This is a genomic window from Lactococcus ileimucosae (genome assembly GCF_943193185.1).
Lineage (GTDB): Bacteria > Bacillota > Bacilli > Lactobacillales > Streptococcaceae > Lactococcus > Lactococcus ileimucosae.
In genome coordinates this window covers 1-45,485 of the sequence record NZ_CALPDE010000017.1, presented here as the reverse complement: position 1 = coordinate 45,485, position 45,485 = coordinate 1, and the positions used below count along the sequence as shown (strand labels likewise).

General features: G+C 40.1%; 44 protein-coding genes, 1 riboswitch and 1 other annotated feature. Of the genes, 43 read left to right on the top strand and 1 reads right to left on the bottom strand.

All coding sequences use genetic code 11. The features are described 5' to 3' along the window. The first annotated feature begins 97 nt into the window (after positions 1 to 97). The 41 genes from NFR51_RS08215 (at position 98) to rplL (ending at position 41,156) form a co-directional block, all read left to right on the top strand. The gene (locus NFR51_RS08215; protein WP_251713223.1) at positions 98 to 616 is read left to right on the top strand and encodes a DUF3048 C-terminal domain-containing protein; all 519 of its coding nucleotides are present in this window, start codon (positions 98 to 100) and stop codon (positions 614 to 616) included. 214 nt (positions 617 to 830) lie between these two features. Then, on the top strand, positions 831 to 1,460 hold the full coding sequence (locus NFR51_RS08210; protein WP_251713222.1) for a restriction endonuclease subunit S domain-containing protein: 630 nt from the start codon (positions 831 to 833) through the stop codon (positions 1,458 to 1,460). Then, on the top strand, positions 1,453 to 1,857 hold the full coding sequence (locus NFR51_RS08205) for a type II toxin-antitoxin system PemK/MazF family toxin (RefSeq protein WP_251713221.1): 405 nt from the start codon (positions 1,453 to 1,455) through the stop codon (positions 1,855 to 1,857). The genes NFR51_RS08210 and NFR51_RS08205 overlap by 8 nt, the downstream gene beginning before the upstream one ends. Before the next feature lie 132 nt (positions 1,858 to 1,989). Continuing rightward, a complete protein-coding gene (locus tag NFR51_RS08200) occupies positions 1,990 to 3,573 on the top strand; it encodes a type I restriction-modification system subunit M (protein ID WP_251713220.1) in 1,584 nt (527 codons plus the stop codon). Between the two features lie 177 nt (positions 3,574 to 3,750). Further along, a complete protein-coding gene (gene lspA, locus NFR51_RS08195; RefSeq protein ID WP_251713219.1) occupies positions 3,751 to 4,203 on the top strand; it encodes a signal peptidase II in 453 nt (150 codons plus the stop codon). After that, positions 4,204 to 5,109, top strand: a complete 906-nt coding sequence (locus NFR51_RS08190; protein ID WP_251713218.1) for an RluA family pseudouridine synthase — start codon at positions 4,204 to 4,206, stop codon at positions 5,107 to 5,109. A gap of 88 nt (positions 5,110 to 5,197) precedes the next feature. Then, the gene (murB, locus tag NFR51_RS08185; protein ID WP_251713217.1) at positions 5,198 to 6,106 is read left to right on the top strand and encodes a UDP-N-acetylmuramate dehydrogenase; all 909 of its coding nucleotides are present in this window, start codon (positions 5,198 to 5,200) and stop codon (positions 6,104 to 6,106) included. 10 nt (positions 6,107 to 6,116) lie between these two features. Next, a complete protein-coding gene (locus NFR51_RS08180) occupies positions 6,117 to 7,019 on the top strand; it encodes an HAD family hydrolase (protein ID WP_251713216.1) in 903 nt (300 codons plus the stop codon). Between the two features lie 829 nt (positions 7,020 to 7,848). Then, positions 7,849 to 9,120, top strand: coding sequence for an ABC transporter ATP-binding protein (locus tag NFR51_RS08175; RefSeq protein WP_251713215.1), 1,272 nt, complete (start codon positions 7,849 to 7,851; stop codon positions 9,118 to 9,120). Next, entirely contained in the window at positions 9,117 to 9,911 is a 795-nt protein-coding gene (locus NFR51_RS08170; protein ID WP_251713214.1) for an ABC transporter permease, read from the top strand. The genes NFR51_RS08175 and NFR51_RS08170 overlap by 4 nt, the downstream gene beginning before the upstream one ends. Next, entirely contained in the window at positions 9,911 to 10,711 is an 801-nt protein-coding gene (locus tag NFR51_RS08165; RefSeq protein ID WP_251713213.1) for an ABC transporter permease, read from the top strand. The genes NFR51_RS08170 and NFR51_RS08165 overlap by 1 nt, the downstream gene beginning before the upstream one ends. 15 nt (positions 10,712 to 10,726) lie before the next feature. Further along, on the top strand, positions 10,727 to 11,794 hold the full coding sequence (locus NFR51_RS08160; RefSeq protein WP_251713212.1) for an ABC transporter substrate-binding protein: 1,068 nt from the start codon (positions 10,727 to 10,729) through the stop codon (positions 11,792 to 11,794). Between the two features lie 823 nt (positions 11,795 to 12,617). Beyond that, positions 12,618 to 13,190, top strand: a complete 573-nt coding sequence (locus NFR51_RS08155; protein ID WP_251713211.1) for a transglycosylase — start codon at positions 12,618 to 12,620, stop codon at positions 13,188 to 13,190. Positions 13,191 to 14,100: 910 nt separating this feature from the next. Continuing rightward, a complete protein-coding gene (locus tag NFR51_RS08150) occupies positions 14,101 to 15,615 on the top strand; it encodes a hypothetical protein (RefSeq protein ID WP_439108862.1) in 1,515 nt (504 codons plus the stop codon). A gap of 328 nt (positions 15,616 to 15,943) precedes the next feature. After that, a complete protein-coding gene (locus tag NFR51_RS08145; RefSeq protein ID WP_251713209.1) occupies positions 15,944 to 18,700 on the top strand; it encodes a cation-translocating P-type ATPase in 2,757 nt (918 codons plus the stop codon). Positions 18,701 to 18,774: 74 nt separating this feature from the next. Further along, positions 18,775 to 18,981, top strand: coding sequence for a hypothetical protein (locus NFR51_RS08140; RefSeq protein ID WP_202231403.1), 207 nt, complete (start codon positions 18,775 to 18,777; stop codon positions 18,979 to 18,981). A 108-nt stretch (positions 18,982 to 19,089) separates the two neighbouring features. After that, the gene (gene mgtE, locus NFR51_RS08135) at positions 19,090 to 20,448 is read left to right on the top strand and encodes a magnesium transporter (RefSeq protein ID WP_251713208.1); all 1,359 of its coding nucleotides are present in this window, start codon (positions 19,090 to 19,092) and stop codon (positions 20,446 to 20,448) included. Positions 20,449 to 20,511: 63 nt separating this feature from the next. Then, positions 20,512 to 21,216 carry a 16S rRNA pseudouridine(516) synthase gene (locus NFR51_RS08130; protein ID WP_251713207.1) on the top strand — a complete coding sequence of 235 codons (705 nt, stop codon included), beginning with the start codon at positions 20,512 to 20,514 and terminating at the stop codon, positions 21,214 to 21,216. Between the two features lie 71 nt (positions 21,217 to 21,287). After that, the gene (locus NFR51_RS08125; protein WP_251713206.1) at positions 21,288 to 21,770 is read left to right on the top strand and encodes a glutathione peroxidase; all 483 of its coding nucleotides are present in this window, start codon (positions 21,288 to 21,290) and stop codon (positions 21,768 to 21,770) included. Between the two features lie 135 nt (positions 21,771 to 21,905). Further along, the gene (locus NFR51_RS08120; protein WP_251713205.1) at positions 21,906 to 23,807 is read left to right on the top strand and encodes an ABC-F family ATP-binding cassette domain-containing protein; all 1,902 of its coding nucleotides are present in this window, start codon (positions 21,906 to 21,908) and stop codon (positions 23,805 to 23,807) included. Between the two features lie 90 nt (positions 23,808 to 23,897). Further along, a complete protein-coding gene (locus tag NFR51_RS08115; protein ID WP_251713204.1) occupies positions 23,898 to 24,353 on the top strand; it encodes a GNAT family N-acetyltransferase in 456 nt (151 codons plus the stop codon). 254 nt (positions 24,354 to 24,607) lie between these two features. Beyond that, positions 24,608 to 25,237 carry an orotate phosphoribosyltransferase gene (pyrE, locus tag NFR51_RS08110; protein WP_251713203.1) on the top strand — a complete coding sequence of 210 codons (630 nt, stop codon included), beginning with the start codon at positions 24,608 to 24,610 and terminating at the stop codon, positions 25,235 to 25,237. 38 nt (positions 25,238 to 25,275) lie between these two features. Beyond that, the gene (locus NFR51_RS08105) at positions 25,276 to 26,541 is read left to right on the top strand and encodes a dihydroorotase (protein ID WP_251713202.1); all 1,266 of its coding nucleotides are present in this window, start codon (positions 25,276 to 25,278) and stop codon (positions 26,539 to 26,541) included. 83 nt (positions 26,542 to 26,624) lie between these two features. Continuing rightward, positions 26,625 to 27,050 carry a DUF3284 domain-containing protein gene (locus NFR51_RS08100; RefSeq protein WP_251713201.1) on the top strand — a complete coding sequence of 142 codons (426 nt, stop codon included), beginning with the start codon at positions 26,625 to 26,627 and terminating at the stop codon, positions 27,048 to 27,050. A gap of 4 nt (positions 27,051 to 27,054) precedes the next feature. Then, complete coding sequence (locus tag NFR51_RS08095) at positions 27,055 to 28,062, top strand: GNAT family N-acetyltransferase (RefSeq protein ID WP_251713200.1); 1,008 nt, start codon at positions 27,055 to 27,057, stop codon at positions 28,060 to 28,062. A gap of 291 nt (positions 28,063 to 28,353) precedes the next feature. Beyond that, the gene (locus NFR51_RS08090) at positions 28,354 to 28,677 is read left to right on the top strand and encodes a PTS sugar transporter subunit IIB (RefSeq protein WP_251713199.1); all 324 of its coding nucleotides are present in this window, start codon (positions 28,354 to 28,356) and stop codon (positions 28,675 to 28,677) included. Between the two features lie 38 nt (positions 28,678 to 28,715). Continuing rightward, positions 28,716 to 29,813 carry a DUF871 domain-containing protein gene (locus NFR51_RS08085; RefSeq protein WP_251713198.1) on the top strand — a complete coding sequence of 366 codons (1,098 nt, stop codon included), beginning with the start codon at positions 28,716 to 28,718 and terminating at the stop codon, positions 29,811 to 29,813. A 46-nt stretch (positions 29,814 to 29,859) separates the two neighbouring features. Continuing rightward, a complete protein-coding gene (locus NFR51_RS08080; RefSeq protein WP_251713197.1) occupies positions 29,860 to 31,341 on the top strand; it encodes a PTS sugar transporter subunit IIC in 1,482 nt (493 codons plus the stop codon). Positions 31,342 to 31,359: 18 nt separating this feature from the next. Continuing rightward, complete coding sequence (locus tag NFR51_RS08075) at positions 31,360 to 31,566, top strand: hypothetical protein (RefSeq protein ID WP_251713196.1); 207 nt, start codon at positions 31,360 to 31,362, stop codon at positions 31,564 to 31,566. A gap of 2 nt (positions 31,567 to 31,568) precedes the next feature. Then, positions 31,569 to 31,706 carry a hypothetical protein gene (locus tag NFR51_RS08070; RefSeq protein ID WP_251713195.1) on the top strand — a complete coding sequence of 46 codons (138 nt, stop codon included), beginning with the start codon at positions 31,569 to 31,571 and terminating at the stop codon, positions 31,704 to 31,706. 392 nt (positions 31,707 to 32,098) lie between these two features. Continuing rightward, on the top strand, positions 32,099 to 33,748 hold the full coding sequence (locus NFR51_RS08065; RefSeq protein ID WP_251713194.1) for an FAD-dependent oxidoreductase: 1,650 nt from the start codon (positions 32,099 to 32,101) through the stop codon (positions 33,746 to 33,748). 188 nt (positions 33,749 to 33,936) lie between these two features. Further along, entirely contained in the window at positions 33,937 to 34,272 is a 336-nt protein-coding gene (locus NFR51_RS08060; protein WP_251713193.1) for an arsenic metallochaperone ArsD family protein, read from the top strand. A gap of 4 nt (positions 34,273 to 34,276) precedes the next feature. Continuing rightward, on the top strand, positions 34,277 to 34,717 hold the full coding sequence (locus tag NFR51_RS08055; RefSeq protein WP_202230635.1) for a deoxycytidylate deaminase: 441 nt from the start codon (positions 34,277 to 34,279) through the stop codon (positions 34,715 to 34,717). Positions 34,718 to 34,834: 117 nt separating this feature from the next. After that, positions 34,835 to 35,587, top strand: a complete 753-nt coding sequence (locus tag NFR51_RS08050) for an acyl-[acyl-carrier-protein] thioesterase (protein ID WP_251713192.1) — start codon at positions 34,835 to 34,837, stop codon at positions 35,585 to 35,587. Positions 35,588 to 35,593: 6 nt separating this feature from the next. Next, a complete protein-coding gene (locus NFR51_RS08045; RefSeq protein WP_251713191.1) occupies positions 35,594 to 36,364 on the top strand; it encodes a TIGR01457 family HAD-type hydrolase in 771 nt (256 codons plus the stop codon). Position 36,365: 1 nt separating this feature from the next. After that, complete coding sequence (locus tag NFR51_RS08040; RefSeq protein ID WP_251713190.1) at positions 36,366 to 37,001, top strand: TIGR01906 family membrane protein; 636 nt, start codon at positions 36,366 to 36,368, stop codon at positions 36,999 to 37,001. A 171-nt stretch (positions 37,002 to 37,172) separates the two neighbouring features. Next, a complete protein-coding gene (guaC, locus tag NFR51_RS08035; RefSeq protein WP_251713189.1) occupies positions 37,173 to 38,162 on the top strand; it encodes a GMP reductase in 990 nt (329 codons plus the stop codon). Positions 38,163 to 38,296: 134 nt separating this feature from the next. After that, positions 38,297 to 38,965 (top strand): SDR family oxidoreductase, encoded by a 669-nt coding sequence (locus NFR51_RS08030; protein ID WP_251713188.1) that lies wholly within the window; start codon positions 38,297 to 38,299, stop codon positions 38,963 to 38,965. A gap of 150 nt (positions 38,966 to 39,115) precedes the next feature. Further along, a riboswitch (FMN riboswitch) is annotated at positions 39,116 to 39,232 on the top strand. 100 nt (positions 39,233 to 39,332) lie between these two features. Then, the gene (locus NFR51_RS08025) at positions 39,333 to 39,917 is read left to right on the top strand and encodes an ECF transporter S component (RefSeq protein ID WP_251713187.1); all 585 of its coding nucleotides are present in this window, start codon (positions 39,333 to 39,335) and stop codon (positions 39,915 to 39,917) included. Between the two features lie 119 nt (positions 39,918 to 40,036). Then, positions 40,037 to 40,163, top strand: a sequence feature (ribosomal protein L10 leader region). A 33-nt stretch (positions 40,164 to 40,196) separates the two neighbouring features. Further along, positions 40,197 to 40,712 carry a 50S ribosomal protein L10 gene (rplJ, locus tag NFR51_RS08020; protein ID WP_202230620.1) on the top strand — a complete coding sequence of 172 codons (516 nt, stop codon included), beginning with the start codon at positions 40,197 to 40,199 and terminating at the stop codon, positions 40,710 to 40,712. Positions 40,713 to 40,790: 78 nt separating this feature from the next. Continuing rightward, complete coding sequence (gene rplL, locus NFR51_RS08015; RefSeq protein ID WP_251713186.1) at positions 40,791 to 41,156, top strand: 50S ribosomal protein L7/L12; 366 nt, start codon at positions 40,791 to 40,793, stop codon at positions 41,154 to 41,156. A 45-nt stretch (positions 41,157 to 41,201) separates the two neighbouring features. Here rplL and NFR51_RS08010 read toward each other — a convergent pair whose 3' ends face one another. Beyond that, positions 41,202 to 41,366, bottom strand: coding sequence for a hypothetical protein (locus tag NFR51_RS08010; RefSeq protein ID WP_251713185.1), 165 nt, complete (start codon positions 41,364 to 41,366; stop codon positions 41,202 to 41,204). Positions 41,367 to 41,688: 322 nt separating this feature from the next. On the opposite strand from NFR51_RS08010, the gene gshAB reads away from it, so the two are divergent. After that, positions 41,689 to 43,953 (top strand): bifunctional glutamate--cysteine ligase GshA/glutathione synthetase GshB, encoded by a 2,265-nt coding sequence (gshAB, locus tag NFR51_RS08005; RefSeq protein WP_251713184.1) that lies wholly within the window; start codon positions 41,689 to 41,691, stop codon positions 43,951 to 43,953. Positions 43,954 to 44,168: 215 nt separating this feature from the next. Then, positions 44,169 to 45,335: an MFS transporter gene (locus NFR51_RS08000; protein ID WP_251713183.1), complete on the top strand. Its 1,167-nt coding sequence runs from the start codon at positions 44,169 to 44,171 to the stop codon at positions 45,333 to 45,335. Positions 45,336 to 45,485 lie beyond the last annotated feature (150 nt).

The following is a 45,485-nucleotide window of genomic DNA, read 5'->3' as shown; positions in this document are numbered from 1 at the left end:
AAGTCCTTTCTTTTTTGTGTCTTCTTAGACAGATTATAACACACTAATTTGTGTCTACTTTTATAGTATAGCTCCAGACCGAATCGCTCCGCATAACATGTACACGAATACGAGAGGACTAGATGAGTATATGGAGAAAGCGGGGAAGAAAAGATCTGATTTTGAAGTCTGGAAGCGCCTGCCACTTCGTACGGAGAAGACGGAAAATACGGATTCAAGTGAGTTGCCTATTGCGCATAATATTCAGTTCCCAGTTTCTACAGGAATCTTTGCAGTAGGGTATCAATATGATGCTACAAGCAACACCTATAAACGTTTCCAAGGCGGCGAAGCCCATCAGGACCGAGAAAAGGGACAATTGTCACCAGATGTCGTAATAGCTATCATGGTTAATCAGAGATTGTCAGCAGATGGAAATCATATGGATATTGAAATGACAGGGGCAGGTAAGGCTTATATTTTCCAAAACGGCAAGGTTCAAGAAGGAAAATGGTCCAAACCAGATGCGCAAACCAATATCAGCTTTACCGATGAGCAAGGACAAAACATTCCTCTCAAAGCTGGACAGACCTGGGTGACGGCAGTGGATAACATGCGTCAGGTGATTTGGGAATAAGCTTCAAAGAAATAGGGCAGCAGAGGTGCTGTTTTTTTGTTTGTATTATAGAAGCATGTTAATTCCTATCATAGTTTTATTACCCTTTCTTGAAGTCTCCTACAAAGGAGAAAAATATAAATAGATTGCTATTTATATTTTTTCTTGACAACTTTCTTGTTTTGGTATAAAATATATTCAAGTAGTAACCTATTTATGAAAAAGGAGTTGTGAAATGGACTATAAACTTTATGATTTAGCAAAATTAGAAAATGGTAAAGTATTTCCTAAAGATACACTGCTTACTGAGGAAGAAAAGAGAGAGCTTCAAGATAAGGGTGAAGTTAGGGGCAGAAAGCGCTGTTATCTTTATACACCTGCAGTTTTTGAGTATGACAGATATTTACAGAAAAACTCGGAAGGCGAAGAAAAATATTTAAGAGATTATAGTAAGTTTTTAAGTGTGAAAGTTGGCGATGTAGTAATTTCTCCAATAACACAATACGCTACTCTTGTTAGAGACCATAAAGTTCCTATGCTTCTTTCACCAAATCATATAAAAGTTTCATTGGACGAAAAGTTTATAGATAAGTCATATTTTGTTTTTTGGTTCAATGAACTGCCTGAATCTAGAAAACAAATTTCTGAAATGAAGCAAGGAACGACAGTAATAAAACTACCGACAAGCGGCTTAAAGGGGATGACTATTTCTTTACCTGAATTAAATCAACAGAGACAATTAGGGGCAAGTTATATCAATTCTCTAAAACTTATGGAGCAGTTAAAGAGAAAAAAAGATTTACAGATAAATTTTCTTAAGGGAATTAATCAACAATTAATAGAAAGAGAGAAAAAAAATGACTGAGTATATTAAAGATTTTGACAGCTGGAATGAAATTCAAAAGAACTTGAATTCAAGTAGTAAACCTAAATTTTTCAAAAAAAGAGAGATATGGTGGGCTGCAGTTGGCGTGAATGTAGGGAATGAGGTAGACGGTAAAAATGAAGTTTTTGAACGTCCAGTATTAGTTATAAAAAAAATTAATGCAACTTCAGCTTTTGTCATACCCTTAACTTCTACCATTCGTGAAAACGATGATCGTTACGTTACCTACACGATAAAAGGAAAAAAACGCTCAGCAATGATTAGCCAAGCACGTATGATGGATACACGACGATTTAGAAGAAGGATGAGAAGCAAAATGTCAAACAAAGACTTTAGAAATATTTTAAACTGCTTTAAAAAACAGTTTTCAGAGTAAAAAAATCGGCTCAGGAATACTCCCAAGCCTCAAGTGGCAATTTTGGCTTGCGCCTCAGCCTCAATATATCTATTATAACAAAAAAGAAAAGGATGTCAACTTTAATAAATTATTGAATGAGAGGGAAAAACTATGTCAACAACACTAAATAATTTTCTTTGGGCATCGGCGAATATTCTCCGTGGAAAAATGGACACTATTAAATGTAGAAACTATCTTTTAGGGTTTATCTTCTATAAATACCTGTCAGATTTAGAATTACATGAAGTTTATGCACGAGAAAAAGATACAGTGCCTGTCTTTTCTGGTCGCAAAAAACAACTTGAAATATTAGACAAATTGAATGAAGAAGATAGACGTAAATTGGAAGAAGCGATGTGTTTAAAACATGGTTACTTTATTAAACCAAGACATCTTTTTTATAGTATTTGTCAAAGAGCAAAGGATTATAACTTTAAGCTTTTCGAATTACAAGAAGCATTCAAGGATTTGGAAAAACAGGGGGAGCAGTTCAAGGGACTATTTGCTGATATTGATTTGGAAGCAGCAAAACGAAGTGCTGATGAACAACAGTTCCAAGAGATGATTGTCAATTTTATTCAAGCGCTTGATGAGATTGATTTTTTTGAATACAGCAGAGATGCTATAGAGGGTGCCTATGAGCACTTGATTGGGCAATTTGCTGCTGAAGCAGGAAGAAAAGTAAGTGAATTTTATACGCCTAAGTCGGTATCACGTGTTATTTCAGAGATTGTTTCAATTAGACAAGAAAACAAGGTCCCTTTTCATGTTTATGATCCAACTATGGGTTCAGGATCACTGATGCTTAGCATCCGCCATTTCATTCATGATAGAGAGAAAATTTACTATCATGGCCAAGAACCAAATAGTACTACATATAATCTAGCACGTATGAATTTTATTTTGCATGGTGTTGATAGGGGAAGGATGTATCTTAAGAATGTTGATACACTAGATAGCAATTGGTCATCAGAAGTTTCTGGTCAGTTTGATGCCGTTGTCATGAATCCGCCTTACTCAGCAAAATGGTCAGCTGATGAAAAATTTTTAGAGGATGCGCGTTTTACACCTTATAAAAAATTAGCACCTAAATCCAAAGCAGACTTTGCTTTTCTCCTCCATGGTTTTTATCATTTAAAAGAGACAGGAACTATGGGAATTATTTTGCCACACGGTGTATTATTTCGCGGAGGAGCAGAAAGAATCATTCGTAAAACCCTGCTTGAGAAAGGGGCAATTGATGCTATCATTGGACTACCAGCAAATATTTTATATGCTACCAGTATCCCGACAGTGATCATTATTTTAAAGAAAAATCGTGACACTTCCGATATACTTTTCATTGATGCTTCTAATGAGTTTGAAAAACAGAAGAATCAAAATAAGCTCCGTGCTCGTGATATTGAAAAGATTATTACAACCTATAAAAAACGCGAAAATGTAAAAAAATATGCTTATTTAGCAAATTTTAAGGAAATTAAATCTAACGATTTTAATCTTAACATCTCTCGATATGTACATACATTTGAAGAGGAAGAACCCATTGATATCGTAAAATTAAGTAAAGAAATTGCTGAGCTTAATCAAAAAATTAGTAATATGGAACAAGAACAGCAGACAATGTTAGAACAGCTGGCGAGTATCAGTGGTAGCAGTGAGATTATGGTAGCCACGAATCAGATTTTTGGAGAATAATATAACTTTAAATAATAAAAAGTAATTCGAATGAATCAATCACTGGCGTTCCCAAGTCAAAGACATTCAAAACGCGTGACTAACGTCATTACTCCAATAAAGGGCTCCCTACGTTTATCGTGGATAACACGAAGATTAACCTAGAGTCAGAACAATAATTCTGTTATAATAAACAATATGAAAAAAATAATCTCCCTCGGCCTAATACTCCTCGGAATACTTGCGGATCAACTGCTGAAAGCTTGGACTGTCTCTAATATTCCACTGGGTGAAGAAAAGGCATTTATTCCTGGTATTCTCAGTCTGACCTATCTTCGAAACGAAGGCGCCGCATGGTCTCTGTTGGAAGGCAAACAGTGGTTTTTTCTCATACTAACACCCATTGTCCTTGCTGCTGCTGTCTATTTTCTCTACAAAAAGATAAATCAAAACTGGTATTTTGTGGCATTGACGTTGATTATTTCTGGGGCACTCGGAAATTTTATTGACCGTGTACGCCACTCTTTTGTGGTAGACATGTTTCAGACCGACTTTATCAATTTTCCAATATTTAATATCGCGGATATATTGCTCTCTGTGGGCTTTGTAGTACTTTTCATCGCGATTATTTTAGACAAAGAGGTAGAATAAATGGCAGTAGTAATTATTGATGAAGCAAATGCTGGTTTACGCTTGGATAAGGCCTTGGCGAACCTTAGCAAAGTCTCACGTTCAGTAGTGATAGACTTAATTCGTGAAGGTAAGGTGAGCGTAGAGGGACAAGTGAAAAAAGCAAAATACAAGGTAAAAGAAGGAGAGGCGATCACTTACGAACTGCCAGAGATTGCTGTCCTTGATATCCAAGCTGAGGATATTCCCTTGGATATTGTCTATGAGGATGCAGATGTAGCAGTAATTAATAAACCTCAGGGAATGGTTGTTCATCCAAGTGCAGGACATGCCTCAGGAACTTTAGTCAATGCCATCATGTTTCATATCAAAGATCTTTCCTCCATCAATGGTATCATTCGTCCTGGAATTGTGCATCGTATAGATAAAGATACCTCTGGTCTGCTGATGATTGCCAAAAATGACGCCGCGCATGAATCTTTAGCCGCACAGCTCAAAGCAAAAACCAATAAACGTCGCTATATTGCGCTGGTACATGGTGAAGTACCAAATGAAAAAGGTACAATTGAGGCACCGATTGGTCGGAATCCTAAGGAGCGAAAAAAACAAGCGGTTGTCGCTGGAGGTAAAGCTGCAAAAACACGTTTTACTGTTTTGGAGCGTTTCTCAGGATATACCTTGCTTGCTCTTGAGCTTGAAACTGGTCGGACTCATCAGATTCGTGTGCATATGGCCTACATCGGTTTTCCTCTAGCTGGTGACCCACTTTATGGACCAAGTAAAACGCTTAGACCAAACCATGGTCAATTTCTCCATGCTGAAACTTTGGGTTTTGAGCATCCAACAACAGGGGAACTTATGGAGTTTCAAGTAGATATACCTGATATATTTGCCCAACAACTTGAAAAATTGAGAGGGTTGTCTTAAAGACAAGTCAGACTCTGTCTATAGTCTGAAAAAACTCTCGTTTTTTTATTTTTCCCGTCATATTTCTAAATTATGGTAAAATGATTCTATGCTAAAAAAATCTGATTTCGAAAAATTTCCTGATTTGCTTGTCAAATATGATGAGCCATTGTCAAATTACACTTACACCAAAGTTGGCGGTCCAGCAGATTTTCTTGCTTTTCCCGCTTCAAGTGAAGAACTAAGTGCGCTGCTCGACTTAGCACGTGCAGCAAATACGCCGATTACCGTTTTGGGTAATGCATCAAACTTAATCGTTCGTGATGGCGGTATTCGTGGCTTAGTGATCTTACTTGAAAAAATGAATCATATTGAAGTAAATGAGAACGTAATTACCGCTGAAGCTGGGGCAAAACTGATTGATACGACACATGTTGCTCTGGAGCATTCTCTGACTGGGTTTGAGTTCGCTTGTGGTATTCCGGGTTCTGTCGGTGGAGCTGTCTTTATGAACGCTGGTGCTTACAATGGTGAAATCGCCCACGTGCTGCTCAGCTGTACGGTCATTGATCAAGAAGGCGATCTCCGTGTGCTGCAAGCGGATGAAATGAAATTCGGCTACCGTCACTCTGTTATTCGTGAGGAAAACCTGATTGTTGTTTCGGCACAGTTTAAACTCCAAGATGGTGATGCAGCAGTCATCAAGGCGGAAATGGACCGTTTGACTGGCTTGCGTGAAAGTAAACAGCCTCTAGAATATCCGAGCTGCGGCTCGGTGTTTAAACGTCCTGCGGGACATTTTGCAGGACAGCTCATTCAAGAAGCAGGCATGCAAGGAGTCCGTATCGGCGGTGTGGAAGTATCCAAAAAACATGCAGGTTTTATGGTAAATGTAGATAACGGTACTGCTACAGATTATGAAAACTTAATTGCTTATGTTATTGAGCATGTCAAGGAAAACTCTGGATTGACACTAGAGGCAGAAGTCCGTATTATTGGTGACAAATTGGAAAGATAAAAACAGGAAAATGATTAATGCAATAGTTTTTGACGTTGACGATACGATTTATGACCAACAAGCACCGTTTAGACGGGCCATTTCCAGAGTTTTTCCAGACTTTGATATGGCAGATATGAATAAAGCTTATATTCGCTACCGTCACTATTCAGATCTTGGCTTTCCTAAGGTTATCGCGGGCGAATGGGAGATTGAGTATTTCCGTTTTTATCGTACAAATGAAACCCTTAAAGACTTGGGCTATCCAGAAATTTCACGCGCTACCGGTGATTATTTTCAAGAAATTTACGAATACGAATTAGAAAATATCACCATGCTTGATGAAATGCGTTTGACTTTAGACTTTTTGAAAAAACGTAATATTCCAGTTGGCGTGATTACTAATGGTCCAACGGAGCATCAACTTAAGAAAATTCGTAAACTTGGCTTGTATGATTACGTTGAGCCAAGTCACGTGATTGTTTCGCAAGCAACAGGCTTCCAAAAACCAGAAAAGGAAATCTTTAACTTGGCTGCGCAACAATTTGGCATGAATCCCGAAACGACCTTGTATGTAGGAGATTCTTACGACAATGATGTGATGGGTGGCCACAATGGCGGGTGGAAAACCATGTGGTTCAACCATCGGGGGCGCAGCATTTCCCAAAAGAAAAAAGTGCATGATGTTGAGATTGATTCTTTTGAACAACTCTTTGGAGCAGTAAAGGTCCTTTTTGACTTACCGGACAATAAATACATCATGGATTCGAATGATAAGACAAATCCCGTTTTGGAGTTGGGAGTCAAAGCGGGTCTGAATCTGGCCGCAGAACGTCTTTTAGCTACCAAGGCCTTTGATTTGAAAACTGTATCCACAATGCTTGAACTCAGTAAAAAGCAAGTAGAATTTCTCACTTTAAAGGGCTACAAGTAAGCTATAGAAGTCTAATCTTCCGCTGTTTTTGGAAGATTGGACAATTCTGAGAAGAAAAAATTATAAAAGTTTCACTCTTGCAAAGGACTAAAATTTACGTTATAATTATAAGAGTTCTGCTAAGCAGAAAATAGGACTCATTTTTGCCATAAACAAGCAAAAACTAAGGCCATACGGACAGCCAGAGTCACAGCCGATTGGCAATTTTATTGCCTTATTGATTAAGCAAATTGATTTTGCTTATGGAGTTGAGAGGCTCCACCCAAGAAACACGCTTGCGCGCATCAATAAGAGTACTAAAAGTTGACTACTCGGTCTCTCCGCAGTAAGACTGCTTTTTATATGTAATCAAAGATTGAATGTGAATCCAAGTGTGTGTACACTTGGATTTTTTGATTGGCTATTGCTATCAAGTGCCTAAAGGCCCTGATAGCAAACGGAAATCCCTGTAAGGATTTCCTAAGGCTTTCGTTAGTTGACAAATAAAAAAATATCGTTTTTACATTGTCAATGTCATAAGCTATCGTCCTTGTGTAAAGATACTCATGAGGATTGAAAAGCCCTGTTAGGCTCTTTCTTAAGCATCTTGTTGGGAAAAGGACAAAAAATATCGTTTTTTGCTTTTTATACCCTGCACTGTCCCAGTGCTTCTAAAGATGCTAGATAATAGTAGAAAGCCCTAAGCTACTTTCTCCTATGCACATCAATAAGCAGGAAATAAAAAATATTGTTTTTTCTGCCTCATTATTTAACTTAAGACCGGTTTTGAGATTCCGGTCATATCTTCAATGATAAGCAAAACTCTAAATCCACCCTTAAGGATAACAGTATGACAAAAAACATTATCGAATTCAAAAATGTAACTAAAACCTTTGAAGACAGTGGCACAACAGTCCTTAAAGATATTACTTTTGAAATTGAAGAAGGTAAATTTTACACTTTACTTGGTGCATCAGGCTCTGGAAAGTCAACAATTTTAAATATCATCGCGGGACTTTTGGATGCAACTTCAGGAGATATTTTCTTGGATGGTCAGCGCATCAATGATGTCCCTACTAATAAACGTGATGTCCATACGATTTTCCAGTCTTATGCTCTCTTTCCCAACATGACTGTCTTTGATAATGTCGCTTTTGCCTTGAAGATAAAGGGAGTAAACAAAGCTGAAATTGCCCAACGTGTCACGGAAAGTCTCAGGCTGGTGCAGTTAGAAGGCTTTGAAAAGCGTGCCATCAATAAACTTTCTGGTGGTCAGAAACAGCGTGTGGCCATTGCGCGTGCAATCATCGACCGTCCCAAAGTTCTCTTGCTGGATGAATCTTTGTCTGCTTTGGACATGAAGCTCCGTAAGGACATGCAATATGAACTCCGTGAATTACAGCAAAGTCTAGGAATTACCTTTATTTTTGTTACCCATGATCAGGAAGAAGCTCTAGCTATGTCCGATTGGATTTTCATCATGAATGAAGGTCAAATCGTTCAGTCAGGTACGCCAACCGATATTTATGACGAACCCATTAACCATTTTGTTGCGGAGTTTATCGGGGAGTCAAATATTATTAGCGGCCACATGATTGAGGACTATCTTGTTGAATTTAACGGTCAGAAATTTGAAGCTGTCGATGGTGGGATGCGCCCCAACGAGCCGATTGAGGTGGTGATTCGTCCCGAAGACATTGAGTTTACCTTACCTGATGAAGGCAAATTCAATGTCAAGGTCGACACACAACTTTTCCGTGGCGTGCATTATGAGATTGTGGCTTATGATGACTTTGGTAATGAATGGCTCATTCATTCGACACATAAGGCCTTGGTTGGTGAAACTGTCGGTTTAAACTTTGAACCGGAAGCTATACACATCATGCGTCTTGACGAAACCGAAGAAGAATTTGATGCCCGTATCGAAGAGTATGTTGAGGAAGAAGAGCAAACTATCGGTATCGTAAATGCGGTCGAAGAAGAAGCCGCAGAAGAAGAGGCAGCCATTAAGGATGCTGTTCAGGAAGCCTTGGAAAACACTATGGACTTGACCGAGTTAGCTCAGGCGGTAAACGATATCCTGCATAAGCAAGAAAACGGGGAAAGTGAGGAAGAAGAATGACCAAAAGACTTTTTTCTGTCCCCTATTTCTTGTGGGTAGGACTCTTTGTTATAGCCCCTCTTATCCTCCTGCTCTGGCAATCTTTCTTTAATATTCAGGGTCAGTTTAGTTTTTCTAACTATAGCCAGTATTTTACAAGCTCGACCTATCTGATGATGACTTGGAACTCGATACTCTATGCCTTAATCATTACTGTCGTTACACTCTTGATTAGCTTTCCTGTGGCTTATGTTTTAACTAAACTTAAGCACAAGCAGCTCCTCTTGATGTTGATTATCTTGCCGACTTGGGTCAATCTTCTGCTGAAAGCTTATGCCTTCATTGGTATCTTTGGTAAATATGGCTCTGTCAACAGTTTCCTACAATTTATCGGGCTTGGTCGTCCACAGATTTTGTTCACAGACTTTAGTTTTATTTTTGTAGCGACTTATATTTCTATTCCTTTCATGGTGATGCCCATTTTTAACGCCCTCGAGGATCTGGATGAAAATCTTGTCTTAGCAAGTTATGACTTGGGCGCAACACGCTGGCAAACCTTTATTCATGTGGTTTGGCCCTTATCACTTAATGGCGTTCGCTCAGGTGTCCAAGCCGTTTTCATCCCAAGTTTATCGCTCTTCATGCTGACACGTTTGATTGGCGGAAATAAAGTGATAACGCTAGGAACAGCAGTTGAAGAACACTTTCTCACGACACAAAACTGGGGTATGGGTTCAACCATTGCTATTATATTAGTCCTTGCCATGATGATTATCATGTTACTGACAAGGGAAAGAAAGGTGGGGAACTAATGCCTAGTAAAAATCGTATTGGAAAAATATATCTGGGCTTTGTGCTCTTTGTCCTTTATGCGCCGATTTTTTTCTTGATCTTCTATGCCTTCAATGAAGGCGGAGATATGAACCAATTTACAGGTTTTACTCTGGACAACTTTAAAGAACTTTTTCAGGACAGCCGCTTAATTTTGATTGTCGTTCAGACCTTCTTTTTGGCTTTTTTGAGTGCTTTAATTGCGACGATTATAGGGACTTTTGGCGCCATGTTTATTGAAAACCTTAAAGCTAAAGGTAAGACGACTTTCTTAGGGTTGAACAATGTTTTGATGGTGTCACCAGATGTTGTTATTGGTGCAAGTTTCTTGATTCTTTTTACACTAGTAGGTATGCAGCTTGGCTTTGTCTCCGTTTTATTGAGCCATATCGCCTTTTCTATTCCGATTGTTGTCTTGATGGTGCTGCCACTCTATCAAGAAATGGATAAGTCTTTGATAGATGCTGCTTACGATCTTGGTGCGACACAGACACAAGCACTGAAAGAAGTAATTCTCCCTTATTTGACACCAGGAATTATCGCAGGCTTCTTCATGGCTTTCACTTACTCGCTCGACGACTTTGCGGTCACCTTCTTTGTTACAGGGAATGACTTTACCACAATGTCTGTCGAAATCTACTCACGCGCCCGTGCAGGTATCTCGTTAGAAATCAATGCCCTATCCGCAATTGTATTTCTCTTCTCGATTTTACTGGTTATAGGGTATTATATAATCATGAGAGAATCAGACACTGCTGGAAAATCACCAAATATTACTTAAGAAAGGACAGCACTCTTGAAAAAATTAATCTATTTTCTTACAGGGATTCTAGCAATCACTGTCCTTCTTGGCGTTACAGCTTGGCGGATGTCCGCTGCTACAGGCGTTTCAACTACTGCCAACAGCTTAACTATTTTTAACTGGGGCGAGTATATTGATCCACAACTCCTCACAAAGTTTGAAAAAGAGTCCGGCTACAAGGTCAATTACGTGACATTTGATTCCAATGAAGCCATGTATTCTAAAGTTAAGCAAGGCGGTACAGCTTACGATATTGTGGTGCCCAGTGAGTATATGGTACAAAAAATGGCCAAAGAAAAGCTCTTGCTTCCTTTAGATCACACCAAGATTAAAAACCTTGATTATGATAATCCTAAGCTCTTGGATGCGGCATTTGACCCTAAAAACACTTATTCCGTGCCTTATTTCTGGGGGACTTTGGGGATTGTATATAATGATAAATACATCACTCACCCGCCCACAAAATGGGAGGACCTTTGGTCTAAAGACTACAAAAATTCAATCCTTCTCACAGACAGTAGTCGAGATGTGATGGGCATGAGCTTAATCGCCACAGGAAGCTCTGTGAATACGACGAACCAGTCAGAGATTGAGCGTGCTTATAACAAACTGCTGCAACTTACCCCCAATGTCAAAGCCATTCTCGGCGATGAAATCATGAGTTATATGATTAATAACGAAACACCTCTAGCCGTCGTTTACAGCGGTCAAGCCTCAGAGATGACCTCAAGCAACGAACATTTGCACTATGTAGTACCTACGCGTACAAATATCTGGTATGACAATCTGGCTATCCCCAAAACCAGCAAAAACCCTGAAGCTGCCTATGCTTTTATCAACTTCATGCAAGAACCAGAAAATGCAGCAGCCAATGCTGAGTACGTTGGTTATTCCACACCCAATGTAAAAGCTGAAGCGCTCCTTCCCGCAGAAGTACGTGAAGACAAAGCCTACTATCCTGATGAAGCACTGATCAAAGAAGATGAAGTCTATGTTAACCTTGGGCCTTATTGGACGGGTGTGTATAATGACCTTTATCTTCAGTTTAAGATGAATAAATAATAAAGCAGCTCAAAGTCTTATGATTGAGCTGTTTTGCTTAAACTGCGTTAGATTTGCATCATTTTCCCAAAAATCACAGATGAAACTTTTTATTCATCTTTGTAATACATTTTGTAAGCCCTTCATTTAGTGATATAATCAACATAAGAGGAAAGCAGTGTTGAAATAGTATTTCAGTAATTGCCTTTGTCTAAGTACTCCATATCTGTGCATTGGCTCTTTGCCCGCAGATGTGGAGTTTTTTATATAAGTATACATTGTAACATAAGTTATCTTAACTGAAACAAAAAACAAAGTAAAAAAACCTCGCTAGTTTTTTTGAAAAGTTTCTAACATATTTTAATTAAAAAGATTATTCAATACTTTCTTAAATCGACTAAAAGCGCATTAAACAGGTGTTTTTAGGATATATTTTTATGTTTTTGTAGTCTTACTCCTCTGAATTTTTTTATTTATGAATATCTTTTATTTTCTTTTCGGGAAAAAATTTTTTAAGTTAAGTTTAAGGAAAAGAGCATATAATAAGTCCCCTGTGAGTGAAATAAATTTAAACATAAAATTTAACATCATCTATTCAAATAATGTAGCTTAAATTGAGAGGATTTTTATTTTTGTAAATTCGCGGCAGACAGAAATTTGAATTTTCTTTAAGATACACGTCCATAACGTGCAATGACGTTAAACTGCTTACGGTAATCCTACACAAGCGTTCAAGACTTTATGATGTGTATGGGAAGTAACCATGATGATAGGGTATATACGGGGGTTCACGATTGAACAACACTCTATGGAATATTCTTAGTGGCGAAATCGAAAGGTCTAAATGAAATTCAGTAAAGTTGCTCTTTCAACTGGTATCATTGCTTCATTTATGTTTAATAGTACTGGCATGGTTCATGCGGATATGCCAAAACAATCTACACGTGATGTAGCATTAGAAGTTATTAACGGTAACTATGGTACAGGCCAAGAACGTGTCACTTTGCTTACACGCAAAGGCTTTGACTTTGAAGCTGTACAAACAGAAGTTAATAACATTTTGTTAGGAAAAGCGCCTGCAGTTGCCAAAAAAGTTGAAAAACAACCTGCTAAATCTAAAGTAGCACAGTCTGTATCTGAACTTGACTTAAGTCAAACATCTGGTCAGGTAGATATAGAAGCTCTTGCCAACCATATGGCTGCTAACACTGCAAATGCAGCAGGCTATTCTGCAAGTGAATGGGCCTATATCATCGAGCATGAGTCCAATGGCCGTGTAGATGTTGCAAATGCAAGTTCAGGCGCCTATGGCTGTTTCCAACTGTTAGGTCACGGTGAATATGCTGGCATGACACTTGCTGAGCAAATCGAAATGGCAAGTCAACTCCCTGCGGGAAGCTGGGTAGTTTACAACTAGGGGATTGAAAAAGATTTTTGATTCCTAGAGTGCTTAATTAAGATTGAACATTCAGGGCTATCACTATTTGTGAAGTCCTTTTTTTGTTGAACAGTATCGGAAAGCCCAGGAGTTCCATCCAAAAGTAGCCCGATACTATAAACTTTGGAGGTGAAAAATAATTTCTCATTTCAGATGCAGGAACAGAAAAATTCAAGATGAAACTTCAAAAGCAGCCCCAATCTCTATAAGATACAGTATTTAAAGGACTTTTTTATATCTTTCCCAATAAGCTGACCGATGATTGAAAATGTAAAAACTTAGAAGAGGAATAAATAAATTTCTGATAAAGTCATTAGCATAACAAAACATTATGATAACATTTCATAAATATTAAGCAACATGTTAAAATATGATGAGAGATACCATTGTATTTGGAGAAACACCCCCAATGACTTATAATCAGACAACACAACACAACACAACACAACACAACACAACACAACACAACACAACAACAGGCGGTAGATTTCCCTTCTTTTTCGTATGCACCAAAACGTTCCGGATAACTGGGACGTTTTTTGCCCTGCACTAAAGCTAAAAAATAATCGTTTTTGACCCCAAAGTCATAAAACTTCTCATATCCATAAAATTTGAAATACAAGGAAGAAATAAAATGCACGCAACAAACAGAAACAGGAAAAAACTAGGAATCCTTTTAGCCATATTGTCAGTCTTGCTGCTCATCTCAGGAACCTTCGCATGGTTCTCCTTCACACAGCGGGCCATCAATGACCGCAGTGTCAGTGTCAACTTTGAAGAAGTTGGGCGCCTGCACGACTACTTTGACCGCGCCTCAGGTAACAAGGATGTCTTCGCGGAGAACTTTGGCGATGCGCCTATCTTGGTGCGCGTTAAGCTCCTCGAATACATGGAAATCAATGGCGAGTCCTTAGTCCAAGCCGACCCACAAGAGGTGGCAGAAGGCAACGCGGTTCAACCCATCAAGGAAGACACCGGGACATGGACCCCTTGGACACCAGAAGCCTCGGGCAACACAGTTGGCCAACGTGTCGGACCGGGTGCCGTCTTCAACGCCCGTGCCCGCTGGACTGTCGGTTGGCAGCCCCGCGCAGCCACAGACGGCTCAGGTCAGCTGAATGCTCCTTACTTCATGCCGACTTTTAACCGTGCCCGCGACAACCACAAGACAGCTGCTGCAGGCGACGGGCGTGACTGGACTCAGTCGGGCGAAGAGGCCGATACCTCTGTCAGCGCCAACGGAACCAATGCCGGAGCAGAGGCCACAGGGGTCACCCATCCCGGAAACGGGACAGATGGCTACTGGACCAACGGCAGTACAGCCACTTCTATTTTAGGGACACCGCCTGATACAGAAGACGGGACACACACGGCTCGCCAGACCGTCCTCCAAGACCAGCCGGTTATGTTGCTCAGCCAATGGAATGCCTTGCCAGTGCAAGATCGTGTGGGGAACTTCTGGGTGGTGGATCCCCAAACAGGTTGGGCTTACTGGGCCAACCTGCTCTTTCCAGAGGAAGCGACCTCTTTCCTTCTTGACCAAGCCACTCTTGCCATAGGAGGACTCAGAGGGGACTTGTATTACGGGATTAAAGCTGTTGCCAATATGGTCGCCAACACAGATGGCGATGTGGCAGCCCTGTGGGAAGGCAGCAACGAGGAGCACAGCGCCCTTGCCAAGCAGCTGGTGGATGAAGTCCGCAGCGGTATGCCAATCCTAGGCGAAATGACACCGGGTCAAACATTCAATATGCGGGGTATTGAATACCGTTACCTTGAAAACAAGGGAGACGGGAATCACTTGATCGGCGCAGTTGCAGCTCAGTTCAATAGCCAATGGAATATCAATCCTGCAACGGATAACTATAATGACTCAACTTTGGATAATGCTATGAAGAACTGGCATAATAATCTGCCAAGTGTTGTTCGTCGTCAAGTTCAACCTGTGCAAAAAGAATTTACTGGAGTGGGGCCGGATGCACATATCAGTGAAAATTGGTTTTCTAATTCTTCAGAATGGGCCAGTGGATGGATTCCCGTTGTAGGAACACCTCATGCTTTTATTTTAGACTTTGAAAATCCAGCCTTTACGGCTGCTTTGAAAAATGACTTTGCGGCAGTTGACCCTAACGGCGAGAAGAAGGCCTTTGCCCTTTCTGTAGCAGAAGTCAATCATCTTTCGGGACCTGGAAAGGCCTTTCCGACTATGGCTTCACGTACGAATGTAGGGACAACACGAACGCCATTTGGGGAGTGGCATCCTTGGATCGTAATGCCATCAGGTGCTTCAACAGGAACATTTAATGTAATCAATCATTGGAATGCGACGAACTCAGCGATAGCAGGACAGTGGCCCGCCCTTATCCTCCGCGACCAAGACGGTGCATGGACATCAAACATATAGAAATAATAACCCAGTGATTTTTCAGAGGCGAATATCTGGAAAAGTCTTGCAGTGATATGCAAAACAAAATGCTTAAAAAAATTTTAAAAAATCCTAAGATTATGATATAATAAAAGGACGTGTTTGGGAGTTTTATCCATTCACTCAAAACTAAATAGACGATAAATATAGGTTGGGCGCAAGCTTCAAGAGATTTCCTCCGAGGGTAAGGAGGAGATTTTTTGAGAGCTTGCGCCCTTTTTGTTTACATTCTTTTTTCTCTAGGTTGCTACGCTCTAGGAAAAAGCGAAGTGTAACCCTAACTGTCGAAAACACAAGGAGGAATCTTTTGGAATTTTATAAAAAAGCAAAAGAAGAAGTTATTGCGGAGTTTCTGGTGGACCCAAAAACAGGTCTGACTGATGAACAAGTCCTGAAGCAAAGAGAGCTTTATGGCGAAAATAAACTTCCTGATGAAGAGGATGAATCATATTTAGCAACATTTCTTAACAGTTTTAAAGAACCGATCGTAATTGTATTACTCGGAGCGGTGGCTCTCTCCTTTGTAAGCTCCTACTATGCTTTCCACTTTCAAAATGACAGCAAGCATGGTCTAGAAGCAATGTATGAAGCCATTGCGATCTTAATCTTAATTCTTATCAATGCCTTTTTAGGCTTCTATCAAGAAATCAGTGCGCGCAAAAGTTTAAATGCACTTAAAGAGATGAACAACCGTTATGTGACCGTTTTACGAAATGGGCAGTTTGAAAAAATCTACTCAACGGAACTTGTCACAGGTGATATCGTCAAAGCCTCTATAGGAGATTTTGTCGAAGCAGATGTCCGTTGGATTGAAACCAATGAGCTCCAAGTTATCGAGTCGCATTTGACTGGCGAAGCAGATGCGATTAGCAAGCACACAGATGCTATTCTCGAGACGACAGAACTAGGTGATCGTCATAATATGGGCTTCTCCGGTTCAAGCGTTTCTGGTGGACAAGGTTTAGGGATCGTTGTGGCTGTTGGGGAACATACTGAACTTGGTAAAATTGCCAAGCTGATTCAAGCAGTTGAAAACAGGACGTCGCCACTGCAAAATACGGTTCATAAGTTAACCAAAACCTTGATGCAAGTTTCAGCCGGTATTGTTGTCTTTACCCTCGTAGTGGGTATCATCCAAGCTGGTGAATTAAGCATCACATCAATTACATCTGTTTTATCGACCTCTATCGCCTTAGCTGTAGCCTCTATACCGGATGCCTTACCTGCTGTGCTCTCGATTGTTCTTACGATAGGTGCTGCCAAAATGGCGAAGAATAAAGGGCTTATCAAGTCACTTAACAGTGTGGAAACACTAGGAAGTACTTCCTACATCTGTTCAGATAAAACAGGAACACTTACCAAAAATGAAATGACCGTTACACATTTCTATACAAACGGTCAATACTATGAAGTTTCTGGTCTGGGCTATACTCCAGAAGGGGAAATTCGTAGTCTATCCGAAGACGAGCAAGCTTCTTCGTATTCGGCCTTTATCGCTGGCGCCCTTTTGTGTAACGAGTCAGCTCTCAAAGAAGTTGAAGGAAAATTCGTGCCCTTTGGTAATCCAACTGAAATTGCCTTGACTGTTTTAGGGCAAAAAGCTGGCTGCACAAAAACTCAACTTTTAGAATCGCACGCGCTCATCAGGACACTGCCCTTCACCAGTGACCGTAAAACAATGAGTGTCATTGTCAAAAAAGGCGACAACTATCTTCTCTATATCAAGGGAGCGCCAGATGTTCTGGTTGAGAAAAGTCGTGCCCTTTTGATTGATGGTGAATTAAATACCGAAGAAAGTGAAAAACAAAAATTTATCACTACCGTAAATGACTATGCCAATGAAGCTTTGCGTACCTTGGCGGTAGGTTACCGTATCCTCAGCAAGGAAGAAGCAGAACAAGGCAAGCTGGAAGATTTAGAGAAAGATATTATCTTGACAGGTGTCGCAGGCATTATTGACCCTGCCCGTGAAGAAGTTAAGGACTCTGTCAAAACATTGCAAGAGGCCAGTGTCGAAGTCGTTATGATTACAGGGGACCATGAGAATACAGCACGTGCGATTGCTTATAATCTAGGTATTGTAAAAGCAAAAGATGCTAAGGTCATCAAAGGTATCGAAATTGAAGAAATGACAGATGAAGAACTTTACGCTGCCGTTAAAACGACAAATGTTTATGCGCGGGTTTCTCCTGAACACAAGCAAAGAATAGTGAAACAACTGCAAAAACACGGAGAAGTTGTGGCGATGACAGGTGACGGTGTTAATGATGCACCCGCCCTGAGAGCAGCTGATATTGGTATAGCCATGGGTATCGCGGGAACTGAGGTAACCAAGGACTCTGCCGACTTGATATTACTCGATGACAAGTTTAGGACGATCGAAAAAACAGTTGAAAACGGAAGAACGATTTACGCCAACATTAAGAACTTTATCCGTCATGAGTTGACCACCAATGTCGCAGAAGTGCTTTCCCTGATATTGGGCTTGCTTTTCTTCACTGTAAGTATCGGTAATGTTGACTATACAACACCGACTTTAACAGCCTTAATGGTCCTTTGGGTCAATATGGTCAGTGATGCCGTACCGTCCTTTGCTCTGGGATACGATGTCGCCGAGTCAGACATTATGAATGAAAAACCGCGTGATCCAAAAGAGTCTGTCCTTGCCAACTATACATGGTCGAGGGTTTTGATACGTGGGACAATCATGGGTCTGATGGTCTTTGTAGCCTTTGTTTGGGCAGCAAAACAAGGCATGTCAAGCAATGAAGCACAAACTGTTGCCTTCTTAACATTAGTTTATGGGCAATTGTGGCATGTTTTTGATGCAAGAAGTTCGCAAACCTTATTCCGAAGAAATCCATTTGGTAACCCTCGTTTAGTGCTTGCGGTGGTCTTTGCAGGAATTTCTTCCTTCTTAGTAACGATCCTTCCATTCTTCAACCTTGTGATGGGAACGGCGCCATTGAGTTTGCCTGTTTATCTCCTCGTTCTCTTTGTGCCAGCTTTACCAACCTTTATCTTATCGGGTATTAAGGAAGTCTTTAGCGTCAAGATTTGGTAAGAGGAACTTTTTGAGAGGGGATAAGAGATTATGCTAAAATAGCAGTATAATAATCTCGGAAAGGAACTTTACACATGGAAAAAATCAAAAGTTTTTTCACAGCAAAAAGAATTTTGGTTCTCTTGATTCTTTTACTTATCCTTATCTTTGCCGTTTTGAACTTTGCTCCTGTCAGGATAAATATGCTATTTTTCACTATTGATATCCCCATGTTCTACGGCATTATTGCTGTGGGCTTGATTGGGTTTGTTTGCGGCTATGTAATGCGGGGGCGAAAATAAGGAAGATGAACGGAAGACCGAAGGACCACTTCGGTCTTTTTATATCGTTTGGTGGTTTATAACAAAAGTATTAGAATTTAGAGAGAAAAGCAAAAAAGGAAAACCACCATGGGAGAACTTATAAGCTATTATATTAGAACGAAAGAGTTTGAAAAACTGCAAGCCATGCTCCAATACCTGCCAAAACATGAGTTGAAAGAGCTTTTGCTGCACCTAACCATTGATGAACAGGCCAGTCTCTTTGAAGCCCTAGCGGAAGATAAGGCACTCGAACTGTTTAAGGTGCTGCGTATCAGCCAGCAAAAAAATATTTTGTCCACGATTAAGCCGCCTCTGGTACAGAACATCCTGAACCAGCTTTCGCCTGATGACAGGGTGAGGCTTTTTGATCGTTTGCCTGAGAAGCAGGTCAAGCGTTTTTTGAGTATCTTAAGCGCTCCAAATCGCGAGGAAACCCTCAAACTTCAAGCCTATAGACCGGAAACTGCAGGGCGAATCATGACGACCGAGTACGTGACGTTGACGGGAGAGCTGACACAGGAGGAAGCCCTGTCTAAAGTTTCAGAAGAAGCACGGCGCAAGGAAAACATCTATATCCTCTTTGTTGTTGATGCGCAGGAAAAACTCCAAGGCTTTATCACTCTAGGGCAGCTTTTGACAGTAAAACCCACGGTACTTATCGAAGATGTGATGTCTCAACAGCCAGTAACTGTTAAAACATCGGACGACCAAGAGCAGGTCGCCCAGAAAGTAAAGGAACTTGACCTGATTGCCTTAGCAGTGACAGATGATGATGAGCGCTTGGTCGGCCTCCTTACCTTTGATGATGCCATGGAGATTTTGGAAGAAGAGGCGACAGAGGATATTCTAAACCAAGCTGGTTTGTCGGACCTAAAAGATGCCGAAGAGGACCGCAGTAAACTGCTCATCAATGGCAAAATGAACAAGATATTAGCAGTCCGTCTACCCTTTCTCCTTGCGACTTTGCTCCTAAGTCTCTTATCAGGCTTGGTCATTGAGGGTTTTGAGCAAACTCTGGAATCCATCGCCATGGTAGCAATCTTCATCCCTCTCATCATGGGAATGGGCGGTAATATCGGGACACAGTCTTCAACTGTTTTTACACGTGGCTTGGTTCTGGGGCATATCAACATGGAGGACTTTCTTACGCCCTTCTTCAAAGAATTACGCGTAGGCTTAGCCATTGGCGCTTTGATGGGAAGCTTGGCAGGTCTCATCGCTCTTTTATGGCTGGGGCTTCCGATGCTGGGCTTGGCTGTTGGTCTGGCGCTTTTTGCAACGATGACAGTATCTTCGATGCTAGGCTTTTTAGTTCCCTTTATCCTCATCAAGTTAAAAGTCGACCAAGCAGCGGGTTCAGCACCGATTATTACAACGCTTAAAGACTTACTTGCCTTGCTGATTTATTTTACATGTGTGTCTGTCTTTTTAGGTCATCTTATGTAAAAGAAAGAGTGAAAAGAGCTTGTCGGTCACTGGATGACTTATAATTTGTTAAAATATAAAGATATGAGATTAGACCACTACCTGTTTTTGAACGGTTGGACAGATAAAAAAGAAGTCAAACGACTGGCGCAGAGGAGAAAGATAAAGATTGATGGCCTTGTGGAGTACAATTTGAGTCGAAATGTTGACCCGCAGATGCACGAGATTTTTGTAGAGGAGCGACAGCTCACGCAGTTTCCCCATCAATATTTTATGTTAAATAAGCCGGCTGGAGTCTTGTCTGCTAATAAAGACGAAAAACTTCCGACCTACCGTACATTGCTAGATGAGGAGAATGATGCTTTGTATCCTGTCGGGCGCTTGGACTTTTTAACGACAGGTTTATTATTAATCACGGATAATGGCCCTTTAGGTATTGACATGCTCAAACCTCAGCAGCATGTCGCAAAAACTTACTGGGTCGAAACCTTGGAAGCACTCGAAAAGGATGATGTTGCTGCGTTTGCACAAGGCATCACGTTTATCGGAGGAGTATGTACTCAACCTGCTTTTCTGGAAATTTTAGATGGGCATCATGCAAAAGTGACGATTCAGGAAGGAAAGTATCATCAGGTCAAAAAGATGTTTCTGGCTTTGGGTAAAAAGGTGGAGCAGTTGCAACGTCTCAGCTTTGGTCCTCTTGTCTTGGATATGCAGTTGGAGCCAGGGGAGTATCGACCTTTAACTGTCGAAGAGATTCAGAGTCTCAAAGTTTTTATGCGAAAGTAGCATCCTTTGACAGCCGATAGAGCAAGTGCTATAATCAATAGCAATTCAAGCCATACAGAAAGGAAGTTCCTATGTCAATTTATGATTTTATCGTTAAAGGAAGTCAAGGAGAAGATGTTTCTCTCTCTGCTTATGAAGGAAAGGTGTTGCTCGTTGTCAATACAGCCACAAAGTGTGGCTTCACACCACAATATGACGGCCTCCAAAAGCTCTATGAGAATTACAAAGATGAGGGGTTAGAGATACTTGACTTTCCTTGCAACCAGTTCAAAGAACAAGCTCCAGGAACAGCGGAGGAAATCAATCAATTTTGTAGCCTCAATTACGGCACAACCTTCCCTCGCTTCCAAAAAATTGATGTCAATGGAGAAAACGAAAGTCCATTATACACTTGGTTAAAAGCAGAGAAAGGCAGTCCTCTAGGGAAAAAAATCAAGTGGAATTTCACCAAGTTTCTGATTAATCGCCAAGGGGAAGTTGTTGCGCGTTACGCACCAGCTACAACTCCTGAAAAAATTGCCAAAGATATTGTCCAAGAACTGAAGACAGTATAAACAAGGGGAGCCCAGCGCTCTCTTTTTTTCATTTTCTGACTAGAATTTATGGGGACTTAGTGTAACATTCTTAAGTTATATTGATTTCATGAGGCAGGTCCTTTACCTTCAACATTTTTATGTTAAAATAGAAGAATGATTTTACTACAAGGAAACGGGATAGCACGCACTTTTGGTGGTGATGTTTTATTTGAAAATATAAACTTTAATCTTCAAGATCACTCACGCATGGCTTTAGTCGGAAGAAATGGTGCGGGAAAGTCCACCTTATTGAAGATTATTGCAGGCGTTGAAGAACCGTCTGCTGGGTCGATTTCTAAAGTCAAGGACCTGCACCTGAATTATTTGGCTCAAGATACAGGCTTGTCATCGGATTTGACGATTTTTGAAGAAATGTTGACAGTCTTTGGAAAACTGCGTCAAACAGAGCAACAGTTACGTCAGATGGAGATGCAAATGTCTGATCTGACTGGGGGAGACTTGGACAGTCTGATGCACCGCTATGATGTTCTGTCTGAAGAATTCCGTCAAGCCAACGGTTTTACCTATGAAGCAGAGATAAAGTCGGTGCTTAATGGTTTTCGTTTCGACGAGAAGATGTGGAATCGCCCTATCTCCTCTTTATCTGGCGGACAAAAAACACGGTTAGCTCTGGCAAAAATGCTTTTAGAAAAGCCTGATTTGCTGATTTTGGACGAACCAACCAATCATTTGGATATTGAAACACTGGCTTGGCTAGAAACTTACCTGAAAAACTATTCAGGAAGTCTTTTGATTGTCAGTCACGACCGTTATTTCTTGGATAAGGTTGTCACTGAGACCTTAGAGATTTCACGCGGCAAGCTGACACGCTTTGCGGGGAATTACAGCAAATATATCGAACTCAAAGCAGAGATGCTCGCCACTGAGCAAAAAAACTATGACAAGCAACAAAAAGAAATCGAAAAACTAGAAGATTTCGTTGCTCGAAACATGGTGCGGGCTTCCACAACAAAACGTGCCCAATCTCGTCAGAAGAAGTTGGAAAAGATGGAGCGTATCGAAGCACCAACCGGAAGTGAAGCTGCCGCGCACATGACTTTTTCTCCAGCTAAAAAGTCGGGCAATATCGTCCTTACGGTGGAAGATGCAGCTGTAGGCTATGATAAAGTGCTGTCCGAGCCTATCAATATCGATACACGAAAACACGATGCCATTGCTATTGTAGGACCAAACGGTATCGGGAAAACAACGTTGATTAAGTCGATTGTGGGTCAGATTCCCCTTCTTAAGGGTCAGGTAAAGCTTGGTGCCAATGTCGACTTAGGCTATTATGACCAAGAACAAGGACGTCTAACGCCTTCTAATAGTGTTCTTGACGAGATTTGGAATGAACATCGTCTTTTACCAGAAGTAGAGATTCGCAATCTTTTAGGCGCTTTCCTTTTCAGCGGTGAAGATGTGAAAAAGACCGTTTCGATGTTATCCGGGGGAGAAAAAGCGCGCCTTCTCTTGGCAAAACTTGCCCTGCAACATGACAATTTTCTTGTATTGGATGAACCCACCAACCACTTGGATATTGATAGCCGCGAAGTGCTAGAAAATAGCTTGATAGACTTTGACGGCACCTTACTTTTTGTCAGTCATGACCGCTATTTTATTAACCGTGTTGCGACCAAAGTTCTCGAAATATCGCCACAAGGAAGTAAACTTTATCTGGGCGATTATGATTACTATTTGGAGAAAAAACTTCAAGAAGAGGCGCATCAAGAAGTTGTTTGGGAAGAAAAGCCAGAAAGTGCGGGTCAGATGGACTATGCACAGCAGAAAGAAGCGCAGAAAATCCGCCGAAGATTAGAACGTGAAGTCAATGCTGCAGAAGAAAAACTTGCCACTTTGGAAAAGAAAAGCGAAGAAATTTCACACGCCATGTTAGATGTAACAGATGATTTTGTTAAACTGGGTGAACTCCAAGCAGAGCTGGATCAACTGGCTGTACAAAAAGAAGAAGCCGAGATGAATTTACTGGAAGCAATGGAGAGTCTGGAAAGTTTATGATGCTGAAACAGAAAAAATAATCTATCAGAAAGAAATACTATGGAAAAAATTACTTATGACTATGCAAAAATTTCGGATTTAGATGGAATCATGCACATTGAAACGACGGATTTTTCGCCAAATGAAGCTTCCTCACGAGAGTCGATGCTGGAACAAATTGAGCGTATTAGCGACTCATTTTTGGTGGCACATAACGAAAGGGGTACAGTTGTGGGATATGTGGCTGGACCTGTGACAGCTGGCCGTTTTGTGGAGGATATAATGTTTGAGCATTCGGAGCGTAATCCGAATTTTTATGGCTATCAGAAAATCACAAGTTTGGCAGTTCATCCTGATTATCAGGGGCAAGGAATCGCCAAGGAGCTGATGTCCCGCTTTATCAAGCAGGCGCGACTGAAAAACCGGCGAGGTGTGAGCTTAACTTGTCATGATTATCTGGTGGGCTATTATGAAAGATATGGATTTGTCAACAAGGGCATTTCTGAATCTCAATGGGGCGGCGAGATTTGGTATGACATGACTTTAGAGTTTAGAAAATCACGTTGACAGTCTTGTTTTTTAAAAATAGAGTTTATGATTGCAAACTTCGACTAAATCTGTTAGACTATATAGCGATGAACCTTTAAATTAGCACGAGAGGCTAGCAAGGAAACCGTATAATTGTCTACTTAATAGAATATTTAGGCGAAGTCTAAGTATTATTGACATATTTTTTTACGCACTTGCAGTTCTCTGCAAGTGTTTTTTCTATAAATACCGTGCTGTTTAGATTAACTTAAAGGAACTAGAAAGAGGAAGACATGTCACTATCAAAAACTATCGCTGCTGATTTACTCGAAATAAAAGCTGTAAGCTTATCACCAAGTGCGCCCTTTACTTGGGCAAGTGGGATTCAGTCGCCTATCTACACAGACAACCGTGTAACCTTGGCTTATCCAGAAGTACGTACACGCATTGAGCGTGCTTTCTCTGACTTGGTTAAAGCCGAATTTCCAGAAGTTGAAGTGATTGCAGGTACAGCAACAGCTGGTATTCCCCATGGTGCGATTATTGCGGATTATCTGGATCTTCCTTTTGCCTACATCCGCAGCAAACCAAAAGATCACGGGGCAGGAAACCAGATTGAAGGTCGCGTTTCTAAAGGGCAGAAAATGGTTGTTGTTGAGGACCTTATTTCAACAGGAGGTTCAGTATTAGAGGCAGTTGCTGCGGCACAACGTGAAGGCATAGAGGTGTTAGGTGTTATCGCTATCTTTACCTATCAGTTGGAAAAAGCAACCTTAAAATTTGAACAAGCCCAAGTACCGCTACATACTTTGACAAATTATTCTGAACTGATTCAAATTGCACAGGAAACGGGTTATGTAACAGAGGATGAACTTGAAATGCTTAAAAAATTCAAGGACAATCAGGAAATATGGAATAAATAACATAATAAATATTATGTAAAATGCAAGAAAGGGAACAGATGATACTCATAAAAAATGGCCGTGTAATCGATCCTAAGACGGGTTTTGATCAAGTTGCGGATGTGTTAATTCAAGACAAGAAGATTATTCGTATTGCCAAAGATTTGGAAGAAAAAGAAGCAGAAAGCATTGATGCCAGTGGCTTAATTGTTGCGCCGGGCCTCATCGATATTCATGTGCATTTCCGTGAACCTGGTCAAACGCAAAAAGAGACCATACATACTGGCGCTCTGTCTGCAGCACGTGGGGGTTTTACGACAGTTGTAATGATGGCAAATACGAAACCGGTTTTGTCTAATCCTGAAGTGCTTTCTGAGACATTGGAGCTTGCAGCTCAGGAGAAGATTCATATTAAGTCCGTTGCTTCTATTACCAAAGATTTTGATGGGCAACATCTCACAGATTTTGATGCTTTGTTGGCGGCTGGAGCAGTTGGTTTTTCGGATGACGGTATTCCTCTGAGTGACTCAGGGGTTTTACATGAAGCTCTGAAGAAAGCCAAAGAAACAGACAGTCTGCTCTCTATTCACGAGGAAGACCCTAAGTTGGTAGATACACTAGGCATTAACGAAGGCAAAGTGGCACACCAATGTGGTCTAACAGGAGCGACAACGGTGGCCGAGTACAGTATGATTGCACGTGATGCCATGTTGGCTTTGGATACCCAAGCGCGTTTACATATTCAACACTTATCCGCTGGAGAAAGTGTAGATGTTGTACGTTTTGCGCAAAAAATGGGCGCAAAAGTTAGTGCTGAAGTTACGCCCCAGCATTTTTCACTGACAGAGCAAGCAGTGCTAGAGATAGGAACAAATGCTAAGCTTAATCCTCCATTACGTCAGGCAAAAGACATTGCAAAAATTTTGGAAGGCTTGAAAGACAACACGATCAGTGTTATTGCGACTGATCACGCCCCACATACTCATGAAGAAAAAAATGTTGCTTTGGCTGAAGCACCTAGCGGCATGATTGGTTTAGAAACTTCTTTGCAACTTGGTCTTACGCATTTGGTGGCGCCTGGTCATCTTAAACTGGTTCAGTTGCTGGAAAAAATGACTGTTAATCCAGCTGAATTGTATGGTTTTGATGCGGGATATTTAGCGGAAGGTGGTCCAGCTGATGTGGTCATTTTCGATGCCAATAATACTTATAAAGTGGATAAAAACTTTGATTCAAAATCAAGTAATTCACCATTTATCGGTCAAGAACTTTTAGGTCAAGTAAAATACACCCTTTGCTCGGGAGAAATTGTTTACCGTTCATAAAAATCTTGCAAGAGCTTACATAAATTGTTAAAATGATTTTAATGTTTAATAAATTTTATTCTAAGCAATAGGAGAAATCTCATATGAAAATCACTAAAACAATTAATGCTCCTGTCGAGTTTGTCTACAATCAGATTTTGGATTCGTCACTTTATGATATCGAAAAACACACTGGTCGCAGACCGGATATCAAGTCTCTTAATGGCTTTGAGTACTCAAAAACATTTGGCAAAAACCAACATGGAACCATCACAATTGATGAAGTAGTGAAAGCCAATAAGTACGCCTTTACCACTAAAACTATTCGCAACACATTCAATACACGTTGGAGCTTTCAACCTGTCAACAATAAGCAGACGGAGATAACGATCGAAGAAAGTCGTACTTCAAGCGGAATGATTCAAAAATTGAATGATATGTTTGTCGGAACGCTTCTGGGTTACTGGAAAAAACGTCAAATGATTGCTATTTTAGAGCACATTGAACAAGCTTATAGTGGTGGGAAGTGAGTATATGGAAAAGAAGCAACATGAACTTTTAGACCTCGCGACTTATGCTTTTAACAAGCCAAGAAGTAAGGCGCGCGAAGAAGCGTTTGAGAAGCTTTTGAGTTTTTCAAAACCTTACAGTTACTGGGAAAATGATAAGTTATCCTCTATGATTATTGACACTTCTTTTCGGGTCTACTGGAAGGAGGCTAAACTGAAGATGTCGGGGATTGGCTATGTTGCCTCTTATCCCGAATTTAGAGGAAATGGCAGTATTCGTAAGCTCATGACCGATATTTTGGAGGACAATTATGAAGCTGGCACTGCCTTAAGCTATCTGGCACCTTTCTCCTATCAGTTTTATGGTCAATTTGGTTATCATTACGCTTTTGACCAGAAAGCCTATACGGTACCTGCCCAAGAATTTCCCAAAGGCAAAAAAACAGTGGGGCAAGTGCAGCGCCGTGCTATAAGTGAAGAGCTTTTTGAAGATATGGCCGAGGTACATGAGCACGTCTATAACCAAGGGTCGCTGGTCCGCCCGAAACATGTTTGGGAATACTACTTTGAGTATAAATCACAGCCTTACTTTGCAACTTATGAAGAAAATGGCAGAGTTCTAGGCTACTTAATTTATGAATTTGCAGGTACGGCTTTTATAATCCGTGAATGTATTACGTTGACCCAAGAAGCTAAAGCCGCACTTTATCGCTTTGTATCGAGTCATGCAGCAAGTTTTGAAGTCATCAAGTGGACGGCACCGTCAAATGTATTCCTCGAATATGATTTGGCTGAGCCATCAAGGACACAGTTGCAACTGCAACCCTATATGCAAGCACGCATCGTTAATCTTCAAGCCTTTTTGAAGGTGAATGGTCAACCCACATTTTCTGCACGTATTGTCGATGATATTTTGCCACAAAATAACATCTGTGTTGGTCCTGAAACAGACGAGCCAGAAGAAATGACAATCGGTGCATTCACTGCACGGGTCTTGCGTGAGAATAAAGCCATTCTGCGCGAATATTTTTAAAGCTAGCAATAAAAACGTCAAGTCTTAACATTTTTCATAAGATTTGGCGTTTTTATTTACTTAAACTAAAGGATAAAACTTTTTTTGTTTCTAAATTTGTAACATGTTTCGCAAATCGGGACGAAATTTAAAGTTTTTATTAGTTTTTAAAAAACGAAAGCGCTATAAATAAGGATTTCATTAAAAAATATTTGTTTTTTCGCTTAATATTGTCAGAACAAATTATATTTGAAATCGATTTCTGAAATCGCTATACTATTGGTATAGATAAAAAAGAAGGAGATTATTGAAATGGCAGATAAAGTTATTGCCTTGGCCTGTGCAGCAGGCATGTCAACCTCATTACTCGTGACAAAGATGCAACAAGCCGCACAAGAAGCAGGAAAAGATTATGAAATCTATGCTAAATCTGTAGCCGAAATTGACAACATGTTGTCTGGCTCAGAAAAACCAGATGTTTTGCTTCTTGGGCCGCAAGTGGCTTACATGAAAAATGAAGTCATTAAGAAAGCAGCAGCAGTTGGCGTTCCTTGTGATGTGATTAAAATGCAAGATTACGGCATGATGAACGGAAAAAATGTTGTAGCGGCAGCAGATGCCTTGATGAATGGATAATGAGAAAATCTAGAGTTCTAGAGTAAGAAAGGAGTATTATGGGAAAACTAGGTATCTCTATCTATCCAGAACGTTCCAACTTTGAAGCTGACAAAGCCTATTTAGACTTGGCTCATCACTATGGTTACACACGCGTCTTTACTTCACTTTTAGAAATTAAGGGAGATAAAGAAGCTGTTCTTGAGGGCTTTACGAAAGTGATTGATTATGCAAATAGCCTTGGTATGGAAGTCATGGTAGATATTAATCCTGCCCTGTTTGAGCAACTTGACATCTCTTATGATGATTTAAGTTTCTTTGATGAGATGGGTGCGGATGGTATTCGTTTGGACCTCGGATTTACAGGGGCTGAGGAAGCGCGTATGACCCGCAACCCTTATAATCTTAAGATTGAGATTAACATGAGTCAGGGAACAAGTTATGTGGACAGTATCATGGACTACTCCCCCAACATCGAAAACTTATTAGGCAGTCATAACTTTTACCCTCACCGTTATACAGGTCTAGCGTTTGACCACTATGTAAAATGTACAGAAAAGTTCAAAAAGTATAACTTAAACACAATGGCTTTTGTGAATTCGCATGAGGCGACATTTGGACCTTGGCCTACTCAGGATGGTCTATGTACATTAGAAGAGCATCGTAACCTTAGTCTAAAGACTCAGGTGAAACATTATAAGCTCTTAGGTGACATTGATGACATAACCATTGCCAATGCTTATGCGAGTGAAGCAGAGCTGAGAGATATGGCAGAAGCCTTTCATGCACGGATGCCTGAACTTAAAGTTGTTCCACGCCCTACAATGACGGAAAATGAACGCAAGTGTGTTTTTGAAGCGACGCATAGTTATCGTGGCGACCGTTCAGAATATATGCTACGTTCGACCATGACTCGCGTTATCTACAAAGATTTGGATTTCCCGCCACATGATACAGACACAATAAAACCAGGCGATGTGATTATTGACAATGATGGATATGGTCAATATAAGGGAGAAACACAAATTGCCCTAAAGGAAATGAAAAATGATGGCCGGGTCAATGTTGTTGGACATATCTCAGAAGACGAAATGTTCTTACTTGACTTCATCAAGCCCTGGAGTTCGTTTAAATTTATTGAAAGTGATGAGCTATAATTTATAACCTTATACGCAAATAAATTAAAATTTTAGGAGGAATTCTATGAACGGAATTACGATGTGGATGGAGAAATATCTCGTCCCAGTAGCAGCTAAAATCGGGTCGCAAAAGCATCTGGTTGCCTTGCGTGACTCATTCATTGGTATCCTGCCAGCAACACTGACAGGTGCCCTTGCAGCGATGGTATCAGCCATCGTCACAACTTTCCCGCAGTCCATTCAACAAATGGTTTTGGGCCCAACCAAGTTTGCCCAACTCGCACCAGAAGAGGTGTGGACACTTGCTAATACACCAATCATTGGCGACTTAAACAACATTTCAACACTCGTCAACCAAGGGACTTTGACAGTTATTGGTCTTATCTTTGCTTTCTCTTGGGGTTACAATTTGGCGCGTGCTTACGGTGTCAATGACCTAGCTGGTGGTGTTGTTGCAGTTGCCACTCTCTTTGCTGGTTTGCCAAACCAAATGCCAAAATTCTTGGATGCTTTAGGTGCGAGCGATGCTGGAGTAGCCGCAACAGATAAAATCAATGGTGTACTGACTGGACAAGGTCTTGCAGCATGGAAACCCCTCTTTGCTGCCGCACATATGGATGCCGGTGCTTACTTTACCATTATCATTATGGGTGCCCTTGCAGTAATTATTTATGCTAAACTTATGTTAGCAGATATTACCATCAAGATGCCTGAGTCAGTCCCACCGGCTGTAGCAAAAGCTTTCCTTGCGATTATTCCAACGATTACTGCTATCTATGCGGTGAGCTTGGTCTACTATGTTATTGATAAACTTACAAATGACTCTGTAATTAATTTAATCACGCACTACATTGCAGAACCCTTCCAAATCCTCTCACAAAACATTTTCTCAGTTCTTATTGTCACACTCTTCGTCTCCATCTTCTGGTTCTTCGGACTTCACGGACCAAACGTCTTGGCGCCTGCTCTTGACGGTATCTGGCTCCCTCTTGGTCTTAATAACCAAGCCCTTTACTTCCAAGTTCACTCAGACGGTATTCGTGACTTAGTAGCGCGTGGTGCGATTGATAAAGCACATGCCATTAACGGTGACTATGTCAGTCTTTGGGTTCGTGGCTCCTGGGATGCCTTTGTCTGGTTTGGTGGATCTGGTGGTACAATCACCTTAATCCTTGCGATTTTGATCTTCTCTAAACGTAAAGATTATAAGACAGTAGGACGTCTTGGTTTAGCACCAGGTATCTTCAACATCAATGAACCCGTGCTCTTCGGTATGCCAATCGTGCTGAACGCCATCTTCTTTATTCCATTCTTAATTGCACCATTGGTGGCGGTTGTTATCGCCTATGTCGCAACAATGCTCCATTTGGTGGATCCGGTAGTCAGTGCTGTACCGTGGGTAACACCACCAATTATGAATGCCTTCCTTGCTACAGGCTTTGACTGGCGTGCGATTATCCTAGCGATTGTCAACCTAGCTGTTACATTCGCCATTTGGACACCATTTGTCATTGCAGCAAACAAGATGGAAGAACCCGAATTATAAAAAACAGAAAGGAACCTAATGATTATTGTTAATGTAGCTATGATGCAAGAAAAAGTAATTCAACTTCTAGAAGAAAATGGATTTACATATCAGGGAAAACAAGGATTGAAACTTTATTTCCAAGAGCCGAGTAATGACATAACTACGGCTGCTCAAACTGCAAAACGCTTCATTAAACAATCTTCATTTGGTTCAGCATTATTCTTTAACGTTGAGGAGGTTTAAATATGGCTTGGATATATGCATTGCTTAGTTTGTCACTCTTACTTCTAGCTTATCAAAACTGGAGTTTTGGAGGTACACTCTTAATTCTATCTGTAGTCATGCTTATACTTGCACGACAAAAGAAGAAAAAAGAAGAATAAAGAGGTTCGCCTGAGCGGGCCTCTTTATTCTTACTTTTGAACGTGACTTTATAGGACAGCGCTGTAGGAAATATTTTATAAGGCATATATCTGTCAGGACGTAGCTCAGAAGTTATTTCTTGACTGTATACCCCTAAGGGTATATAATGGGTGTATTAAGAAATTTGAGGAAATTCATGGATATCTTGAAGCCACATTCCAACATTAAGTAATATTCCGCTGAGCCATTGAGCTGAAAGAGATATGGGAATAGAAGCGAAAAGTCACAGGATCTGCTTATTGTTAGATGTTCAGTACGACCTTGCAAGACTTTATAAGTACAAGGAACAACAATTATAAATACAGGCAGTGGTGCAAGTTTGGGATGATGAATTAAAAAGTAGGAGAAGAAAATGTCTAAAAAATATCTTATTGTTGGTGGTGTTGCTGGAGGGATGAGTGCAGCAACTCGTCTCCGTCGTTTACAGGAGGATGCAGAAATTATTGTTTTTGACAAAGGGCCTTATGTGTCTTTTGCGAACTGTGGTCTGCCTTATTATCTTTCCGGTGAAATCGAGTCTAGAGATAAGCTTATCTTACAAACACCAGAAAGCTTGAAGCAACGTTTTAATCTAGAAGTTCGTCCTGATTCAGAAGTTGTTTCTATTGATAAGGATTTGAAGGAAATAACGGTTGTTTCTGATGGAAAGATGTATAAGGAAAGCTATGATTTCCTTATCTTATCTCCTGGAGCCAGTCCTTTCATCCCAGATATAAAGGGCTTAGCAGAAGCTAAGAATGTATTTAGTTTACGTAATATCCCTGACTTGGATAAGATAACAGGCTATATGGAACTTAAACATCGTAAGCAAGCTGTGATTGTTGGTGCAGGCTTTATCGGTTTGGAAATGGCTGAAAACTTGAGAAAACTTGGCTTGGATGTGACAGTTATTGAGAAGGCAGATCACGTTTTGCCCACACTTGATAAAGAAATGGCTCTCTATATCGAAGAAGAGTTGGAACGAAATGGCTTAAACGTTATGACAGGACTTTCTGTTGTTGAGTTTCAAGATGAAGGCAGGACAGTGATTCTTGAGAATGGCGATGTTTTAACTGCTGACGTAGTTATTCTTTCAGTAGGAATTCGCGTAGAGTCCAAGTTGGCAGCTGATGCTGGTATCGCACTGGGGATGAGAGGGGCTATTCTGGTGGACGAGCACTATCAAACTTCAGTACCGGATATCTATGCTGTAGGCGATGCTATCCTTGTTAAAAATCAAATCACCAATCAAGAGGCGCTTATCTCTCTAGCAAGTCCGGCTAATCGTCAAGGACGTCAAGTGGCCGATATTTTATCCGGACTTCCTGTGACAAATAAAGGAAGTATCGGAACAGCTATCGTTAGAGCCTTTAACTTAACAGCAGCTTCAACAGGAATTTCGGAAAGACAAGCTCAGGAGCTGAATTTGAAGTACAAAGCAGTACACATAACAGCAAATGATCACGCGGGTTACTATCCGGGCGCAAGCTCTATTCTACTTAAGCTTATTTTTAATCCAGAAGATGGACAAATTTATGGTGCATCAGCCTTGGGGGAGAAAGGGGTTGATAAACGTATTGATGTTCTAGCTACAGCAATCAAAGGAGGTTTGACTGTTTTTGATCTTCCAGAGCTGGAGCTGACTTATGCACCGCCGTTTGGCTCGGCAAAAGATCCTGTTAATATGATTGGTTATGCAGCTATGAATATTGCTATGGGACTGTCTGACAATATCCAATGGCATCAGTTGAAGGCGGAACTTGCTAAAGGTAAAGTATTATTAGATGTTCGTCAAGAAAGCGAAGTTGCACAAGGCGGTTTTGAAGAAGCAATAAATATTCCTTTAGATGATTTACGTGAGCGTCTTGATAAACTTGATAAAAATAAAGAATATATCGTGAGCTGCCAATCAGGGCTTCGTTCTTATACTGCTGAACGTATTTTGAAACAGGAGGGCTATAAGGTAGAAAACCTTGATGGTGCTTATGGTCTTTATAGTAAAGTTATGGGAAATCTTGATTGAAAGCGATGGAAAGAAGGTGAAACAGAGCTTCGGCTCATGTTAGCTAAAATGAAAAATCTGAATGGCGTATACAAAATCACGCGATTCAGGTTTTTTTATTTTTGCGAGCTTTTCTATAAAAACTTTTCCTGAATTTGCAGGTTTCATATGGTATAATGTTAAAAAAATATTGTTAGATTGAGGGAAAAATGCGACTCGAAATATATGAGGAAAAATCAGAAGGTGCTGGGTCTGCCATTGCTCAGGTCTTTGCAGCTTTCAGCGAAGAAACAGAAAATGAACAGCTACAAACAGCACGTTATAATCTGGAAGAACATCCGGACCTGTTTGCCCGTCATCCATTAGTCAGTCAAGCCATGCAGAATATGAAACAAGCTCTGCCATTAACGATTGTTGATGGTGAAATTATGCTGATAGGGGAGTATCCTGATATGGAAGATTTGACGGAAATCACGGGAATGAACTTCCAAGATATAAGAAATAAGGATTGCCAATGCAGCAATTGTAAATGTGGAAAGGGATAATATGATGATTGAAAATTTTCAACGGCCAACGAAGGAAGAATACTTTAAGGAAATTGTTGAGGTTGTCGCCAAGCGTTCGACTTGTACGCATGCGCAAGTGGGAGCACTCTTAGTGACAGCTGATGGTCAGATACTCTCAACAGGCTATAACGGTTCTGTGGCACTTATGCCACACTGTACTGATGTTGGATGCTTAGAAGACAAAGACGGCCACTGTATTGCTACAGTACACGCTGAACAGAACGCAATTGCCCAAGCAGCAAAGCACGGTGTTTCTCCTGAAGGAGCCATTCTTTATACCACCCTCTTTCCCTGCATTGCCTGCCTCAAACTGGTATTGGCAGCAGGAGTAAAGCATATTAAGTACATCAATGAATACCATGCCAAAAACCCTTATGAAGAAGAGCTTATTGAAACTTTGGGCATTCAAGTTGAAAAAATATAAAAAATTTTAAAAAGCCTGTGTTTTCTATACTGATGGAAGTTGAACTCACTTTTAATTTTGTCAGTAAACTTCTTTTTTACTCCAGCTTTTTATGTCTATTTTTGCTAGAATAGAAGAATGGGAATAAAATACAGTCAAACACATAAAGTCGCCTTTTATGAGAGCGACACTCGAGGGAAAATGAGAATATCTGACATTCTTGCTGTGGCCCTTCAAACTTCGGGAGAACAGTCGTATACATTGAACCGCAGTGACACATGGGTTTATGACAACTTTAATCTGTTTTGGGCTGTCGTTGAGTATGAGATTCATCTTTATAAGCTTCCAGAATTTAATGAAGTTATTACGATTGAAACAGAAGCTACCTCCTATAACAAATTTTTCTGTTATCGGGACTTTATTTTCAAAGATGATAGTGGTGAAATTTTAGTCAAAATAAGTTCCACATGGGTTTTGATGAACAAGGATACCCGAAAAATAGAACGTGTGGTTGATGAAATTGTTGCACCCTATGAGGCGCCAAAAGTCAGTAAGATTATCCGTCCACATAAGTATCTTGCTGTATCAGAAGAGGCAAGTTGTAACTTAGCGTTTCCCGTCCGTTTTTCTGACCTTGACATGAATGGTCATGTCAACAATGCCAGATATTTTGACTGGGCTGTTGATCAGTTGGATTATGATTTCCGCATGACATATGAGCCCAAGAAAATATATATACGGTATAATCATGAGCTACTTTACGGAAATCATGAATTTATCCAACCTGTCTTTGAATTTCAAGGAAATACAAGCTGCCATATCATTAGGAAAGATGGTGTAGATAATGCTAATATTGAAATTGTATGGTCGAAAATAAGTGAGGAGGACTAAGTACAGATGAAAAAAGATTATAAGGGTTATCTTATTGATTTAGACGGTACGATTTATATGGGAAATCATCGGATTCCGGCAGGAGAGGATTTTATTCATCGCTTGCAAGCAGCCAATATTCCTTATTTGTTTTTGACGAACAATACAACAAAAACGCCGCGCGTGGTCCAAAAACGTTTAGCAACACAATTTAATATTGAAACACCTTTGGATACAATCTATACAGCAAGTGCAGCAACTGTAGATTACATGGATGATTTGGGCTTGGAAAAAACGGTCTATGTTATCGGTGAGGATGGATTAAAAGAAGCGATCTATGAAGCAGGCTATAAAAAAGAGCGTGAAAATCCAGCCTATGTTGTTGTTGCTTTAGATACCGATCTCACGTATGAAATGCTTGCTTTGGCGACGCTCGCTATCCATAAGGGAGCTAAGTTTATTGGTACAAATCCTGATTTAAATCTCCCAAGTGAACGTGGTCTTTTGCCTGGAGCAGGTTCGTTGGTCAAGATGATTGAAGCTGCAACACGTGTGCAAGCAACTTATATTGGAAAACCTGAAGCAATCATTACGGAAAAGGCGGTTAAAAAATTAGGAATACCTAAAGAAGAATTACTGATGGTTGGGGATAACTATTTGACAGATATCCGTACAGGGATTGACAACGGTATTGATACTTTATTGGTCACGACTGGCTTCACTAAAGCAGAAGAAGTGCCCGACCTTCCAATTTCTCCAACATATGTTGTTTCGAGTTTGGAACATTGGGAAGTGTAGCATGCGAGAACGTCTAATTTTTACGAGTGTTATTTTATGGGGAACAGCTACTGCAGTCAGTTTAACCTTACTGTTAGCTGTTCCTCTCTTCTATATAGATATTCATCTGGAAAATTTGCCGCAAGCATCAGGTCTTCCAGCAGAAACACTGAGACATAATTTCAACATACTTATGGCTTATCTTGTCAATCCTTTTGCAACTGGCTTGCATATGCCAGACTTTCCTTCATCTCCCGATGCTTTGCAGCACTTTAGAGATGTGAAAAAACTTTTCATGCTTGCTTTAGGGCTTATGCTTGCACTAAGTCCGGCGATTTTTCTCTTTTTAAAGGAACATCTGGCTATCGTCTATCATAATGGCCTACGTTTTGTGATGGGTACACCTCTGTTTATAGGATTGGTCGCTGCGTTGATAGGTTTTGACAACTTTTTTATCTATTTTCATGAAATCTTTTTCCGAGATGACACATGGCTTTTTAATCCTGATACAGATCCTATCATTAACGTTTTAACAGAAAATTACTTTATGTACACCTTTATCTTGTTTCTTATTCTCTTTGAGCTGCTCTTTTTTCTTCTTTATTGGTCAGGAAATAAGCGCGTACAAAGAAAAAATATCGGAAAAACCGAACAATGAGCCGTAAAACTGATGTGAAATCAGTTTTTTTCTATTTTTTTAAGTCAATATGCGGTAGAATAAATAAGGAAGGTTTGGTTGCAGAGATATTTATCGCCAAACTAGAGAAGTTTTCGTAGAGGAAAACTCGGTCGGTATTCTGTAATAACAAATGAATAAAGAGGCATTTTTATGAACACAATGGTTCCAGTTTTTGATTACGAAGATATCCAACTTATTCCAAATAAGTGTATAATTAACAGTCGTAGCGAAGCAGATACGTCAGTTAAGTTAGGAGCTCATACCTTTAAACTCCCTGTTGTTCCTGCAAATATGCAAACGATTATCGATGAAAATATTGCTGAAATGTTAGCCAAGCAAGGTTATTTCTATATTATGCATCGCTTTGAAGAAAGTACACGTAAAGACTTTATCGAAAAGATGCATGCTCAAAATCTTATTGCATCGATTTCTGTTGGTGTTAAAGACAATGAACGTCAGTTTGTCCGTGATTTGGCGGAAACAGCAACTATTCCAGATTACATTACTATCGATATTGCCCATGGGCATGCCAACTCTGTGATTGAGATGATACAGCTCATAAAACGTCTCATGCCGCAAGTCTTTGTTATTGCTGGTAATGTGGGAACCCCTGAAGCCGTTCGCGAATTGGAAAATGCTGGTGCGGATGCGACTAAAGTTGGCATCGGTCCAGGCAAAGTTTGTATCACAAAGGTAAAAACAGGTTTCGGAACAGGCGGTTGGCAACTTGCAGCTCTTCGTTGGTGTGCAAAGGCTGCAAGTAAGCCAATCATTGCTGATGGTGGCATTCGTACACATGGTGATATTGCAAAATCTGTCCGTTTTGGTGCAAGCATGGTTATGATAGGCTCTCTCTTTGCCGCACATGAAGAGTCTCCAGGTAAAACCATTGAACAAGAGGGCAAGCTTTACAAAGAATATTTTGGCTCGGCGAGTGAATATCAAAAGGGTGAGCATAAAAATGTTGAAGGGAAAAAAATCCTCTTGCCGCACAAGGGCTCTCTGAAAGATACACTTAAAGAAATGCAAGAAGATCTTCAGAGTTCGATTTCCTACGCAGGTGGACGTGATCTCAATGCTCTACGCAAAGTGGATTATGTCATCGTGAAAAACTCAATTTGGAATGGTGATGCGTTATAAAATGGAAAAAGCTGTCAACTTACTGACAGTTTTTTATGTCGTTCAAAGTCAATTATTTTTGAAAGCCCGCAAAGGATGATGTAGAATGTTAGTGAAGATAAAAAATTGATTCATTTTAGAAAGTAAGGAGTATTATGAAAGTACTTGTAGTTGGTGCAAATGGAAAAGTTGCTAAACATTTGGCAGAAAACTTAAAAGATTATCCTGAAATTCAAGAAAAAGCTGTTATTCGTAAAGAAGAGCAGCGAGAATTTTTTAAGCAACTTGGGATTGAAACAGTCATCTTGGATATCATCCATAATTCGATTGAAGAATTCGCGGCAGCGATGTCTGATGTTGATGCGGTAGTTTTTAGCGCCGGCGCTGGTGGCTCTGGTCTAGATAAGACAATCATGATTGACTTAGATGGAGCAGTTAAGGTCATGACTGCCGCAGAAAAAGCCAATGTTAAACGTTTCATTATGGTAAGTACTTTCCGTGCAGGACGTAAAGAAATAAGTCGCCAAATTAAGGAAAATTCTTCACTGAAAATTTACACTATTGCGAAAAATTATGCTGATGAATGGCTAAAAACACGAACAAACTTGGACTGGACGATTGTTCACCCCGGGATACTGACAGATCAATCCAGTACAGGTAAAATTAATCTAGGAAGGTATGTGGAAATAGGAAATATTCCCCGTGAAGATGTGGCTAAAGTGATTCTTGAAACCTTAAGAAATGACTTTAGCATCAGAAAAGAATTTGAATTTGTCATGGGAAATACCCCAATCTCTAAAGCTGTCCAAAGTCTTAATGACTGATACGCAAAAGGAAAGTTTTAAATGTCGCCCTTATCAGGTGGACAGCACAAAGTGTTTAGTGTTGGATAAAAGCTTCAACGGTTTTTCGGACTTTAAATCTTGACTCAAAAACTTATTTTAACCTAAAAAAGTTTTTTTGTGATATAATAAACTTATCTTCAGGGCACCGTGAAATTCGGGACCGGCGGTTAAAGTCCGCGAAGCTGAAAAGCTTGATGTGGTGTAATTCCACAACCGACAGTAAAGTCTGGATGGGAGAAGAATAAGAGATAGGACCGGTTCTTTTAGGGCTGTGTCAATTTTCGCCGATATTCAAATGCTCCCTTCAAAATGAAGAAATATTATTTTCTATTTTGGAGGTTTTTTCGTGTCAAATTCAAAAACACGTCGACTCACACTTATCGCAATGCTTAGTGCAATTTCATTTGTACTGTCCTACCCCATGTTCCAATTTGCTTTGGTTCCGAGTGCCAGTTTTTTAAAAATTGATTTTACAATCTTGCCTATTTTGATCGGGTTGTTTATGCTTGGCTTGAGCAGTGCTTTTGCCATTCTTATCATTCGCTCATTTTTATGGCTCTTGTTAAACAGTGACGGCGTAAATACCTATATTGGCCTTCCGATGAATATCGTAGCTGTTACAGTATTTGTACTGGTACTTTGGTTTTTCCTCCGTCACAAATTTAGCTTACGTAATTACATTATGGCAACCCTCTCGGGGACTTTGTCTTTAACCGCAGTGATGGTAATACTTAACTATGTTTATGCAATTCCCCTTTATTCAATGTTTGCTAATTTTGATATCGCAACGATGTTTCCAGGGGGTATTTCAGCTTATATTGGTGCTGTTATTGTCTTTAACATCTTAGAGGGGCTGATTTTTGCAGGGAGTTTCGCTTTACTGTACTGGGCGTTACGCGGTTCAAAAGCAATCAAATTTATTAACGCTTAAAAATAAAAAAATAGCCCATAATGCGGGTGAACAAAAGGATAAAATGATCATGGCTTGGTGAATGATCATTTTTTTATTTTCTTCTTGCATTTCTTTCTAACATCTGATATACTAATAGAAGTTCTGAAAAGGACTGACCGAAGACAGTTGGGGACGTTAGTCATAAGCATCCAACCGAGGACAAACATTTTAAACAATGATTGAACTCTCTATGTCTTTTGGTCGTGGGGATTTTTATTTGCAAAAATTCTTACGAACAAAATAAAATGGAGGTAAAAAATGAGCGATTACAAAGTAAACGAAGCAACTATTGCTAAGAAAGCTGAGTTGGTTAACGTCTTTGCGGAAAAATTTGAAGCTGCGACATCTATCGTTGTTGCAAGCTCACGTGGTTTAACTGTAGAACAAGACACTCAACTTCGTAAAGAGTTGCGTGAAGCTGGTGTGGAATTCAAAGTTGTTAAAAACTCAATCTTGCGTCGTGCAGCTGAAAAAGCTGGACTCGAAGCATTGAACGACAGCTTCGTAGGTCCATCAGTAGTAGCTATCTCAAACGAAGATGCTATTGCACCTGCTAAAATTTTGAGCGAATTTGCTAAAACAGCAGATAAACTTGAAATCAAAGCTGGTGTTATCGAAGGAAAAGTTTCAAGCAAAGAAGAAATTGCAGCTATTGCATCTCTTCCAAACCGCGACGGTCTTCTTTCTATGCTTCTTTCAGTGCTTCAAGCACCTGTCCGCAACGTGGCTCTCGCAGTCAAAGCTGTTGCAGAAAAAGAAGAATCAGCTGCTTAATTCCATTAGGAATAACAGTAAGCAACTTTTATATCGGCGGATTTACGCAACAAACTAAAATTTACTAGGAGAATCAAAATGGCATTGAACATTGAAAACATCGTTGCTGAACTTGAAACAGCAACAATCCTCGAACTCTCTGAGCTCGTTAAAGCAATCGAAGAAAAATTTGACGTAACTGCAGCTGCTCCTGTAGCAGTAGCAGCAGCTGGCGGCGAAGCTGCAGCAGCTAAAGATTCATTTGACGTTGAATTGACAGCAGCAGGCGACAAAAAAGTAGCTACAATCAAAGCTGTTCGTGAAATCACTGGTCTTGGCTTGAAAGAAGCTAAAGAACTCGTTGATGGTGCACCAACAATGATTAAAGAAGGCGTTGCAGCTGCAGAAGCTGAAGAAATCAAAGCTAAATTGGAAGAAGCTGGTGCTTCAATCACACTTAAATAAGAATTATATACTTGTTTGAATGCGGAAATCCGATTTACCTGACTTTTATTGCATTGAGCGATTATAAAAATTAGGTCTTGAGTTAGCATTTGTTGCCACGATAATTTCTCTTGGCTCAGGCTTGACGTTTTCTTTTTTGCTGCAGGCGGTCAAAACCCCAAAAGAAGTGAGAGAAAATAAGGCGAGACTTAAAACTAATTTTTTATTCATTTTTTATATTAATGGATTTCTACAAATCCTTCCTTTCTGTCTATTTTTATTTTAACAAAATTTAGAAATCCATTAGCTTTTTATGTTTAGAAATTTTGGGTATAGTCAAGTAAGAAATGAGGGCAAAAAGAATAGTAATATGCTAAAACACACATTTAAACCACAAGGAATACAAATTTATCTAGAAACGGACTCTCTTGACAATGAACAATAAATAAAATGCATTTTTATTTCGGCCAGTGACGGGGAGTAACATGATATAATAACAGTGAGTGCTTTAATAAATTTATTAAAAATAAAATATAGAAACTAGGAAATAAAAATGACTATTTCTTATCAAAAAATATTATCAAGTTCAAAAGTAAGACCTTATCTCTTTCAAGCACATTTCGGTTTAGAAAGAGAAGGACATCGTGTGCGTCCAACAGGAGAGCTGAGTACCCTGTCTCATCCTAAGTGTTTAGGAGCACGCAGCTTTCATCCCTATATTCAAACTGATTTTTCAGAAACACAGATTGAAGCAATTACTCCAGTTTTTGACCATCCAAAGCAAGCCTTACAGTTTATGGAAGCCCTTCATGATGTCATTATCCGCTCTCTTGAAGAAGAGGAGCTACTCTGGGTGCAATCTATGCCTCCCGCACTTCCAGAAAATGAAGGTGACATCAGATTGGCTGAGCTTGAAAAAGAAAAGGATGTGGCTTACCGTCAGGGTTTAGCCCTAAAATATGGTAAACGTAAGCAGATGGTATCTGGTATTCATTATAATTTTGAATTTGCGGATGTCTTGCTTCAAGCGATGTGGGAGCAGCAGGAAAATGTAGACTTTCAAGACTTCAAGACAGAAGTATATATGAAACTCGCTCGACAATATTTGCGCTACATGTGGATCATTACTTACTGTCTAGGTGCCTCTCCACGCGCAGAGTTTGGATTTTTCACCGGTGAGGCAGAAGTGCCTCAACAGCCTGTCCGGTCTATCAGAAATTCAAAGTTTGGTTATCGCAATGCTCAGGAAGTTTTCGTCAGCTATCAGAGCTTGGAGAAGTACTATGATGACTTGTCGGCTTATGTTGAGGAAGGCGCATTGTCAGAGATGAAGGAGTTTTATTCTGCTGTACGTTTACGGGGTGGAGCACGTGCAGAAGAGCTTATGGAAAGTGGCATTCAATATGTAGAGTTTCGCAACTTTGACCTCAATCCATTTGCCCGTGTAGCAATGGATGAGGATACAAGTCGTTTCATCCATCTTTTTGCGCTTTATCTTATTTATATGGATGAGGAAGATTGTACAGACACAAGTCAGAGACTGGGCTATGAAATCAATGATTGTGTTGCCTTGGAACATCCCTTGAAAAAGACGAACTATTACGAAGAAGGCCAACAGTTTTTCTCACAAATGCGTCATTTTGCGCAGACATTGAATCTTTCACAAGAAGATCAGGGTATTATTGACAAATTTGCTCAGATGTTGGAAAAGCCAGAAATGACAATAGCAGGGCAAATGGAGTTGGCTTATCAAGAGAACGCAAATTTTGCCTTAGAATTAGCAAAGGATTATCGCAAGAAGACCTATCAATATCCTTTTCAGCTGGCAGGATTCACTGACTTAGAGCTTTCTACTCAAAACTTGTTGTTCGATGCGATTCAGAAAGGATTAAAAGTAGAAGTTTTAGATGCTCAAGATCAGATGGTTTCTCTCACATACAAGTCGCATACAGAAATTGTCGAAAAAGGAAATATGACTTCCAAGGACTCTATGGTAGCCTATGCCGTCATGGAAAATAAGGTGGTGACGAAAAAGTTACTGGATCGTGCACAACTGAAAACGCCTAAAGGACAAGAGTTTAGAGAACCTTCAACGGCCTTGGCGGCTTATCCGCTATTTAAAGATAAGCCCATTGTCATTAAGCCAAAATCAACAAATTATGGCTTAGGTATTTCTATATTTAAGCAACCAGCAACGGAAGCGCAGTTTAGAAAAGCGTTAGACATTGCCTTTCATGAAGATAAGGAAGTTATTGTTGAAACCTTTGTTACGGGAACGGAATATCGGTTCTTTGTGCTTAACGGCAAAACAAGAGCTGTTCTCCGACGAGATGCAGCACATGTTATCGGTGATGGCCTATCGACTATTGCACAACTGGTAGAATCAAAAAATGAAAATCCTCTACGAGGAGTTGATCACCGTTATCCTCTGGAAAAAATACAAATCACTGAAACAGAAAAGTTAATGCTTGAAGTACAAGGCTATACAGAGCAGAGCATACCTGAAAAAGGAGTGAGGGTAAATCTTCGAGAAAATTCAAATATCTCTACAGGTGGTGATTCTATTGATATGACTGATGAAATGCCCGAGGCTTATAAAGCGATTGCTGAACAAGTGGCTCGAGTATTGCAAGTGAATATTACAGGAGTTGACATTTTAATTGAGGATCTCACGGATGAGTCTGCATCGGACTATAGTATCATTGAGGCGAATTTCAACCCGGCAATGTTGTTTCACCTATACCCGCTTAAAGGGAAGGGGAGACGTGTTACTATGGATGTTTTAAGCTATTTATTCCCAGAGGTATTTGCTTCATAAGTAAAAGTCTGACATTCAGAAAACAATATGTTTACTCATTGTAGACTATTGTAAGAACATTTCAACCTAAAAGATAGAATGATAAATGCGATACTTTTTTATTTTATTGTATAATATGATAGAATAGATGGGTATTAGTAAATAGAATAAGATAAAAAGACGGTTTCAATTTTTTTGAATCTGTCTTTTTATCGGATGATTGGGGGTGTAACTTTATGAAAAACAAAAAATGGATGATTAATTTAGCGATTTCCAACCTACTGCTGGTCTTCTTAGGAGTGGGCCTTGTTATTCCTGTTCTACCACCATTAAAAGAGCAAATGCATTTTTCAGGAACAACCATGGGAATGATGATTTCGATTTTTGCAATTGCTCAATTGATTGCATCGCCTGCTGCAGGATATTTATCAGACAAGGTTGGACGAAAAAAGTTGATTGCCTTGGGGATGATTATCTTTTCTTTTTCGGAGCTTTTATTTGGCTTAGCACAGGTCAAAGCCGTATTTTATATCTCACGCGCATTAGGCGGTATTGCAGCTGCCTTGCTCATGCCTTCAGTAACAGCCTATGTTGCAGACTTAACAACACTCGCTGAGCGTGCCAAGGCTATGGGGAAAGTTTCAGCAGCAATTAGCGGTGGATTTATTATTGGTCCTGGTGTAGGTGGCTTTATAGCAAAATTTGGGATACGGGTGCCTTTTTATGTGGCTGCCTTGTTAGCATTTGTTGGCTTTATCTTAAGTATGACTGTGCTTAAAGAGTCGGAGAAAACGATGGATATTAATCCTGAAGCAACTCAATCCTCGTTTCTAGATATTCTTAAAAATCCAATGTTTACGTCGCTTTTTGTTGTTATTTTGATTTCCTCATTTGGATTACAGGCTTTCGAGTCGATTTACAGCATCATGGCAACGATTAATTTCGGTTTTACAATGAGCGAAATTGCTTTGATAATCACTGTCAGCGGTATTCTTGCCCTTTTCTTTCAACTTTTCCTCTTTGATTGGATTGTCGAAAAAATTGGTGAACTGCACCTGATTCATTTGACTTTCTTCGCAAGTGCTCTCTTTATTGCTGTTATCGCTTTTACAGGAAATAGAATAACTGTAGCCTTATCAACCTTTGTTATTTTCCTCGCTTTTGATTTGTTCAGACCCGCAGTCACAACCTATCTCTCAAAGCATGCAGGAGATCAGCAAGGAGCGATTAATGGTTTGAATTCAACCTTTACAAGCTTCGGTAATATTTTAGGGCCATTGGCGGCAGGGATGATGTTCGACATTAATCACTTTTTCCCTTATTATATTTCAGCGATTATTTTATTTGGAACCGGAATACTCTCAATGCTTATGACTCGTAAAAGAAAGCAAGCAAACTTTTAAAAAAGCATTGCATCAGAAACTACCGAAAGATGAGAAAAATCATAAAAGAAAATAAAAAGGAAGCACTCTGAACAGCTCCTGTTAAAATGGACAAGAAATAAAAAAATATTTCGTCCATTTTAACAAGGAGCTTTTCTCATGCGTAAAAAT

Excerpts from the sequence above, each read along its gene's own strand:
- NFR51_RS08215 (WP_251713223.1), top strand. The coding sequence starts at position 98 with ATGTACACGAATACGAGAGGACTAGATGAGTATATGGAGAAAGCGGGG.
- NFR51_RS08210 (WP_251713222.1), top strand. The coding sequence starts at position 831 with ATGGACTATAAACTTTATGATTTAGCAAAATTAGAAAATGGTAAAGTA.
- NFR51_RS08205 (WP_251713221.1), top strand. The coding sequence starts at position 1,453 with ATGACTGAGTATATTAAAGATTTTGACAGCTGGAATGAAATTCAAAAG.
- NFR51_RS08200 (WP_251713220.1), top strand. The coding sequence starts at position 1,990 with ATGTCAACAACACTAAATAATTTTCTTTGGGCATCGGCGAATATTCTC.
- lspA (WP_251713219.1), top strand. The coding sequence starts at position 3,751 with ATGAAAAAAATAATCTCCCTCGGCCTAATACTCCTCGGAATACTTGCG.
- NFR51_RS08190 (WP_251713218.1), top strand. The coding sequence starts at position 4,204 with ATGGCAGTAGTAATTATTGATGAAGCAAATGCTGGTTTACGCTTGGAT.
- murB (WP_251713217.1), top strand. The coding sequence starts at position 5,198 with ATGCTAAAAAAATCTGATTTCGAAAAATTTCCTGATTTGCTTGTCAAA.
- NFR51_RS08180 (WP_251713216.1), top strand. The coding sequence starts at position 6,117 with ATGATTAATGCAATAGTTTTTGACGTTGACGATACGATTTATGACCAA.
- NFR51_RS08175 (WP_251713215.1), top strand. The coding sequence starts at position 7,849 with ATGACAAAAAACATTATCGAATTCAAAAATGTAACTAAAACCTTTGAA.
- NFR51_RS08170 (WP_251713214.1), top strand. The coding sequence starts at position 9,117 with ATGACCAAAAGACTTTTTTCTGTCCCCTATTTCTTGTGGGTAGGACTC.
- NFR51_RS08165 (WP_251713213.1), top strand. The coding sequence starts at position 9,911 with ATGCCTAGTAAAAATCGTATTGGAAAAATATATCTGGGCTTTGTGCTC.
- NFR51_RS08155 (WP_251713211.1), top strand. The coding sequence starts at position 12,618 with ATGAAATTCAGTAAAGTTGCTCTTTCAACTGGTATCATTGCTTCATTT.
- NFR51_RS08150 (WP_439108862.1), top strand. The coding sequence starts at position 14,101 with ATGGAAATCAATGGCGAGTCCTTAGTCCAAGCCGACCCACAAGAGGTG.
- NFR51_RS08140 (WP_202231403.1), top strand. The coding sequence starts at position 18,775 with ATGGAAAAAATCAAAAGTTTTTTCACAGCAAAAAGAATTTTGGTTCTC.
- mgtE (WP_251713208.1), top strand. The coding sequence starts at position 19,090 with ATGGGAGAACTTATAAGCTATTATATTAGAACGAAAGAGTTTGAAAAA.
- NFR51_RS08130 (WP_251713207.1), top strand. The coding sequence starts at position 20,512 with ATGAGATTAGACCACTACCTGTTTTTGAACGGTTGGACAGATAAAAAA.
- NFR51_RS08125 (WP_251713206.1), top strand. The coding sequence starts at position 21,288 with ATGTCAATTTATGATTTTATCGTTAAAGGAAGTCAAGGAGAAGATGTT.
- NFR51_RS08120 (WP_251713205.1), top strand. The coding sequence starts at position 21,906 with ATGATTTTACTACAAGGAAACGGGATAGCACGCACTTTTGGTGGTGAT.
- NFR51_RS08115 (WP_251713204.1), top strand. The coding sequence starts at position 23,898 with ATGCACATTGAAACGACGGATTTTTCGCCAAATGAAGCTTCCTCACGA.
- pyrE (WP_251713203.1), top strand. The coding sequence starts at position 24,608 with ATGTCACTATCAAAAACTATCGCTGCTGATTTACTCGAAATAAAAGCT.
- NFR51_RS08105 (WP_251713202.1), top strand. The coding sequence starts at position 25,276 with ATGATACTCATAAAAAATGGCCGTGTAATCGATCCTAAGACGGGTTTT.
- NFR51_RS08100 (WP_251713201.1), top strand. The coding sequence starts at position 26,625 with ATGAAAATCACTAAAACAATTAATGCTCCTGTCGAGTTTGTCTACAAT.
- NFR51_RS08095 (WP_251713200.1), top strand. The coding sequence starts at position 27,055 with ATGGAAAAGAAGCAACATGAACTTTTAGACCTCGCGACTTATGCTTTT.
- NFR51_RS08090 (WP_251713199.1), top strand. The coding sequence starts at position 28,354 with ATGGCAGATAAAGTTATTGCCTTGGCCTGTGCAGCAGGCATGTCAACC.
- NFR51_RS08085 (WP_251713198.1), top strand. The coding sequence starts at position 28,716 with ATGGGAAAACTAGGTATCTCTATCTATCCAGAACGTTCCAACTTTGAA.
- NFR51_RS08080 (WP_251713197.1), top strand. The coding sequence starts at position 29,860 with ATGAACGGAATTACGATGTGGATGGAGAAATATCTCGTCCCAGTAGCA.
- NFR51_RS08075 (WP_251713196.1), top strand. The coding sequence starts at position 31,360 with ATGATTATTGTTAATGTAGCTATGATGCAAGAAAAAGTAATTCAACTT.
- NFR51_RS08070 (WP_251713195.1), top strand. The coding sequence starts at position 31,569 with ATGGCTTGGATATATGCATTGCTTAGTTTGTCACTCTTACTTCTAGCT.
- NFR51_RS08065 (WP_251713194.1), top strand. The coding sequence starts at position 32,099 with ATGTCTAAAAAATATCTTATTGTTGGTGGTGTTGCTGGAGGGATGAGT.
- NFR51_RS08060 (WP_251713193.1), top strand. The coding sequence starts at position 33,937 with ATGCGACTCGAAATATATGAGGAAAAATCAGAAGGTGCTGGGTCTGCC.
- NFR51_RS08055 (WP_202230635.1), top strand. The coding sequence starts at position 34,277 with ATGATTGAAAATTTTCAACGGCCAACGAAGGAAGAATACTTTAAGGAA.
- NFR51_RS08050 (WP_251713192.1), top strand. The coding sequence starts at position 34,835 with ATGGGAATAAAATACAGTCAAACACATAAAGTCGCCTTTTATGAGAGC.
- NFR51_RS08045 (WP_251713191.1), top strand. The coding sequence starts at position 35,594 with ATGAAAAAAGATTATAAGGGTTATCTTATTGATTTAGACGGTACGATT.
- NFR51_RS08040 (WP_251713190.1), top strand. The coding sequence starts at position 36,366 with ATGCGAGAACGTCTAATTTTTACGAGTGTTATTTTATGGGGAACAGCT.
- guaC (WP_251713189.1), top strand. The coding sequence starts at position 37,173 with ATGAACACAATGGTTCCAGTTTTTGATTACGAAGATATCCAACTTATT.
- NFR51_RS08030 (WP_251713188.1), top strand. The coding sequence starts at position 38,297 with ATGAAAGTACTTGTAGTTGGTGCAAATGGAAAAGTTGCTAAACATTTG.
- rplJ (WP_202230620.1), top strand. The coding sequence starts at position 40,197 with ATGAGCGATTACAAAGTAAACGAAGCAACTATTGCTAAGAAAGCTGAG.
- rplL (WP_251713186.1), top strand. The coding sequence starts at position 40,791 with ATGGCATTGAACATTGAAAACATCGTTGCTGAACTTGAAACAGCAACA.
- NFR51_RS08010 (WP_251713185.1), bottom strand. The coding sequence starts at position 41,366 with ATGAATAAAAAATTAGTTTTAAGTCTCGCCTTATTTTCTCTCACTTCT.
- gshAB (WP_251713184.1), top strand. The coding sequence starts at position 41,689 with ATGACTATTTCTTATCAAAAAATATTATCAAGTTCAAAAGTAAGACCT.
- NFR51_RS08000 (WP_251713183.1), top strand. The coding sequence starts at position 44,169 with ATGAAAAACAAAAAATGGATGATTAATTTAGCGATTTCCAACCTACTG.